Consider the following 48,180-nt stretch of genomic DNA (forward strand, 5'->3'; position numbering starts at 1 on the left):
AAGTCAGGGATTCGACTGGCTTCAAGGCTAGATCGGACTTGTCAGGTGTTGTGGCTCTGACTGTTGCTGCGGGTGGTAGTGGTTCCAATGAGCCGCTCTATTCGAGCACAACCCTTACGGTGAGCACAGCACCGAGCACCGGTCTGATCACGATCACAGCAAGGGCTCGCCCATTCGACGACGCTTGGCTACGCCTTGACGGCAAGAACAGCATGCACGAAGCGCTGGTCATGAACGGCCCTTCGCTGGCAGAAAGGATGGTTCTGGGCGTCAATCGCATTCAAGCACTGGCTGGTGAAGCGCTGCGCCTGGGTTCGAGCGCAACAAAGTCCAGCGTGATGGTTCCCGTGATCGGTTCTGGTGTGATCGTCGACGCCGACATCGAGCACTTGGGCCGGATCTATGCGAGGGACGGCGTGCTGTCCAACGGTGGGTTCACCAGCGCGGACAACGCCCTGATCGTCAAGAATGGCAACCTATCGGTCAAAACAGGCAAGGCTCTGTCTACTCGGTTCATTGACGCCGACGACAATAGCTTTTACGTAACGCCGGCTGCACAGACACGAATCAACCAGGCTGAAGTAGCTGGGCGGGTGGTGGTTGATGCGGAAGCGGTCTTCAAGGGGGTGGTTGTCGCCGGTAATCCTTGCCCGGTAAACGGCGCTATCGCTGCGAACAGCACCTATGACCTCATGTCCTGCAAGGATTTTAAATGGGGCAAGATCTCCGACCCTCCGAAAATGTACCGGTTCTCCTTTACCTCAAACTCTACCTGGACGGTACCGGCAGGCGTAACCAGTGCCCAAATCTCGATGGCGGGCGGCGGTGGATCTGGGCTGGGTTGGAGAAGCTACAGTAAGCAGACTGGAGGCAACTCCGGTGGGTACATTTACAACGAGCCAGTGACGGTGGTACCTGGCGAGACTCTAACAGTTGAAGTAGGGAAGGGAGCTATCAGCTTTGTGCCAACCAACCCAGCATCCAACACTACAATCGCAGGCGGTCAGTACTATTGGTATCAGCCACCGGCTGGTGACCCAGGACACACTGGCTACTCAGGTACCTCCAGTAAAGTGATCTCGCCGACCATGGGAACAATTCTGGAGTGCACTGGGGGCAGCGGGGCGGCTATGAGCGGTATCGATAGCGTCACCGGCCCTGCGATGCCTGGAGGTTTGCCAGGGTTCGTATCAGGTAGTGGTGTCCCGTCGATTCCCACTGACACCCCACTAGCTGACGGCCCTTGGTCTTCATACGCTGCGGCAGGCGCTTGTGGCCCTGCTAATAAGGGGCGCGGTAACAACGGAGCAGAGGTCTATCACACTGCTGGCGGTACCGTAAGGGGCGGGATTTCACCGTTCGGATACGGATCTGGTGGAGATACGATAGTGGACAAGTGGTACGTGACTTACGACACAGTCGGCCAGATCATTGCACCTCAGCCTGGGCGTGCTGGAATCGTCTACATCGACATCATGTACTGATGGAAGGGGTCGGGTGTTAGCCCAGCACTCGGCCCTTGATCATCGACTGGACGAGCTCGAGTGCCTTATCTGAGATGTCCTGGTAGCTGCCAATATCTTCGGCTGAGATACCCACCCTCAACTTCAAATTCAGCCCCTCTGGCTTAAAACCAATTTCGCATTGACCATTCTTCCGGCTGCCGGCAACCAGGCAGTGAATCATGTAATCCAGATGTCCGTTCTTGTTGGTCGAAAGATAGAAATCATGACGAAATGGTTCGCCGGCGAGCGGGGTGCCTTTGATATAGATCATCCCATCTACCTTTTGTGGCGCTTGAGCTGGATAGCCACCCCGGCCCTGGTAGGTCGATTTGTCGTATAGGCTTTTGATGATTTCGGCAGTGGTTGACGGGGCTTTCTGATCATTAGGCTGCACCAGGACGTTGAATGCCTTCTGATCATCCCTCTCCCAGCTGCCGGTGCTCACTGGCTTGATGCCGCTTTCATCGACGGAGAAGGTAATGCTATTGAGCTGCGAGTTGCAGATCTCGATTGTGTTGGCCCGATCCATTTCTGTCTGAACGTTTTGGTATTCGTACGGAATGTTGATCATGTACCCTGCCAGAACACCACAGCGCATATGAGACACGACTGCTGCGTGAGCTTCGATTGGAAAAGCGGACAAGGCAGCTGCGAGCAAGGCAAAAAGGCGAAATTTCATAGTCAATATATTGGCTGGATCTGAAAGAGGCGCGGATTCTACTGACGGAGATGGTCGTACGCAACGACTGTTGAACTTTTTCTGATTAACGGGGTCATCCCATGACGAAGAAGCTAAATTGCCGTGTTTCTTCGTGTGTCAAATGGCATAAATTGCCCTTTCGCTGACACAAATTTCCTGCATTGTTGCTGGGCCGCGTTGGTAAGCCATATCATGGTTGAAGGCAGTCCCAAAAGACCTTAGGCAGAGCCATCCAGCGTGGTATTTGACCGGGCAGAACAGGCAAACAATGACTCAAATTCCGACAATCACCGAGTACTACCAGCGCCTCAAGGGTCACGATTGGTACTTCTGCTGGTGTGATGACCCCAGAGCGTACAAGGCCGGCCAAGCAGATGCTGATGAGCTGGAAATGATTGCGAAAAATGTGGGCGGTAAGCACGCCGCGCTGCTGAAGTTCTACACCGACGCCATGATCAGCGGTGATCCCTGGAAAACTAAGAAGGTCGATCCACCGCCAGCACCCGTCACCTACACCCTGTACGACCTCATCGATCTGCGTGCTGACTTCGAAAAGGAGGCCATTGCCATCTTGGCCGACCAGGCGTTGATCAGGCTAATCGGTCGTTCTGGCGAGAAGCTCGCCAAGGCTCATGAGGTGCAGCCTCATCAAGAGGTAATCCAGAAAGTCCAGTGGATGGCGTTCTATTCCGACCCGGATGCTGACTGCCCGATCTTCTTCAAAAACACACCAACGCTTCAAGCAGCCTGGGAGTCAGGTCTGAAGCTTGGAACGGAATTTATCGCTCAAGGAGAACCTACATGAGCAAAGTAGTCACGAAAACGGACGGTAAGCACACGTTCTTCTACGACAAGTCCTGCGAGCTGTCGAACTGGTTCATGCGTGACTTTGTAGTCAAAGGCATCAAATTCAACTGCAATGAGCAGTTCATGATGTTCTGCAAGGCCAAGATCTTCAACGACGAGGTCAAAGCGGCTGAGATTCTTGCTGCGAAGTGGCCAGGCGATCACAAGAGGCTTGGGCGCGAGGTCGCCGGCTACGTCGAAGAGGTCTGGGTGAAGCGCCGTGACGGCATCATGGATCACGGCACCTTCCACAAATTCGATCAAAACAAAGATCTGCGCAGTGTGCTGTTCTGGAGCATGGGTACCAAGCTTGTCGAAGCTGCCGCCAACGACAAGATCTGGGGGATTGGCCTGGGTATCACGGATCCCCGTATTTCTGACCCAACGAAATGGAGGGGGCTCAACCTGCTGGGTGAATCCCTGGATCGATCCAAAGCTCGGCTCATCGAGAAATACCCCGAGGAGTACGCTGAGATTGTCGCAGAGGCTAAAGCGATGCTGGAGGACTATGACCAGATGGTTCTCGAGGATACGCTGAAATATGGCCTCAAGCCGGACACTGCCCATGGAGGGCCGGAGCTTTGAACAGGGACGAGTTCGAGGCCGTACTTCAGGATGCTACCGAAGAGCAGCTCACGGCGCTTGATGAAGCGCACTGGCGCTACATGAGCCTCATCGGAATTGTCAGTGACGTCCTTCCTGCCGAGGTGGTTGCCGGCGACGTGGCCAAGTTCCCTGAAATGATCAAGCGTGACGATGGCGGCCTGCCGATCTTCAAGGACGCCGACTGCGATGAGTTCATGGTGGCGATCACCGGGCTGCCGCGAGAGTTCTGCACGGCCTGGAAGGACAAGGACTTCTACGAGCTACACGGAGAATCGGTCGACGACGCAGCTGCCAGTGGTGAGTTCTCCAGCTGATAGGTTGACCAGGGCCGGAAATTTCACTGCCGAAAACAAAAACCCCTTCAGCCTGAGCGCGAGAAGGGGTTTTTATGGCTGCGCTATTACAGCTTCGGCGAGTCTTGAGTAGCTCGTAGCTGGGTTTTCCTACCGTTCAGGACTTCGGTTCCTGAAAATTGACTGTGGCCTGCAGGAAAACCACACGTAGCAGCTCATCATCGGAAAGATCGAGCAATGAGAGGTTCGCATGACACTCGGTTTCGTTGGTGCCGATAGCGTTGATCAGCGGTCGGCCATCGAGCCAAGGTACACAGCAGGGATGCTCAGCCATTTTCCCTTCAACGTCACCTTGGCATTTCGTCTTGCTGTCCTTCATGTTCTTTCCTTATGAAGTCGTTCGATGCTTTCAATCCCAGAGCGCATCTTCAGGGCGGCGGAGGTATTCGCTGAGTGCACCACGATGCGTGGTGGCTGGAATCCACGCAATGCCACGGCTTCCTCGATCCAGAGCACGACGTCATAGCCGGTACCGCGATCATCGTCGCCCAGGTCATGGTCAAGACTGATGATTTCGACTTCACCGGTTTCCAGAAGAGGAACGGCCTCATCGGGCCAATAGATGCGCACCCAACCATCTGGGGTGACGCGCTCGTCGTCGAGGTAGACTTTCATGCTGCAACACCTGGAGAGGGGCCTAATTGCTCCCTCCGGGCATTTTGCACCATATCTTTGGGGGCTGTCTCCCCTAGTAGATGCTGGTGCTGCGGATCTGGCCTTTAGACGTGAGCTTCCAGCCATTGTCGGTTTCCGTTGCCATGCCTTTCTCGATAAGGGAGATCATCGCACGCGGTTTCAGATCTTGGTCGGAGTCGAGCAGTTCCTGGCTGCGACGATCCGTTACCAGGCGGACAAGCATGCGTTTCTCCTGGGGCGACAGGTTGATCGCGGCGATCTCAAGGCGCATTCGAGTGTCTTCGTCATCATCGGTGACAGGCGCGGCCTTGGGAGCATTACCCAAGAGCAGCCACTTCGGCCCATCTGCGTGATTCTCGCAGAGCCACTCCCAGCCTTCGGCGCCTTCATCGGTGCCATTACCATTCAGCTGGACGTAGGGTTCCTGGCCGTTGTCGGCGGTGATGGTCAGCCCACGAAAGCCAAACCCAGCAAACTCACTCGTGATGATTCCGACGCCAATGTCAGCATGGCGGACTTTGATGCCTTCCCAGCCACTCATAGTGCACGTCCAATAAACATCAAATCTTGCATATCTACTTGACCTAGTTCGTAGTCTTTCCTGCGGCCAAGCGCCGGGAAGAAAACCATCGGCTTGCTGCTTGGGAAGGAGAATGAGCGCAATACGCCTTCGCGATCCCTGATGCGGCTGTGCACGCTCAATAGGAAGGTGTCGATGCGGTCGTCAGCAATTTTTACGCGATCACCAGGCATCGGTGTCTCGCCTGTCCGGTACGACTTAGGTGTTTCAGCGCCAAGGCTCATTTTCAAAGCATCCTGAGTTCTTTCACGCGTGCAATGGCAGCCTCGTTGGCCACCCCGAACGCTGTGGCAAATTGCTGGATCGATTTCGCAGATGGAAATAGAAACCGAGCCATTTTCTCCGGGAGTAGCAGGGTGGTTGCAAAGGCGTTGGCCAGATCATCCTCCCTCGTGCCACCGGAGTAGTTGTGGTGCATCAGCGGCGCCGAGCCTTCGGTCATATGGCCAAGCATCAGGTGACCCAGCTCATGCGCCACAGCGAAGCGATTGCGGTAGGAGATCTCATCCTTGTTGAACACGATCACGTACTGCAGACCCTGCTCAGTTCGTTCGATGGAGGCTTTGCTGCTGGCGTCATGCATCTCACCACCACGGGCCTGGCGGACGACAATGGCGACCTGTTCCATCTCACCTTCCGAACGTTTCAGACGCACCACCAGCCTGCTGGCGAGGCGCACAGGATCAACGGGGAGACTTCCATCCCAAGCGAGGTCAAGCGACCTCTGAGCGAGGCTGCGAGCGTTCTTGGCGGTCATACCTGCTGCCCCTTATCGACCACAGCGCCCCAGTGAGCCCGAGCCTTTTCGCCTGTCATCAAGGGAAGGGCGAAGGATTGCGAACTGGCGGCGGAGCGCTGCTCTACCTGCACCTTTTTCCATCCGCGCTGGGTCGCATGGTCGAGACCTTGCTGGGTCTTGATCGTTACGCGGCGTCCGGTTTCAGTCGCGATCCGGTCACCCATCTTGAGTGGTTCAGTTTCCATATCCGAGCCTTATCGCCTGTAGTTACGCCGGCTGAATGTCTTGAAAGCGGGTCTGGCTGCTGTCGAAGCGCAGGTGCATCGCGGAACTGGGGGTGCGAGCACGGGGTTTCGCCATCACCACTGTCACTGGGCGATTCTCGGTAGCGTTATTCACACGCGGGATGTAGAGGGAGAAATGATCGAGTGATTCCAGCTTTTTGGAGTGTTCGTTCATGTCATATCCTTATCGCTTAGGGGGTAGGCGGTCGCTGTTTCCTGCCAGCAGGTTGTACCTGTCTTTCCAGAACTGACCTTTTTCATCCAGCTTTTGGGCTTTCTTGAGGTCGCCGGCCTCACGCGCTTCATTGGCATCGGCCAGGTATCGGCTGCACAGGGTGTCGGCGTCCAGAATTCGTTCTTCCAAGGTTCGCTTCGGTACGCGTGCCGCCATGTGGATGACCCCGATTGATCAAAGAAGGTTGCGAATGATCGCGACGATACCAATACCGCTATAGCCGTCTTTGTAGCCGTGCGCCACGTCGACGTCGTGCTGATCCAGAGCTTTTTTGATACGGAACTTCACTTGTTTTCTGGCATGGGACTCGCCCAGACCATACCCGATGGCAAGAATGATGAATCCAAATGCAAAAAGCAGGTGATTTTCAATGAACACAGCACTACGTCCTTGAGTTTAATAGCTATATTGTATGCCTCTAGGGATTTATTTGCAAGCCAGATCAGACCAGCCGGCATCGCAGAGGGCAGTCGCACCTTCGCCCATCGGGCGCCTACGCCTTGGCCAGCTCGCCCTTTCGATCACGTATCTCGAAAATGTCCTGGTCATCACGGAGCTTGAAGACGTAACCGGCCCGCCAGTCCAAGACATCACGAAAGGTGGCAATCCACTGATCGGCTTCTTCCTTCGAGCGGAAGCCACGGTCGTACTTGGTGGTCGCGCCTTTCTTAACGAACCAACGGCAGCCCTTTTGCAAGGGAACAGACGAAAAGGTGAACGTACTCATGCGTTACACCTCAGGCTTTGCCGGGACTTGGAGCGTGGCCATATGCGACATCATGAAAGCTACGCCAGCGATCTTGTGCTCATGCTCTACGCCATGTGATCTCAGGTGCGCTGTAACGCACTTGTTGAGGATTTCAGGGCTGTAGCCGTCCTTGATGTCGATTTCTACCTCGGGCAACGGGTCTTCATAGAAGATCGTCCTGGTCAGCGAGTAGTAAGGATTGGATGCGTCCTTAAACTCCTCAGGGATGTCCTCCAGCGCCGGCAGCAACCGGGTGGTGGAGAAAACCAGCTCAGGGTCTGTGATGCTTGCAGCCAGCTCAGGCGTGATCGAATAGCTCATCAGTTTCCACCCGCGTCTTCATGAGGGTATGCCTTAACGATATCGTCTATGGCATTGCGGTACCGCTTAACGGCTTCGTACAACCCCTGTGGGGTTATGTCGGTGCGATCAATTTCGGAGTTGGCCATCCCATCGACGATTACAGCACGCGCTGCTTTGGTCGTTGGGGCTTCCGCGTTGCCTCGGTTCAGATCGACGATCAAATCGAACTGGGCGCCAATGCCACCATCACCCTGGAAAACCTTAACGATTCTCTCGTGGGCGCTGGAGTAGCGCTTGATGGCCTTGTAAACAGAATCACGCTGGATCCCGCTTTCCTGGATGGCATCAAGGGTCTTCATGCCTTGGACGAGCACTTTCTTCGCGGCGATGTTCGCTGGCGAGTCGGCTTTACCTCGCATCAGCTTCACAACGGTGTCGTATTGCTCAAGCCTCATAGGGCCTGCTGGGTTTTGTTGCTGCATATGAGTCTTAAATCTCCGGTTCTTCGGCAAGATCAATTTGCGTAGACAGCCAGGTAGAACCCAAGCGCTGAAGCTTCGCCCACTCGCGGTCAGTCAACCTTACCGAGCGGGGTCTGCGCTGCTTGTCCGTCGTGACTCCAGTGCCGCGTGGTCGACCAGGCGACCTCGGAGCTGCAGCTGGATCAGTGGGTGATTCTGCCATAAGGGCCTTGCTCTCGCTTTGTTCCCAACCTAAAGCCTAATGGGTAGCCTGCTCTCCGTACAGCAATTTATCGTAATACGAAAAATTATGCCAAAACCTGTAAAAACGGGTTGCGACCACGATTGTTGGCACTGTAGCATCAGCAGGACATAAATCTCTAGAGAAATACAATGCTGGAAGCCCACCGCGTCAGAAACGGCAATAACGAATGGAATCGACTCCCAGCCGGTTATGTAAACCTGGTGAATGGCGACAAGATTCAGCCCGGCGATGTCATCCGCGTGTCTGACGACTACTTCTGCGAATACAACACCGGCATGCTGCTCGGTACCTACTGCGGCTGCACCCATGTGTGGTTCCGCAAAAAGCCGGTAGAGGCTCAACAGGCGGAGGCAGCGTGATGGGTGGCAAATGGTTTCGTCATATCCAGGTAGTAGCGCTAATCCTCTGTCTCTTTGTCCTGGGCATGCTGGCAGTAACCGCCGCTTCCGGGAATTGGCAGGACACGCTGGTGAACCCACTGTTCTTCGCCGGCGCTGCCGCAGTGATCCTTACCGTTAACCTGTACATCAGCTTTAAGGAACAGAAGTCGGTTCACTGACCGGCTTTGCCGGCTATGAATGCCAACCACCAGATCAATGAACTGTCGAGGATGCCATGAAGGCAAGTGAAGAGATTACTGCTCAGATCTGCGAGACCACTCCAGGAATGACACCGCAATTGCTGGAGGCGGCTTTAAATGCTGCTGGAGATGCCCAGATCCTCTTTATTCAGGGGGAGGGTGGTCAGGTCATTGATGGGAAATCGGAGTATCCGAACTACCTCCAGATCGAGATAAGCGATACGCACGAAGCAATGCGGTTGGCCCAGCAGCTTTTGAACGCTTGCGCCGACTCCATAGGAAACGGTGGCGCACTGCGATTCCCGGTTTCTCTGTCTCTTGCTGGCCAGGCGATTCTGAGCGAGTAACAGCCAGAGTCAGCCAATTTTCGATCAAGGAAAAACGGACATGAAAGCAACAAACCCAGAAGGCTGGAAGGTCAATGTCACCGAAGATGCTACAGGCGAGGTCGTAGAGTCGATACCAGCGGGCAGTGAACGTGACGCTGAGCGCATTCAGCGTGGTGTCGAGATCAACATGAACCACAACGAGTTCACCTGCACTGTGGTCGGCCCAGTCAGCGAATCGGCTGCCTGAGGAGGGGAACATGCCAGTAGTAGCTAAGATCCACCGGTACAGCTCCCACGTTGCGGCAGACCCGATCATGCCCGACTATGTGCGTGAGCGGTACCGACAGGAAGGCTTGCGAGGAACGCTGTGCGGGTACATGCGCCCGGCTACCCAGGTTCCTTTCCAGCACGATGCCGAGGTCACCTGTAAGTTGTGCCTGCGCGAGATCGCCAAAGCGGCGTAACGCGGGCAGGTTAAGCGCTGGCGGTAAAGAATCCTCACGATTGTGGGGATTTTTGCTTTCTGAGGGATGGTTTTGCTGGAATCCGCACGGGCGTGGGGATTTCTGCTCGCCGACGTGAAATCAGCGAGCGAGAGGCATTAATGCGTTTGACGCATCATTTGCGGAATCTTGGTGATCTCTTCACGACCAGGCCAGACGAGATAGTCCCTGGATAGTCGGATCAGTGCGACCTCTTTTTCCTCGTCGAGCTCCCAGGTTTCGAAAATCCTGAAGCGGCGCTCAGACCTGCCGTCGTTATAAGCAATGACAGCCTCGAAAATTTCCAACATCAGTTCGGCTACCGTAGGTGTTTCGTCATCTACGTCTTCTTCTTTGGGTACAGGAAACTCTATGAGAGTGCCATGACCCTGGGACAGCAGTGTTATCTCTCCGAGGAGCTCGCAGGCCAGCGGGGAGAGGTTGATTTGGATCTTCTTATCGTTCATTACGAAACTCGAAATGATGGCTTTTCAGAAGCAAATCATAACCTATGGCCAGCATGTTGTGTAGCTGAAACCGTTGGCGGAGAGCGAAATTCATCAGTCAAACGGTTGTATAAACAATAACCATAAATTGCCAATTGAGCATTCCTCCAGAATAATGTCGACTTTTAGGGGGAATATCGATGGAAAACCCGCTTAGTGACCTACCCAACCCCTTTGCGGCGCCTATGGAGCCTCCTGAGCTCATCAAGCTGATTGTCGGCCTCATGCCAGATCAGCAGCCGTACCTCATGCAACTCAGGTTGCTCGAGATCCGACAGACGTTTATCGAGCAGGCTGGGGACGAGTTGATTCCATACAGGGCAGGGTTAAGCGATTTCGTAGATAGCGCTCTCAAGCCTTTAATCGAAGGGCAGTCCATGCCTACCACTTGGCTGGAAGTCTCGAAAATACTGACCAAAGCCAAAGACTATCACCCCGCACGCACAGCAACTTTCTATGCGATTGGCTGGCCGGAAGCGTTAGGAGATGTACGCGAATGAGGTTTTTCAAGTTACCAGGCTTCAAGGGCAAGGCAGTGGCCAAGCTCCAGAACACCGATACCCCTGCTGTAGAAGGGCCCCAAAAGGTGTTCCGCGAGTACCCGCCTGGGAAAATGCCGGCGTTAACCGTAGAGCAGCATCTGCGTAGGGCGTGTGAGCATGAGCAGATGCACAGGGACATGGGAATAAGCATCCAGCCTGCGAGGCTCTACACACCCGGTGAGTCAGCCCCCGTGGACGCCGCAATCATGTTCCTGCGGATTCAAACCAACCCGGCAACCACCTGGTGGGATCTTGTAAGGATGTTCTTGGATATGAGGTCTCCCGCGAGCGCCAAAATTGCTCTTGATCACACGGCGAAGGCGGCACGTAAAAAACGCAAAGAGCCAAAAGAAAGCTCTCGGTCGTGGCTAAAAGGATTGGGATCTATTGCGTGGAAACGTGCTTAAGGGTATACTAAGACTATACCGATTAGGAGCCTCTCGATGAGCATCCCGCTGGCGCACGAAGACGAACTGGATATGTCGCTGTCCGAGGCTTTTGGCCTATTGGACACGATTGAGGTCTGCCATTTTTGCGAAAGACCGACCCGGTTCATGCATCTGGATACCAGCACTCACGTCTGTGTGTCGTGTTCCTTTGACCGCTCGGCTTCTGAACTGCCAAAAATCGAATGCAAAGCACCTCGACCCAAGGTAACGAAGTTGACCAGGGAACAAATGGAGCTGCGCGAGAAGGATGACGACCTGTTCATTGAGCACCGCCGTCTTGAGCGCCAACTGCATCACCTGCGAAATCACCGCCGAGACGTTCAAAAAAAGTTGGAGAAAGAGGGTATCGTCTCCAAGCGCCCGTGGGATTCCTCCCAGACAACCCCAAGCACACGTCGCTAAGAGATCCCTCTGATGGATGATCAAGCAAAAGCAGAGCTGGTCGACTGGTTGATTCAACAGGGCTTCACTGGAAGCCTGGAGAGCTTGACCAAGAAGATGGGTCGACTCCATCTGGACACTCGTAGCCGATTGGCCTGGATGATTTGGGAATCTCGATTCGCAGCCAACAAGGAAATTGTCGCTTACCTGAGGAAGATCCACGCACTCGGTGAAAAGCACTTTGAGCACTCCCTTATCACGGCGGATTACTCGCACCTTGGCTCAATGGATTTCTCCACTCCAAAGCCTGAGTATGTTCATCGAGCCATCAAGGCCATCACGGTGGCACTGGCATGGGCAGGTCGTGGGCATAACCAGTCTTTGGAAGTACGCATCATCTTCAGGTACGCCGCCGACATGGGTATCCGTGACCGGTGCGTGACGTTCAATCTGTAGCTGATTCTGGGGCGCGGCGAGAATTTCGCCAGTACACTGCTCGAATCACGCAGAACTCAAAACAATTTGGTAACAACGAAAGCAGGGAAGAAGTGATGATCGACTACGCGGCGCTGGATCGAATCTCCGAGAAGCTCAAAGCCTTCCGGGCCGACTCTGACTTGATCCATGACGCGAGGGATCAGGGCAACTACCACGACGACAGCGCCATCAAGCAGTTCGAGATGCTCAAGCGTTCGGATAAGACTGGCTTTGCCGTGGGCATGATGCTCAACGAAATGATCGAAGCGACCATCGCTCACTCGACTATCCGGCTGAGTGACCTTCTGCGCAAGGAAGGCTTTCTGGAGAAAATGGTCAGAATTCGCAGCCTCAAGCAGATGGTAGAGGCACTTGTGGGCGATGCGACCACCAACTTCCAAGATCGCCTGGAGGAACGGATCGGCAAGGTTTCCCCTGACTTCGGTCGCCCGACCACCCGCGAGATCGCCTGCTGCCTGCGTGATGCCGTTCATGGGCTGGATCGTGGCTTGACCATCCGGTGGCTACGCTTTGACGAGGTTGGCAGTAACGCGCCTGTGGGCATTCACGACCAGGTCATCATCTGCCCGACCCTCGCCGACTTCACGGATCAACTGAAAGGTCAGCTCCCATTCGGTTGCTACCTCGCCAAGATCGGCGACAGCTTTACCGCCATCGGTATCAAGAAGCCTGGGCGTATCGTTTACCTGTCCAGCATGTCGGTAAGCGTTCATACCGGTCATATGGCGCAGAATGGCAACCCGTCGATGGTTGAGCATCTTGATCTGACGACACCTGGCTACCGCTACCCGGACTGGAGAACGTTCAAGCGCGTCGGCGATACCTACCATGTCGATGGCGACTCGGGGATCTTGAACCTCTCCGATCTTAAGCGCGATACGCTGATCTGGCTGGCCATGGTTGTCGAACTGGCGTCCCAGGAAATGGCCAAGGTTGAGCCCGGCACAATTCGACTGACTGAGTCCGTGCGCCTCGCGCTAACCAATGGTGAGCAGATCGCCAAGCTTCCAGTGCTGTACCGCCCGAACTGGTCGCTGCACAAGCCGACCTTGCCGCAAATGATGGAGGCTCTGGGCTTCCACGAAGGCTGGCTGAGCACTTTCCTGGCTGAAGCTATCGAAGGCCTGGATGCTGACTCGTTCTTGCCTGTGGGTGACGAGAGCGGCTACTTCATGCTCGAAACCAAGACCTTCATGCCGCTTTCCGAAATCAAAGGCACGGGGTATTTCCACGAGACTGAGATGCTCAAGCGTGGCGCACGCTTCACAGCAGTGTCGCCAGGAATCGCCGGCACCGAAGAGGAAATTGATCTTGCGATAAAGACCATCTTCGGGCGAAATCTTGCCAACTACCTGTTCAAGTGGGGCAATGAGCGGTTCAAAAGCCTGTGGCTTCAGGACAAAGACGGCTTCATCAAGCTGGTCACCAAGAACGCGAAGAACGCTATCGACATGGAGTCGACCAAAATCTACCCCAGTGACGCTCAGCTCCATGAAAGCGGGGCAGGGATCTCCAGCATCTATGCCCAGCACCCTAAGCGACAGGGGTTCAGCCCACTCTGCTTCTTCGACAGAAAGAGCACAGTCGATGCAATCGCGGTGGTCTCTCCACAGAACGCCGCCGACCTTTGTAAGGCCATGGGGCTCAAGTCGACTGCAAAGCTGCCGGCCTACCTGCACGAGTGGACTCGCTTCCTGGGTTGGTCGACAGGTCGCACTCATTCCGGCAACACGCCATTTGATGTGTCGGAACGATGGATCTGGGGCAACAACGAGCAAGAGGGGAACAGGGGGCGCGATGTGTTCACTGTGAAAATCCACTTCAACACCAAGAACCACGCACTGAAAACTAAGTTTGCACGCTGATCTGATTCGGCGAGCGGCAAGATACGGGGGCTCCGGCTCCCGAGTGAGGGAAACACCGTGAGTGATACATCCAGCGAACGTACACGCAATATGCTGGCGCTTATCAAAGAGCGCCTGGACTCCATACCGACTGAGGAGCTCCTGGAGCAATTGCATAGCTGCCGATGCGATGGCCCGACCCTGGATGAATTTCAGGCAGACCTTCAACAAATGATCAATTCGAGGACTACACCGTGAGCGAGCGTATGCAGGCAATGAGCAAGATGGATTTGGGTGCAAACATCGACATCCGCCCCCAGGTGTACCTGGCTGGCTTCGACGTGTTCCTCAAGGACGGGCTGGCTCGCGGTGAATACCTGAAGCTGGTGTGCGACCAGAATGGCCTGAAGGGCGCGTATCCGTTCGACAACGAGATCGAGCCGGGCCTGTCCAAGAAGGACGCGGCTGCCAGGATCAATGAGATGAACAAGGAGATGATCCTCAATTCGGATGCTCTCCTGGTCAACCTCAACCTGTTCCGTGGCGCCGAGCCTGATTCGGGTACCGTCTTTGAGTTCGCCATGGCCTACGCCCTCGGTAAGCCGGTCTGGGTCTATTTCGACGATGGTGAAGCCACCTCGTTACGCGAAATCATCCCTCACGACGAACAAGGCTTCGATGAGAAGGGTTTCATGGTCGAGGACTTCGAACACCCTCGCAACCTGATGCTGGCGTGCAATTGGACTGGAAAGAGCCGCACGGCGGAGGAGGCTGCGCAAGATCTGGCGCAGTACCTCAAGGATGAAGAGAAGCGTCAGGTTGCGAACCTTCTGGAAATTCGTGCACTGCGTGGTGGCCTGTAAGGCTTAACAGCCATGAAACAAACCTGATCCGATAATCTAAAGGGCGCTTCCAGTAGGCGCCCTTACTACTGCGCTTGGAGTGCACACCATGTCTTTAACCAAATGCCTCATTGCCATTTTCAGCCGCTCGAGATCTATTTCAGAGGCCCGGCAATTTTTCTGGCCTGAAAAGCAGGTGATTGCTGTGATTGTTCTCAGCATGGTCGGCAGCTTGGGCATGTTGTGGGCTTTTGTTCATGAAACCCAGGTCGCGAGGAACTCCATTGATCCTGACCTGCCGCTGGTTTTGGCTCTGGTGCTCCTGGCGTTCACCTTTGCCGGTGTCTTGGCGCTGCTCGCATGCCTCAATAGCAAGGTCTCCACAGAGCAATACGCCTGGTGCCTGCGACAATTGCGCTTGAGGGCATCGCTTGGATTGCCGCTGCCACAACGCTCGATGACGAAAAGAGACCTGCTTGAGTACGTAATTAACGCGAAAGAGTCAGAAAACTACACGAAAATGATGCTTTCTGCGCTTAACCGACAGTAACTGCTGCCAACGACATCGAGCATCCCCATGCCCACTCTGTTCAAACGCTACCGCACAGTGCTGTTTTACCATCGCAACCTGAAACTCTTGGAGCCGCCGTATTTCCTGATGGCGGAATGGATGGCGTTGAAGATGGTTTTCGCGACACTGTGCCTGGGGCTGGTGCATTTTCTTTACGCTCAAGCGGGGGAGTCGGGTCTTTTGCAGGTTGCCCCTGCAAGCTACAGCTATCACATGGCCCAAGTATTCATGTGCCTCCTGACCTCATTGTGCATGTCGGGAACGCTGTACAGGCTTTACCAGCGCAAGATCACCCCTGAGCAATACTCATGGATCACGGACGTGCACCCGCTCTTGAAGTTGCCGGCCCCGGTAGTGGAGATGACTCGTCTGGAGCTGGCGCTGTACGTGTACCGGTTCTACGAGCTCAATCAGGCAGACCAGGATCGGTACCACCCGTGGCAGTAGTTAATTGACGTGTTGTCAATTCAAGTGATATGTTCTCCGAACTTCTATTCCCGGACGGACACGGCGCATGCACATTCAGAACCCACGCTTCGAGGCACTGATCAACGATTACATGGCTGACCCTGAAAACAACCACGTTTTCGAGGTGAAGGGGCCGGTTGAGCGCATCATTGTCTCGCCTCGCGAGGACGGCGAGCAGGGCTGGAGCGTCGAGTATTTCTGCCAGCAAGATCCACTGCGCCCGTTCCTGATCAAGCTCACGCCAGAAGATCTCCTGGGCTGGATGTGGGCTGACCAGAAGAAGGCCCGCGCCTGATCCATGAACTACTTCAAAGTGCTCGAAATGACCCCAGACTGCTTTCTGGGGTTTGCTCGTAGGTCGCCGGCGATACTCAAGCTTGAAGCCTGGATCGTTAAGGTAACCGTCACCCTGAGGAGCGCATCGCTGCTGTTACTGGTGATGGCGCTTGCCTGTTTCTCCGGCTTTGCCAGTACCGATGAGCCAATGCTGACCACGGCTTTGACGGTAAGCGCCGTCGCCATGCAGCTGATTGCCTACGTGCTCTGCATGTGGCTGATCTACAGACTATCCAAGCAAGCCAGCTCCCGCGAATTTGACTGGTGTGAGGATCGCTTCAGGGCCATCCATATGCCGGCTCCCTACAAGCACATGAATCGTTACGTGCTGGCCAGCTATGTGGACGCAGAGGTCAAGTGCCGCCTGCGCCAGCAAACACCAGCACACCCAACTGAAATTGAGGGTTGATCCCATGGCTACCGCTGCCAGGCCGCTGCCTGTAAACGCCCACGGCGTCCCGCAATACCCCAAAGGACACTCGGGTCGACTGCTTGCTGTAATGGCTGCCATCGATCTGCTGGAGCGTCCTACGGCCTACACGATTGCCGGGTTTACTGGCCTGAGCAAGGGCAACATTGACCGTTATGTGTCGGCGCTCAATGCAGAGCTGGGCACCCAAGTCCAAAAGGACGCTACCGGGCGGTACCTGATCGAGTCCTGGGGCCAGATTCTGAACCCTGAAGGCGTAAAATCAGCTCTAACGATTGGTAAGTATTGACGGTTCTATTAAATAGAACTAGAATCCCACCCATCAACTGATTAGGAGACCCGATATGGGCATTCTTGAACAATTGCGTGGACTGGGATTCAGACTGGAAGATGGCAACCGCCGCTTCGAACTCTCCGTCCAGTGCCGCAAAATTCTGGCCCGCTGCCGGGCGAACGATGAGAGCCAATTGCTCCAGTTCTCCGTGGTGAAGGGCAAGCTGAAAGCCAAGCAGATTCCGAGTGAAGAAGCTGCAAACATGGGCGTTCCGGGCTTCTTTGTCCGCCGAGTGGCCTAACCCAGTCTGTGAGTAGATGCCATGCTGTTTGACTCTTCTGAGCAGTTCCCGGAACCGACCGCGTTTCATGTCATCATGCAGGAACCGCCTGAACAGATCACGGTTCACGCCTACCGGGAAATGCTGATTCGGAAGGCTATCGGCAAGGATCTCATTGGACTGCGCAAGATCGAGATCAGGCCCTATAAGCCTGAAGAAACCCAGGTAAACCGCCATCACCGGCTGGACAAGGTCACGCTCACTGAACAAACGGCATCATCCCTTTTTCTTCGGGCGTTGGTGATGGAGAGTTCTCTGCGCAAGCCTGATTGTGAGTTTTGCCGTGATCACGCCGGCAAGATGAAGCTGGTCGAGCATAAGTGGCTCCCGAGCCAGTTCTGGAGTGGTAACCGTGCGCCAGCCTACAAGGTGACGTTGCAGGCCCCATTCCAAGAGATCACCGTTCGATCTGATTTTGAAAGCTCGGTGGGTTCAATGATCCCCAATGACGTTAAGCGCATTCGGAGCATCGAGATCAGGCCGTACAAGCTGAATGAACCGCAGACCAAGTACTTCTGCGGATTGAACAACACGTCCTCGGAGCAACACTCCGTGGCCATATCCGGGCTTCACCTGTTTGTCATGGAGGGGAGTCTTCGGGCTCCGGGATGCACTTCATGCGTGAGTCAGGCCTGAACAGTTTTCAGTGACAGGGACGTCGCCCCCTTTTTATACAGCGCCCGTGACGCCTCATAGGATTTGAGGTTATGGGGTGTTCTGTAAACTTCGCCCAAGGACATCACCATGCTGAAGCGCTTGCTGCAAGCATTACGACCAGAACCATTGCTGCCGCTGAGCCTGGATGCCTATCTGTCGAAGCATCTGCCTGGCGCCGCCTATGACAGCTACGAGCTGACCGATAAAGTTCGCCGCGCCATGCGAAAGCTTGGACTGCGCAACGCCAAATCCGAAATTCTGCATATCGCTGACGCGGAGAGTGGGTCTGTGGTTTTTACGGTTAAGGTGTCGGGCGAGGTCGGTTTCTTCCGCAGGCGGGCTGCTTCGGGCTATGTGGCTCGGGCGGGCGACTTGGTCAGTGAGCTCTCCGGCACATCAAAAATCAGCATCGAGTATATGCCGCATGCCTACTGGTACTGTGGCTACATCACCTGGTCGTCCTGGAGGGCGCAACCTTGAACGATATTGGAAGAAAGGATGGCGCTCCAGCGGCCTTGGAGTACATCAGCCGCGAGAAGATCAATGAGGTTGCCGAGTACCTGCAAGGCACCGCCAAATCGCTGGGAGACGCCCTGGAGACGTTCTCGCTAGAGATGGACGAGGGTGCTCTGCAGCAGGCGCTTCTGGAAGCTGACGTGGAGATCTGTGGTCAGTGCGACTGGTGGCATGAGGTCTGTGAGCTTGAATACAGCGAGGAGCATGGCTGTGGTCATTGCCAGCCGTGTCGTGAAGAGCTTGGCCTGGAAAGTGAGGAGTAACTCATGGACGGCGTAACGTATCTGTTTCAGGTGTCAGGCCAGACCTGGATGACACTGCTGTGTACTGTTCTGATCATCATGATCCCCTTGCTGATGGTGATGAACAAGATCAGGCCTGGTACGGCTATCGCCTGGATCCTGATGGTCTCCTTTTACAAGTGCCTGGAATTGAGCCTGCCAGAAGGGAAGGGCTGGTCTGACTTCTTCAGCGGAGCCCTTACAGACTCCGAGCTAATCGGGATGTTCACCACCACTTTGTTTGCTGTGAGCGCGATTACGCTGCTCGGTCTGATGCTGCTGAAGAATGTGTCCGAGTTCCTGGATGAAGTGGTTGGGCCCGATGACCCACCCCCGGCGCGAAACCACTATAGCAATCAGCCATCCGCAACCATTCTGGCGTTCCCGGCAAAGAATCAGCACAATGCGGCCCTGAATAACCGCCAGTCCTAATTTGGCTACAAACTGGAGACTCCCATGTCCGAGAAAACCAAAGCCGGTATCGCGTTTCTGGTGATTGGCGCCCTGGCATTTACGATTGGAACCTTCGTTTTGAACGGCATGAAAGCCGATGTGTTGGCAGTCATAAACGCACTGCCGGCGAACGATCCTTCCCTGGGCACGCTGAACAAGGTCATCGAGAAAATTGGCTATGCCGGAACGCTGATGACCGTTACTCCAACCTTCCTCTTCGGCGTTGGCTTCGCCTGGGTTAGAACCGGGATCAAGCAGCAGAAAAACTAACATTCTGCTGGTGACGCAAAAGGGTGCTTCGGCGCCCTTTTTGTTTGATTGGAGAATGGCTGGATGTGATGCAGATCGCTCTAGATCCAGTGTTTAAAGGGGGTGCGCTATTTGACGGTCATTTGACTGGCGCGTTGAATTGACCGGCAATCTGCCATCATATACGCTCAGCGGATAGGTTCAATATGTGTCAGGGAAGGTCATGATCAATTTCAAATGCGATGAGTGCAGCAAGCCGATTCAGGTCTCTAAAGAGATGGCTGGCAAGCAAGGCAAATGTCCACATTGCGAATCGCCGATGATAGTGCCGGCTCCAATGATTTTCGATCTGGACGAGACGGAAGCTACTGATGGTAAGCAGGTCTCATGGGTGGCAGATCTGGCGAAGGTCGATCCTCCGGCGCAGCCGACTGGCCCTAAACCTATGCCAATGGCTGATAAGGCCAAGTTGTTCATTGGCACATTGCTGTACTGGGTCTTCGGTCTGATCTTCGGCTTATCGACGCTGGCGGTTATCTTCCAAGCACCGGTGGCTGCAATTCCACTGCTCTTGGCGACCATTTTGTTGCTGCCACCGTTATGCAACACGCTCATGGTCAAGTTTCAGTTTGACCTCCAGCCGTCATATCGGGTGATTGGAGCCGTGGGGCTCGGGGTTGTGGGCATGCTCCTGTTCTCCAACCACATTCAGACTGAAATGATCACAAAAAATCAGGCAGCAGAGTTGGCTGCGGGCCAAAAAATGGTCGAGCAGAAAAAGGCCGATACGGACTATTTGGTTGCAAACAAGCCAGCAATAACTGCCCAGTTTCAGCAGTTGCTGGACGCGAAGAAGGTTACTGAAGCCAGGGACATGCTGCAAAAATACAATGGCCTGGGTGATGCCGATGTAGACGCCATGTTCACCAAAGCCGATGTAAAGGCCAAGGAGATCGCCAGAGATGAGCAGGGCGCTGTCCTAAAGACCAAGTTGGCGCAACTGGGTAACGATGACTACGCCGGCCAGGAGACGACCTACAAGGCCCTGCTGGCGCTCTACCCAGGCAACAAGGAGTACACGGACAAACTCGCGGCGGCTTCCCAGCAGATCAAGAAGGCCAATGAGTTTCAGCAGCGTAAGATGGCCGGAGAGGCTTGGAGTTATCAGACTTCTCAAGACTCTATGACTCAGAAGCCTGTCACCATAGCGTCCCTTGGGTCGACCAGCAGATTGTCCTTTGACTTTCCTTACGGCGGGCTTCAACAGGCGACTCTCGAGCTGCGTAAGCACCCACGCTGGGGGCAGGACGTTATCCTGCAGATCGAAAAAGGTCAGTTTATCTGCAACTCCTACGCCGGTTGCGATGTGTCGGTTCGCTTTGGGAGTGGAAAGCCTAAGCGATTCTCTGCCACCGAGCCGAGCGACAACGACAGCACTTACATCTTCCTCAGGGGATACAACAGCTTCGTCAGTGAGATGCGCAAGGTCGATAAGATCTACATCGAGGCTCAGTTCTACCAGGAAGGCAATCGCACCATGGAGTTCGCGGTTGATGGCCTGGACTGGAAATAGGCACCAGATCCACATAGGGCCCGCTTCGGCGGGCTTTTTGTTAGCCGAGGACATTGTGCCCACGGTAGCGGTAGCGTCAAACTAGGACTATCCACCTGATTCACCTCAAGGAACGAACCCCGTGAGCAAGCCTGCTTCCAATCGCGCCAGCGAGAACATTTTCTACCATGTGTATGGCCAGCAGAACGTGCTGGAATTTCGCAACGAATCGCAGGAAAAAGACTTCAGCCTCTACTTCCCGTGCTACGTGCCGACTATGGCTAATCAGAAGGTCTCAACCTACGGTGAATTCGTAGCCTTCTTGGTCACCAAGGCTGAAGAGTTTGGTTGCAGACCGCCAAAGTCTCCTGAGAGTCTCCAGGCCTTGGAACTCACACCCGAGACGCTTTACCGCATGGTTTACAACATGGTCGACAAGGCTGCGCTTAACTTCGACAACGCGAAGGATCTGAAGGACGCAGAGCCGTTGGCCGCATCCCTGGTCGAGTACGTTAAGCAATTCGCTGACTTCGAGGAGCCGGAGGTTGATCCAGAGCGGTTCAAGGTGGCTTATGAGTTGAGCGCGAGAATGTCGTTCAGGCGTACCGAAGACGATCTTTCAAAGCTTGATGAGTCCTCTGTCGAGCGAAAGGCCAGCAAAACCAGTCTGAAAATCCTGATGAACGTTGATCACCTGCCCAGGATGGTCGCGTACATCTTCGGCTCAACGTCGGCCAGACAAATGGGAAGAATTGTCGGCACTCGCTTGGCCCAGTCGCTCGATAACAGTCTTCAGCCCTCGTAACAGCAAGAAGCGCATGTAACACGTCTCCCTGGCTGATATGATCGCGAAAAATACCCAGCCAGGGATCTCCTCGATGGCCAATACCCGTAAATCCTTCTTGCACTTCCTTTTGGGTCTTCCTACGCCTAAATCGGCGCCTGAAAGCGTGCAGAAACCTCCAGAAAGCGTGTCAAAACCCTTAGACCTGGAGCAATACCGGGACTACGAGCCATACCGTTTCGAGAGCATCTGGGAAGGTCAGGACACGACTATCCTTAAGATCTTCCGGTGGGCAGATGGGGATTCTGGTGTTTCGGTGCAGTACAGCGCCAACGAAGTGCGTTTTGATGTGACAGGCTGGTCACACGGCTACTTGATCCCATCGATCCGGCATTTCAAATACGAGACCTGCAAATACAGGTTGCCAGCAGCGGTTGATGAGCTTATCGCCAGGTACTCCAACTGCAAGTGGGAAACCAGCAGCGCTGAGGACATCAACGGTTTTATTCGAAAAGCCTCGGAGATGATCGGTGCTGAGGACTTCTGGATTGCCAGGTTACTCTTGATGGCGTGCCCGCTCGTAAGCGCCTGGGTCGAACTCAGAGAGACTGGTCGTAAGATCGGCCCGATCACCGACTTCATGGATCTGGATTCGTACCGCGAGATGAGCTGGAATACTGTGATATCGGCGCCGGTGAAAGAGCAGATGAAGCGCTACATGCAGACTTTCGGGGATTACACTGACTCGTCCCCTCTATTTGGCGACCTCAGCCACCGCAACCATGGCCATGTTCAAACCCTGCTCAGCCTTCTGATTGCGCCTTCTGATGGCCGGGTCGTCGAAAACCCGGTAACTCCGCGCTACAGGCGGGACGACATAAGTCTTGGGTATCGCTCGAATCGAACAATCGGCTCAATTTCGGTGGTAGCTGAAGGTGGTGTTTACCAGATTGAGCTAACGCACCCGTCGACCGAATTTAAGCAGGCGATTGTTTCAAAACGCGATTAGAATACGCGCTCCTGAAAAATGAGGTGGTATATGCAACAGAACGGTCTTGAGCCTACCGATGAGGTTAGGAAGGTTGGCGGCGAGGAAGTCGTGATGGATGAAACTGAATATCTGTTGAGTTCAGAGGCGAATGCCAAGCGGCTGCGTGAATCCATTGCCCAGTTGGACGCTGGGAATGTAGAGATCATCAAGTACAGCCTCTGACGTGCGCTGAACCCTGAAAATTCCAGGTGTTGTTAGATCCTAGCTGGCGCGACAATTGATGGCATATGTTTTTGCCCCTATACTGTCGCGGCCCGCAAACCCTGGATTTCCCACACGATGGCCCATAACGCTGCTCGTCTCTTGTCTACTCTGCTACTGGCCGGCGTGCTGGGCGGAGCGGTAAGCCTGATTGCTTCGAGCATGACAGCCAAGTACCTGGACAAAGAAGTCGGCAAGACGTTGGCCATCAGGGCTCCCTACGAAAAGCTTTCCCTCGATGCCTTCAATCGATTTGAGGCGGGCAACAAGGGGATGGTGATCAACCTGGAGGCTATCTCGTACAAGGGGTATCCGCTGGGCAACTTGCTGGTGATGGCAGCCTACAGTCGCAAAGGCGATACCCAGGCCCAAGAGCGCCATCTCGTTAAGAGCATGGGCTTGATGGATGATCCGGATCTGCTCTTGCTGCTCACGTACGGTCGTCAGCTGTTTGAGTCCAAAGCCCAGCCAGAAGCTGCCGCTGATGCGCCACAGACTGCGCTGACGCCGAATGACAGGCTTTGGCTGAGCTCGTGCTTTGCGAACCTCCAGGAGCGCTACAGTGGCCGGCTCGGCGCCATCCGTGCCAAGTACGCCTATTACGCTCACACCAAATCATGCGTGCCTACTCCAGGCTTCGCACCGTAATTGCCTCACTACAGATTTAAGGAACTCAAGGATGTCCGTTGCGCCAGCAGTATTGAATTTCGTCGCCTCAGATCAGCCGTACCGGGAGCGCCAGCGCGTATGCCGCCTGGAGGCCTTCTTCGACCCGGAGCTGGGTATGCGCTTCGGTCATGTGATCCGGATCTACTCGAGCCTGGTCTCTACCGATCCACGCCATCCTCGCCACGAGCTGTATGAGGTGCTGTGGGATAACGGCGCGAAAGAAGACGACCTGCTGCGCCACGCGTTGCACCTGGTTCCGCTGGAAGAGAGCGAGATCGTCGCCCGTGAAGCGTTCCAGGCAGCTGTCGCCGCCGACGTAGAGCAGTTCCAAAAGATCATTTGGGAGTGATGAGCTGATGCACGGAATTGATATCAGAAATATCGGCGGGCCTGTGAGTGCGATGCCTCCTGAAGTCCAAATGTCGGTCAATGCCATGTCCCTTTGCGTTGAAGTCGGGCGTGAAGTCGGCGGCAAGACTGAGCTGCCCAGTGGCATGTTCCGTTACGACCTGAAGGCGCCAAGCTCGTTTTGGGTGATGCCTCGGCTGAAGCTCGACCCAAGCAAGATCAAGCCACGGTCTCGCGAGGAGCAAATCAAGTTTTGGGACGATTTCAAAGCAAGTATGGACGCCTCTGATGCGAAGTATCACAGGCACCAGCTGCGTGAAGTTGAGATGAAGCTGAGGGGGTGCAAGTTTGTGCCGGCCCAGGTGCTCAACGCGATTTACCGAAAGGCCAAGAAGTCCCTGGACAAGACTGGCTCGTACACCATGCGAGACGGGCGCGAGCTGAGAACTATCAGCAAAGAGACCATCTGTTAACGAACAAAGGGTAAAAAATGTCAGATTGCGGTGGCTGCACCAATTTCACCAAGCTCGGCGGCAACTTCGGTGGTGGCCTTTGCGAGTTCCACGACGCCAGAACTACTAGCGACGGCGGTCATGGTTGCAAGGATTTCAAGGCGCCAAAGCATGATCGCCTGGCTGAAAAGCGCCAGGTGACCAAAATCATCAAAGCCGAGCTCTCAGAGTAGGGCGGGAAACCATAATGAGTACACCGAACAGAAAGCTCCCTGCCGGCGCCTACGAGTCCCTTCGCGGGTTTAAGGGCCAGTCTGCCGCAGCCATCCACATGATTCAGGACAAGGCCAAAGGTAAGGTTGCGCTGGTGGAAGCTCAGAAGCTGATGGCTGCGAACCCTGAGTGGACGAGCCTGATCTACAAGGCGCTTATGGCCGGCACGGGTGGAATTGTTGGTATTGACGATGCTGATGAAGATTGGCTGGATCGTGTTTTCGAAGGTCATCCTTCGGCTGTATAGGGCGCGGTAATAGCCCTGGAGATTTTGATGTCCCATATTTCGACCCAAGAACAACGCGACCAATTCAAGGCGCTTGTCCGCCAGCATGTTACTGATGTGCTTCCTGAAGAAGAGTGGATCTGGCTGCGTGAGCGTGCTTTGGATCAGATGGCAGGTGTCATGCCATATCCTGCAGTTGACCCGACAGAAACCCCTGAGCAGCTGATCGACAAGAACGTCTGTGAGGACAATGGGGAATCCTCGGATGAGATCATTGCCGGCCTGGGCGTAGACGTAACAGAGATCGGATTCATTGATGGACACCCAGTCCGTTACTTGGAGCGAACAGGGATATACATGTGGGATATCCCGCCTGAATCCGGTACAGCCCCTTCATTCAGTCTGTCGTTCTGGATTTCGTTTCCTGCATACCCTCCTGGTTGGTAAGCAACCAGCAAAAAAATAAAAATAAGAGGTTGCCCATGAAGGCGTCTGATTTCTTCTGTCCCAAGTTCATTGCTGGCGCCATGGTGAGCCTGGCCATCTCGGCGGCGGGGTATGCGCTGATCCTCAAGCCTTATCACGATGTGTCGTTGCGTGATGCGGTGGTCAGCGCCAACGTTGTATCCAGCTACTACGCCATCAAAGACCCAATCAACACGCCCCGATTGGCGGTCGATAAAGCGTTGGGGCAGGGGTCAGGGGCCGCGTACTTCGTGCAGACTCGCATCCTCATTGAAGATCAGATGAAGGCGAAGGGGATCACCTCCAAGAGTACTGCCGAGGAACGCTCGAAGATTGACCTGTCAAAGGTCGACGCGCTGTTACTCGACTCAGTGAACGTCCTGACCGATGTCCAGCTGCACCAATATCTGAACGCAGACGCCGCACGCTTCGATCTCCTGGCCAGACTTGATCTGTTTGGTGCGGTAGATCCTCTGCCTGAGAGCAGGCCGGACTATTTCATCACTACCGCGTCCGGCCTTTCCAAGGATGATCAAGCACGCCTGACTGAATGCCGCGCCCTGCTCAACAAGAAGGTCGGCCCGCTCTACGTCGCACTGCACTCCGATGCCTCGGGCATGTGCAAGCAACCGGAGCCGGTCAAAGCCACACCAGCATCCTGATACACCTCATCGACGGGTGATCTCTTTCGGGGGATCGCCCGTTTTATATGCATCACTCGCTTGCTAAGGAACAACATGAAAGCATTGAAAATGACTCTGGGCGCCCTGACAGTGCTGGCGCTGGCTATTTCTGCCGGTTGCCAGTCCACGCCCCCTAAGGCCCAGATTCAAAAAGTGGATACCCTGGGCGTTGCGTACTACCGGGTGCAGCTCAACGACCAAAAGGCGCCAGACGTAGATTGGGCCCTGGTCAACCAGGATCTGAGCGGCGATGCCGGCATCGGTTCCGGTATCTGGAAAAAGCTGGTTGGCGATAAGCCTGCTGATCCCCTCAAGGTGATTGGCTACACCAAAGTGAGCCGCGATACGCGCCAGACAGTGATGCTCGACCAAGCGGTTAGTGCTGAGCGTCTGATCGATGCCCTGTCCAAGCAGGGGACGGTTTCCCTTATTCATGAATCCAAGTCCACGAATTTGGCGGTTCCTGAGAACATGAAGGGAGCCAAGCTTCAAGAAAACGCCACAATCACCAAGGCTTTCATCCCACAGAAGCAATGCGAAAACACCGGCACGCGTCCTGGTGCCACAGCGGTATCGTTGGCTCCTGGCTTCTGGACGGCAGACTACTTGTTCACCTATACCCCGATGAGAGTCGTGGGTGATCTGACGCTGCTGAACTTCCAGGCTGAGTTCAGTACCCAGACCAAGATTCCGGACTGCAGCAATCCAGGGCAAATGGAAAGTCACCGCGATCTGACGACCGAAATCCAGCAGGTCATCTTTCTGGATAAGGATTCATCCGTGGTGCTCTCCGGGATCCGCAATAGCGGCATCGACAAGTCCCTCGTCCATTCAGAAGCCGGCAAAGCTGGTGCCGATGCTGCTGCAAGCGCCAACGAAGTCGTGCTGATGGTGCTGCGGCCAAAGATTGGCTGATGGCTTAAGGCAAAATCTGAAAGCAACAAAAAACCCCTGGGAGATCCCCAGGGGTTTTTGCGTTTCAGGTAGAGAGGAGCAGGCTATTCAGCCTTCTCCTCATGCTTATCGGTGCCGAACTGGCCGTGCTGGATTTCCCAGATTCTTTTGAACGAGCCATCTGGTGGGGTTTTAGTGCAGGCGCCGAAAGAGTGGAAGTTGGTAAAGAACGCCCATTGGTGTTTGAATTTTTCATCTAGCTTGAGTTTGCAGGCTGTCAGCTGATCTTTGGTCTGCTGATCGAAGGTGCTGTAGACACTGAACTTGGCGCGGTTTTTCAGCGTGGTGGATACTTCAGCATCGTCGAGGCCACTGAAGATCCGGTCTCTTTCAGTGTCGTTGAACAGCTCTTCTGAGTTTCTAAGAACACTCAGCAGCTCCAGGTCTCGCGCCTCTTCAACAGCTCTGAGGATGACGGTATTGGACTTGCTCAGATCGACGGCTTCGAAGGTGGCTTTGGGGTTTGTCATGTCGACACCAGCCTTCTTGAGTGCGTCTTCTCTGTAGAGGATGTTGAGCATTACGTATGCGGTCGACACATCCTTATGGCTCAGTTGCTCCAGGCGATCAAGTGCCTTTTGGTCTCCTTTGGATGCCTGCTTGTAGACATCAATGACCTCAATCGTATTGGTCAGCTTGTAGTCGATAGCCTCAAACAGCGGTTTGAAGACCAGATAGTGCGTGAGGACGATAGCGCCAGCCAAAAAAGCCAGGTTGAAGATGCAGGTTGCGATGATGGCGTAGCGGGATTTTTTCTTGGTGTTGTCCATGTTCACTCTCATAGGGCCCTGTGACTCAGGGAATGGGGTCACAAGACGCTGTCAGTGCCTGGTCTAAGTGCCAGGCTCGGGCCGATCATACGCAATAAATTGACAGATAAGAATGATTGCGGATTGATGCTTTTTTGAGTGTCTCGTTGACAATGAGGCAACGTTGCCACATTATCTCATCCATCGATTCAGAAACGCAGGATTTGAAAATGACGGAACCCACTTTGATGACGAGTCGTGAGTTTAACTCCGACACCGCTGGCGCTAAGCGAGCTACCGCGAATGGCCCGGTGTTCATCACTGATCGCGGCCAACCCTCGCACGTTCTGCTGTCCTACCCGGCGTACGTTGAACTGACCTTCGAGAAAGGCACGCTGTTCGAAGCTTTTTCCGGTCATGATGCTGAAGACGCTGATCTTGAGATTGCCATCCCTCACATTGACAGCAGGGCTCTCTGATGTTCATTCTCGACACCTACGTGATCAACGAACTGCGCAAGATGGAAGGCCTGGAAGGCTCAGAAGAGCTTGAGCGCTTCGCCAAGTCCATGCCGGCCCAGAACATGTTCGTTTCGGCGGCAAGCCTGATCGACATCGCGAATGCCATCAATGGCACCACGAGCCTTGTTTCTCGGGCTCTTCTTGAGGGATGGTTCTACGACCATGTGCTAATGGCAATGAGGGATCAGACGCTCCCAGTCGACGCGGATACCATCAGGTTCTGCCGCGAGATGGATCTCGGTGCTGCCGGTGTGACCACTTACGCCATGATCGCGGCCCAGGCTGTCCTGAAGGGGATGACTATCGTGACGCGTCATCCGGAGCTCTACGCCTTTGCCGGTGTCAGCATCCTGAACCCATGGCGAGCGGTTGACCACCCGGAGCGCGAGCGCCAGATTCAGGAAGGAATCGACGATGCTGACAACGGCAGGCTGAAGCCTTTGGAGGACGTTGCGGCCAAATGGCGAGAGCGTGGCTTGAGAAATAAGAGCGAGTTGGTACCAGGTTATGGGCCGGATAAGACCCGTTAAAGCCAGATTCTGGTCTTTAATGGTCAAACCTGACCTTTAACAGAGAACGATCCTAGATGGAGTTTTGCCATGGGTTCCAAGTCCTTAGCCGTTGCACAATGCATAGTCGACAAATCGGAAGTACCGATTTCGCCGATGAAGCTGCTGAAGCTGGTGTACATCGCGCATGGCTACAGGCTGGGACTGGATGGCGCTCCATTGCTCGATGAGCAGGTTCAGGCTTGGAAGTTTGGGCCCGTTGTAGCGAGTGTTTACCACGCGGTGCGCGACTACTGCTCCAACCCGGTGACGAAAGTCGCTGGCGCGGGCGAGTGGGCCGGGGTGTTGACCATCAGGGAGTTGATGATCATCAGTATTGTTCTGGACAAGTACGGTCGGGTCGACGCTGTGGCGTTGTCTGGAGCGACCCATAAGCCAGGCACTCCGTGGTCAACGACCTGGTCTATGCGCCAGCAGAACACTGAGATCTCCAATGACCTGATCACTCATTTCTACCGGAACATGATGGGCGAGCCGGTTCATTCCTCGCTGTAGAGCTGCCTTGCAGGCGGCTTTATGGTGGTGGCCTGGCGTACTGGGGCCAATCAGGGTAATTTCGCACCCCCTCATGGCTGTATAGCCGTAACGAATCAAGCGACAAAGGATTGAAGCCAGATGGCCGACAACGACTCTAACCAACTGACACTCGCCGACGAGGTCGAGGCCTGCTACAGGTTCTCCCAGCACTTGCTGGTGACTGTGCCGCAGATGTCCCTCGTAGTGCAGTGGCAGATGAAGGGCGACATGTTGGTTGATCTGGCAGCGGATCTGCGCCATCGCTTCGAGCATGGGGAAGGTCTGCGCTCCGAGCAAGAAGAACGCGCACGCGGGAAGGGTTACTCGCTCCTGGAAGAGACAATTCTGGTCGCCGACCATGTGAAAAGGCTCTATGAGGACGCCATTGAGTTGCCGCCAGCGGTTAACCAATACCTGCGAGACCTCAACATCCTCATGCAGAGCGCCTCCATTGAGCTGAACTCGATGGTCTTCACCGGTAAGCCAACTGTTCGCTATGTGCGCCCGTATGCGGCCTGTGACAGCCTGTGGGCCTATCCGCCTGAAGCGTACGCCGCAGTACCCCTAACGCCAGCTCCTCCCGTCTACGCGGCTCGTGAGAAGTATCTGAGCGCATTCCCGAACTACGTCGATGGCCAGGACTATCTTCGCGGCTTCGATAGCGGCGAGAAGTCGGTGATCCAGCGCCAGCGAATGGAGCTGAGGTTTCGCAAGAAGGAAGTGCTGTTGCGCCTGGAGCGCGAGCTGAGCGGCTTCTCGGATACCACCCAAGAGTCAGACCTGTACGGCTTCCTGGGCCAGATGACCGGTCTGGTAGAGGGTGGCCTGTTGGACAGGGACAAGGCAGACGAGTTGAACCACTTGGCCAAAATGCAAGTTCTAGAGTGGAAACGGAAATGAAAATTCCTATCGCACAACGCTGGATCATGCCCAAAGGCGCCATCTATGAGGTGGGTATCTGCTTTCGCTGTGGGAAGCCGGTCAAGCCTGGGAAAGCGACGGTCATGGAGGAGGATATGCACGCCTGCCAATTCCACGACATGGGCGTCCCCGAGGAAAACATCTCTGGCCTCATGGTTGTCGGTCTGGATTGCGCTAAGACACTTCGGCGCCTGGCGGTCGAGGAAGGCACTCCAAACACGCCTGAGCGCCGCCAAGAGGTTTTGGGACGAGCGCACGCCTACAACGCTAAGCACCGACAAGAAACAATTGCCCTGGAGCCTGGAGAACCGCTGTATTCGCTCAAGGAAAAGACTTTGGCCTATTGCGACTTTATCGACCAGGTTATCGAAGAGCAGCGCCCGAAATCTGTGCTTAAGGGCAAATAGTCGGGTCTTCCCCGTAGGGGGCTGGTTTGCATTAAACTTGCCGGCCCTTAAAAAATCAGAAGGTTCACGCGATGACTACAGAACACGAGCAGCCAAACCAATCCAGTGCTTTTAAAGGTCTGCAGGCTCGCCAGGTAGGGATTGAGTTACCAAAGTCCTCCATACCGAATCTGCTCCAGCAGTACAACGATTTCATCGACGGCTATGACAGTGTCGACGCAGGTAAAGCTGCCCCAAAAGAAACAGACGATTAAGCCCATAAGATGATGCCGATCATGGGATGGGCATCGTATGGCCAATACAGAACGGAGTCGAAGAATGCCTACCGCTAAGAAACCGCTAACCGCTCTCCAGATTGCAGAAAAACTGGAAAACGAGCACGGTCAGGCGATCCGCGCCCTGGATATGGCCAGTGGGCATAACCCAGGCTCAGCCAAGCATATCCAGTACCTGGAAAAGCATGACCGCCACATCAAGAAATTCAACGAGCTGATGGCTTCGCTCAAATCGATTTTGAAGGATGCTTAACGTGGCTGAAGCACAACGAGACGTGCCTGAAACCCCTCCAGCCACGGTGGAATTTGCCAGTTGGCTGAAGGATGCCAAGGCACATGGGCCAGCGCTTCAAGCCGCTATTGACCGTTACCTGAAGGTTTACAGCGAAATGGATCGGGCCCCAGTGGTTTACACCTGCATCGACATGCGCCAGGGGGCAATGGCGGCTGCGATTGAGGTTTACGCCTCTCTGGTGGCTGATCAGCAATCTCGCGAGGGGCAGGGGGATCTGAGTGCGGATTTACCCACACCCGCACCAGCAGCGAAGGGCCTTTTGCTCGCAGCGTCGTACCATTTCGACATGCAGAAAGACTACATGGTTGAAGCGGCTCGCCTCGAGCTCGTCCACAAGATGCACGGCGACGAAGAAAGCCTGGAGTTATCGAAGATCGCTATGGATCATGCGAAAAGCCACTCAGGTTCTGCCAGCGACATGATGCGCATGGCAATGGGGGAGAAACCCGAGCACCTCGATGATGCGTTCGGCAACTTTGCCCAGACAAGGGCGCGAATTCTTCGGTAATGTTCTGTCGTTCACCAAAAACACCAATCGATTAAGGGGTAACAATATGGGCTGGGGCTGTCATCCAGACACGATGTGCATTGCAAGAGCTTCTGCCAGAGCCAGGGCGGAAAGCGGCGAGGACGGTACGCTGGTTTACATGAAGGCTTACCGGGCTGAGTACGGCAAGATCGTTGAGCAGGATGGAATGCGAGGCGGGGCAGAGTATCTGGCAGGGTTGGACAAGACCATTGCGAAATGGGAGAACGGCCAGAAGCCCGATGATGTGATCGCGGGTATCTTTTAAACCTTGCTGCGAGGTTGGACAGGTGGCGGATGAAGTATGGGTCAACGGCGTCGAGTACGTCCCGAAGGCTTCTATTCCGGAGCTGACGGATAAAAGCCTTGAGAGTGCTCTCAAGCAGCTCGTATCGATGCAGTACTTCCGGATCGAGCATAAGGCTATCCCACAAGCCTGGGATGTCCTGAATGCCCTGGCGCCCGAGCTGGCCCAGCTTGCTGCCGACGATCCCCGTGCTGCCTACGTCCGGATGCACGGATCTGAGGACTAGTCGTCCATCAGCACCAACAAAAAACCCCTGGGATCTCCTAGGGGTTTTTGCATTATTACCAATTTGTTAGCCGGGATATGACCTGGGTTCCCCACGGGGTTGGCGGGTTGTCGGTGCACGTGCCAACTGAATGGAAGTTGATGACCTGCAGTAGCGTGCTCCCCAGTTTTTCCTCAAGCTTCGCCTTGCATGCCTTCAGATTGTCCTTGGTAGCCTGATCGAAGGAGTTGTAGACATGAAAATTCAGTTCGTTCTGAGCCTTTACGGTTTTCGCGAAATACTTGCCAGACTCCTCTATTTGCGCGGGTATCGCCGCTTCGTCGTACAGGTAGTCGGTTCTCTTCAGCAGATGTAAGAGCTGAAGGTCGCTCAGCTGGTCAATGCCCCGCAGGATAAGGGCGTTAGGCTTGCTGAGGTCGACCGAATCGAAGGTGGCGTTCGGTACCTCCAAGTTCAATCCAGCTTTTTGAAGCGCTTGTTCGCGGTAGAAGGCGTTCAGGCCGATGAAGGCAATCGAGTCGTCTCTGAAACTCAGTTTCTCCAGTTCAGCGAGAGCCTTTTCATCCTTCTTGTGCACGGCGGAGAGGATCTCTGCCGAACGCATCATGGTTTTGACGCCATAGTCGGTGTTTTCAAGAATGGGCTTGATCCAGAGGTACAAAAGCACCAGAACGATCAGACCAAGCAGGAAGGTGCCAACGTCATCGGCAATTTTTTTCCAATTGGGTGTCATAACAAATCTCGTGTGATGGGGGTTGAGGCGAAAAGAAGGCTTTGCTGGCGGCGGTCAGCTCAAGGTCTCGACTTCCGACCATTCCTCATCGGTGAACAGTCTGCTCAGATCAACAAGGATCAGCAGCTCACCGTTCTTGTTGCTTACGCCGCTGATGAAGCTGGCTGCATCACTTCCAACATTCGGTGGCGACTCGATTTCAGACTGGCGGAGGTAAACAACTTCGCTCACAGAGTCGACCAGGATGCCGATGACCTGCTTTCCGGCTTCGATGATCACGATACGGGAATCGTCGTGGACTTCAGCCGAACTTAAGCCGAACCGCTGGCGCGTGTCCATGACGGTGACCACTTTGCCGCGAAGGTTGATGATGCCAAGGACGTAGCTCGGGGCGCCGGGCACACGGGAGATTTCGGTGTAACGCAGGACTTCTTGAACGTCCATGACGTTGATGCCGTAGGTTTCTTTATCCAGGCAGAAGGTGACCATCTGCAGGATCGGATCTTCGGACGCTTTGCTCATGGTGAAACCCCTGTCGCACTTATTGTGCAATCTCGTTGTTTTGGACACAAAAAAACCGCCATCTGGCGGCTTCATGGTGTTTCAGCGCTAAACTGGCATCCAACTCGCGGGTTGGTGGTGCGAGCAAATGTGTGACCCAGCCGCTTACGTTCGCATTGTATTGACAGGTCGTTCAGATTGTCAAAGGGCTCAGAGCCAATTTTCAGCAATTGTTTCGATCTGTTAGAGTGACCGCCGTTCCATCTGCCAATAGCGGCAATTCTTAAAACTAAAAGGTCTGCTATGAAAAAGTGTGTGGGTTATCTCCTGAGTGGTATTGCTGGTGCGGTTCTGCTGGCGGGCAGCGGTTATGTGGCTTATGAAGCTCACTTCAAAGGTTTCGTGACCCACTACCAGGAAGAGGTCTTGAAGGCCGGCTCCCTTCTTGAGCGTTGGAACCTGGTGGGCGAAGGCGATGAGATCGCGGCCAAGAGGATGGTTCAGAACGGCGCAAAAAGTGGGTGGGTAGGCTTTCACCTCGCTGACTCTATCCTGAAGAAAGAGGAAGTGAAGAAGCACATGACGGTTAAAGGCTCCGATGAGGGCTTTGATAACCTGGACTTCGCCAAGCGCGATGCTCTTCTGATGGAAACACTGGAGGGTGGTCTCTCCAACATTGAACTGCGCATGTTGCTGGACTCGAATTCCGTGCGGCCTAAGTTCAACGCAACCGAGTACGAACGGGTGTTCAAGTTGTTGGAGGAAGGTAAAACTAGCCCTCTCATGATCAGGTCGGTTCGAATCGACTTGAAGAACAATCTGACAGCTGAACAGAAGCAGCGTCTGGAGTCTTGCTACGACAAGCTTAAAGGCTATGAGAACACGACCTGGAATTTCCTGTTCCACTATGACGACACCGGGGCCTGTGTAACCCCAGTAGAGAAGACTGTAGAGGTCGTTGAAGCTAAGCAGTAATCGATCCTCTGGTTAACCTAAGGCTGTGGCTTGTTTCTAAGTCATGGCCTTTTACGTTATAGGACGATCATTCTATAAGCCTGTATGAGCTCCTATAGGTTACCGAGAGACTTAAAGCTAAACCTAGGGAAGGGAGAAGGCTTGAGAGAGAAGGAACAGGTTGGCCAGGAAGGCTGCAGGGGCAGGGTGGGCTTAGGGGCTCGTGCTTAAAAGGCGGTCGGTTTGATTCTTTAAGTCTTTGTTCTCCTCTTGGTGATATTGGTACTACTGCTTTAAGTCTGGGCGCTGCCCAGGGGCCCGCGCTGTCGTGTACCAAGCCCCTGCGGGTCTTGGCCCTGCGGGCTTCCATCGCTAACGCAAGGGCAAACGCGGCCCTCGGATTTTTAAGTCCTAAGGGCTCGGGGTTTAAGTCGCTTTAAGGGGGCGTCAGGCTTAAGTTGGGTTTAAGACCTGGCCCGGTGACGTTAAGGCGTCAGACTTGAGGATCGGTAGTTAGCGGTGCATCCGGTTCGCCCCTGTGCCAATTGGCCTATGGGGTTGGATTCAAGCTTCCGTTAAGCCTCTTGCTGAGGCGATTCCGTGAAAATTAACCCGTACAAAGTTCCGGCTGCAGCTGCTGGGATTATGGCTAACGACGGTAGCAAAAATACCGAAAATGGGTCGATATCTATGTAAACCGAAACTCCTGTCAAGCCATGGAGGTACTTCAAGAAAAGGGTTCCGAATAAACTTACAATAAATATAGTCAAAAACCAGTAGCGCTTTTTGCAGATTGACCTGAACCCATTGCTGGCGTCATTCGCGATATAAATAAGTGCGTATGCATAAATTGCCGCTGCAAAGAGAAAACCACCGACGAGAGAAGTCATTTTTAGCCTTTATTGTATTTTTTACGAATCTTATAACCAATTCCTATTAGCAGCAACCTCGTTAGACTCGACCCCATCCTTATCATGTGAACCTTCTTACTATCAGGGATGGATTGGCAATATTAGCTGTGTGGGGTAATTCGGTCACGCCAGGGTTCTATTATCCCGTGCTATCCGGGCAGCCTCTCTCGCTCTAGATGCAACATAAATTGGATTAGAACAATCCCTGATTTGCCTTAAGAGCATCGCCCGAAGGAAGTGGCTCTGCCATGGAACGACCTGAGAGGCCTGGTAATCTGTCCGAACGCTATTGACGCTGCTCTCTGATCTCAGCAAGACAAAGCCTGGCGATGACCATGTTTCTTCTGCCTGTCGGAAGAACGTTGAGATGACAGTGCCAAGCGGGAGCTTATGATCATCAATTTTATGCGTCTCCAGGATTGGCTGTAGGGTCGGCGCCCATTTCTCGATCAGCTCATTGGTAGGCAGCACAAAAGCAATGTTGAGCAGGCAAAGACGGTCGCCGGGCCCCACAACTTCTTTGAGGCTGGCCAAGAGCTCCATCACCTGATCAGCAGAAAGTTTTTCGAACTCAACAATGACATTCGTCCCAGGTACTTCGGCGTAGACGTCAGCATAGTTCTGGGTGAATTTCTCGCCAAACCGCTTTGCGAAGAAAAGGTTTCGGGTGCAGTCATACTCTTCCATGATCTTGAAGCCTTTGAAGGTTGTGATGGGTCGTATTTTGGCATCAAAATGAAATCAAGTACACATCAGCTCTGTCAATTCTTGCTATTAAATTGCCGCTTTTTATCTTGACCGTATGCCTCTAGGGGTTTACGATCAAGCCATCATTTTGTCAGCAAATGGAGAGCGAAATGGCCGCATCGAGCATCACCTTTACCGCTAATGAAGCCATCGTTTTGGAGAGTCGGCTGTCGATGCTCAACGAGGAAGAGACCTGGGAAGATCTATTCGAGGATGTGGACGATGTCCAAATCGACTTCCAGCAGGCCGCTGACTACGCTGAGCGTATGCGCGTGCAGATCAACGCCGGCGACTTCGTGCTACCTCTCGACGTTCCTTGCGCCCTGGAAGTGCTCGCTGAGGCCCTGGAGGGCTCCACGCTGACCGATTTAGCTAAGGAAGGCATCGACAATGGCAAGATCACCCCACAAAAGCGCTCCGCCATCGTCCGAGCACGCGACACCGCCGCGAAAAAGATCGAAACGCTGCTTGGGCGCGAGCTGCAATTCAGTTAACCCCGGAAAAATCAGATATTCCGGTGTCAATACATGTTGATTGTATGCCTCTAGGGGTTTACAATCGGCACACACCACACAGATTGAACGAAGGATTCGATTTCATGACTCAGACCAAACTCACTTTCCCCGGCGTCCTTGATGCCTACAAAGAGATCCTGCTGAAAAACCCAGGCAAGGCGCTCAAGATTTCGGCGGATATGTTTGCTGTTCTGGGTACCGAAGGCAGCGTGCACGGGGTTTACTCCAACCTCAGCGGCCTTCCTGATCTCGGTAGCGCCTTCGATTTCGATATCTCCGCCTTCGATACCGACAGCGGCGCCTGGGATGGTGAGTCGCCTGAGGAGACTCGTGTGTGCTTCGAAGCGCCAACCTTTGTCGAGTTCGAGCAAGCCCATGGCTTCTTTGTCGACTGGAACGGCAATGCACGCAAAACGGAAGCTCCAGGTGAAGGCCTGAAGTGCGATGTGGATGTGGCTCGCAGTCATGTCGATGTCGTTGACCAGAATGGCTTTGTGATCCACGAGTGCGTTCTGTTCAAGACGATTGAAGCGATGCAGGCTGCTGGGATTGATGTGCAGCCGGTCTACACCGATTTCGACTCAACGCGGAACTGCACGCCACGGCCTGCCAAATAGAGCATTGCAAGCATGTCTGACTTCACCTATTTCATCATCTACCGAAGCAAAGAAGACGAGTCGACGCTGGAAATCCTGCGCATGCTGAGTTGCTTTGATTCAGAGATTGAGGATTTCCACAGAGCTTCGAGCAAGACGTTCTATGACCGCCCGGCTGCAGTTGCTCATGCGAAGTTTCTTGCTGAAAAACATGGCAAGGTTTTCGAAGATACCGATGAAGAAAGCAGTCTTCTCGACTAACAAATCAGGGTGAAAACATGAAATTTCTTTTCGCAATGCTCGCTTGCCTGGCTATGGGTCTCGGCATCCTAGAGGTGGGCAATTCCACTGGCGTTGCTGCCATCAGCCAAATTGGGCTAGGTGTCGTCGTGGTAGCGGTATTCGGTGTTTTCACCGACATGGTGCTGGATGGCTTCAGGATGGTGAGAATCAACGTTCCACGTGCAGGTATTTGTGATGTCCGCTAATTACTTTAATTCGCCCCTGTCGTTCACCCAGGAGGAGTTGCTTGAACTGGTGAAAAATTCCAGGCGCTACCTGTGGCTGCGAGAAAAGGGCGGTAAGAAGTACTCTGACCCGCTTCCCGGTTTCCCAGCAGTCGGCACGTTGTACGACATCGCGGTAGATGCTGACATGATAGGGGAGGCCGCTCGCTCGCAGCCGCCTCGAATTCTTAAGTAGGCCCGAGGGGATAGCATGAGCAATAAGCAATCGAACATTCAGGGCGAACGCCCTGGCCAGCACTTGGCTTTGCCTACAGGCTTTCCGGAACTGGATCGCCTTCTTCAGGCTGGCGTGAAGCCCGGTGATCTTTGGGTTATCGGTGGCCGTCCGGGGAAAATGGTGTTCGGTGTGACAGCCGAAAGTAACCAGCACTCTTAAGCGCTTTATGGCCGGTGATGCCAGGCCAGAATTTGATTTACGTCTCGACGAAGACAGCAAGGAGCGACCAAATGTCTGAAGAACAAATGACCCTGGAACAGGTGCTGGCGCTGCTGGCTGCCAACGTGAATCCTGATGAGTATTTGCTTCTCGATGACGGACAATTCTTTATCGAGCACAATCGCAACTACCCACTGGAAATTGGAAACGGATTTCTGCTGGAGCGCTGCGCTGTTACACGCACGACCCCTGCCGGTACAGATTGTATCGGTGGTTATGACCTGAAGCCTGATGGCACCTGGTTTGCGGACACTGTACAGCGCCCGCCCAGTGACGAAGAAACGGATTCCTTTCCCTTGGGCAACTTCAAGACACGGAACGAGGCCATCGCAGCCGTGTGGCTTGATCGACATAACGTCCGAAACAGAATCTGATTCGCAATTTTCAACAGAGGGACTGACATGCAGGACGTTAACGAACCAATCCCGCCAGCAGGTTGGCAGCCATGCTCCCCGATGCTTATCAGATCGGGTGTCGACTGCTGCACAGCGCCACGCTGGTTAGTAGGTCAGTGCGGGCCTCACTGGCATCCACCGGCGCCGGCTGATCGTGACATTCGTCTCGCAGAGCGCCTGGCTCCTGTATCGCCTGCAATAGATCCGAAGCTGCTTCATTACGCCCCTGGCCTGTATGTCGTGCGCCATATCGACTACTGGGACGGGGAAGGGGATATCCGCTGGAGCTTCGCCAACCTGGACACCCACGGCAAGTGGACTCATGACGAGGGCGGTAAGCCTTTGATCGAGTACGAGCGTGACGAGATTTTGCAGGTCATTCCACTCGATGCCCCAGTGATGGCTGATTCCAAGGTTGTCGGCGTGACTCGTGAGTGGCTTGAAGAGTGGGAGGAAGAGCTGCGCGATGCCGTGATGGATGGCGGCAAGATGCACTCCCAGCTCACGCAGCTGCTTGGGCTTCATCCAGCTCCGGACGAGGACTGAGGATCAGATCCCCAAAGAAAAGCCGCCCAATGGGCGGCTTTTTTGTAGCCGACTGAAACCTTGCTCAGTTGACTGTCGCAATTGCTGAATGTAGCCGTGCCGCACCGGACTTTGCCTCCTTCAACAACTGATCCCAGTTGTCCGGAGGATGACCGCTAGCCAACATTTTTCGGAAAACCCTGTAAGCGTCATCGCTACTTTCGTAAGCGCGCTTGGTGTTTTCGTCGTTGACCCACGCCAGCACAATCACTTTACTTGGCTGGTGATAACGAAAGAAAAGCCGATATTGCTGGAAGAATTTTGCACGAAACCAGTGCTTATGCTCTTCACCAAGTGCCACACCTTGTCGGTACTCCGGCTTGGTTGGGTCTTGAGGGATAACCTCAAACGCCAGCTTAGCGATAGCCGCTAGCCTTTTTCTCGCGTTTTTCTTGTGGTAGCCGACCGGGTCTTTCTGTTTCAGCACCTCCACATGCTGAATCAGGGCTTCAACCTGATCCAGGAACAAGGGATGGGCAAATATCGTCCAACCATGAACCGTTAGGAGTGGATTGTCTTGGCTCATTCATCGTCTGCCGACAGGGGCTCATCGAGATCTACTTCTTCGCTGCCGACCAGCGATTTGATTCGCGTCACTAGGCTTGCATCAACGGCTTGCAGACGCTCTGGATGGTTCGAAATATCGCGTGCCAGAAACCCCAGGAATTGGCCTAGCAAAGGATCGTCTTCTGGTGCTTCTGCGCGAGTCAGTACAACCTCGCCACTCGGGCGGATGGTGTAATGAATCTTGTCGCGCTTGTTGAGATGGAGTGCTCGGCGCACGGTTTCCGGGACTGTGGTTTGGTACCGATCAGTGAGGGTTGATTCGACTTCGAGTGTGGCAGCCATGATTTAGCCCCAGAAATATATTGAGATGACATCATGGTAATGCAATCGCATTGTCTCGTCAATGCACCACCATGCTTCCAGGAGAGCATCGAATTTTAGCACCCAAAGAAAAGCCGCCAATCAAGGCGGCTTGTTTGTTCCTGGCGGCGACTATTTCGAAACCGTAGCCCTAATCATGGTGACCATGACTTCGTTCGTGTTTTTCTTCGACATGCCGCCAACACTGGAAATCACAACAGCATCTGAAGGCGAGATCAGCAAATGGCCTTTCAGAGTGCTTGCTGACTCGAGAGATGCCAGGTGAGTAACCTCACCACCGTTGTCGCAGCTGACAGGTGCAGTCTTTGAGTCTGCATCAGAAATGGTGAATCCCAGCGCGATTTTCCCTGCGGGTGTGACCTTCGGTGTGAAGGTGTAGCCCTTGGTCTTTTCGTGCTTTCCAGAGGCGAGCACATCGCCGGCGTCAGAGCACACCAAGCCGACGAGGTAGCCGCTCACATCTGAAGTGGAGAGCGGAACTTCCTGGCCGTCCATCGTGTAGACGGTGGCGCTTGATTCGGTGTAAACCTCGCCTTGCTTTTTAAGGATCTCTACCAGGTCTTTGTCGTTGAAACTTGGCTTGCCAATGAGCAAATGAGTCGCCTTCTGGCCTTTGGTGTCCAGACCATCACCAGCAGACAGTGGTTGCTCAGACAGCGCACTCTGCTTGCTCCAGTCGAAGTCCTGAGCTGTTTTGGAGTCCAGCGCAACCCTGACAGTGAAGGCCGAGATCCCGACATTGGCGGCATTATCCGGAATATCAACCGATCTCAGCGCCGGTGGCGTGGGAATGTCGGTGTTTGGTTTGGAGGCAAAGCTACCGCAGCCAGCCAAGAGTGCGAAGGCGCTGAGGCACAGGGCCCCGGTCAAAGATTTCATGGGGGGTTCCGGCGTGATGATGGTTGTGGCGCCGATCATATCGCATAAATTGACAGCCTAAGCATTGCCTTGATCAATAAAAAAGCCGACCTAGCAAGCCAGGTCGGCTTTCCTCACAGAGACTAATCTTCCTTAGAAGAAGTCATCCCAGTGATCCCGGATGAAGTCCCAAGCGGTCTTGAGCATGCTCAAGGTGCGCCAGATCTTCCACACGAGGCTCAGAGTACGCAGCAAAAGCTTCATACGCCTTGGCCCTCCATGTTGGCTAGGCCAATCTTCCAGCGTCTAACCGGCACATCAACGCCTTCGGAATATCCACGACGATATCCAGTGAAGTGGCCAGGTTGGTGGCCCCCTCGAATGCAGCTCCACCGGCACGGTTTGCAGTCCGTGTCTAGGGGATGGTACAGCAGAAATCGGCTTTCCCAGACCTCCTTCACAGAGGCAATCGTGAATAAGCAGAGCTATCTTACCTGTGTTTAAGACTCTTCGCCAACTTAATCATTGGCCAGAATGAGCATAATGCTCCATCGAGCATAATGCTCCATTGACCATAATGCTCATTAACGATAATATGTACTTACACGACGGTATCCAGTGATGCCGCAGAGAACGATCCGCAAACTCGACTCTGCAAAGAAAACCGCCCCGCAAAGGCGGTTTTTTTTTCGCGTGCAGGAATCTCGTAGCTTCGATCATATGGCGTAAATTGACAGGGTGAAAAAATGGGAGTCGAGGGTTTTATCGGGCATGATAAATAGCGCTCGAAGGCCGATTCCACGGTCGGGCGAAGCTCACAGCAGTAAAGTAGCGTCATGAAAAATCCAAAGTCACCTGAGATCCAATACGCAAAGTCTGCGGTCGCCCGAATTCGGATACCACTGGAAGAGCAGAAGCACGCCTTCCAGTTAATCAAATACGAAGACCATAGTTTTGATACCTACCAGGAATTTGCTGCGAAATATTATGAGCTTAAGGCCAAAGGTATCAAGTTTGAGGTCAATGAGGTCTGCTGTCATATCTGCACCAGGATGAATGAATATGGAATCAGGAGATTGCTCGCTTTGGCCAACAAATCCAGCGTGACATCGCCTTAATATGCTTTGGCCACCACTAGCACCAGGCGAGCGCGCCACTGTAATTAATAGCTAAAATTACTGCTGTTTTAGATGCTTTCAAGTTTGGTTATGTGTAAAATGCCATCACGTAAGAAGTGGCTCTAACAGAGAGCTGTTTCGTGGAGTTCTAACTTAGCCACAGAAGGATTTCAGGATGTCAGGCTTACCCAATCTACTCACCAACGCAGTGAAAAGTATCTTTGGCCATCCAGTTGCACTGGAGCGGGTGCTGAATAAACACGGCGACCTCTCTGTCGACCTCACGCCTGCGCAAAACGCGTCTGCCAATTGTGTGATTCGTTGGGAGGAGCTTGGCATGGGCGCTCACCCTCATGGTCGCGGGCAAGGCTGGGTTCTGGGTTGGAACATACAGGGTGGTGTGTGGCAATCCTATGACTACCACTCGGCCAACCTTGAAAGCATCATGGTGCAAGATTCCAGCGATGACTGGACTTGTGACATTCGGCTCGTCGAGGGACTGTCCGCGTCCAAGTCCGAGCTAAAAGACTTTTTGACTCTGGATCACATGGCCGAGGGCGCCTGCCGGGGCCTCATTGAGGAAGTCAGCCCTGATGGCCTTGAGAAGAACCTGGCTTGGTCTGAAATCCGTATCGTGAATCAGAAAAACACGACTGATCACTTCAGGCACTACGCCTGGGATCGTCGAATCCATTTGATCAACGACGGCGGGTCTCACCACTTTGCCGCTGCCCGCTACCTCGCCGGCAAGTTGAACATGCCGGTGCCGCTGACTGGCAGGCTCAAGGAATACAACCTGAGCTACAAGCATGTGCAGGGCCTGCGGGCAGAGTTTGACATGTACCCGATCAAAGACTGCCAAGTGCTCTTCGGCGAAATGATGGACGCTTTGCGCTCCTTCGAGGCTGGCTTCTGCTTGATGGATCTGCCAAACCCATTCATCAACAACAAGGTCTTCATGCTGCCGAAAAACAGTTCTCGCTCTGTAGCGGCATCGAAGTTTCTGGCGCAAGCCGGGCTGCCTGAGTTGGGTGCACACTTGGCCGAGCTGTGCGATAAACAAGAATTCGTGCTGTAAGGTCTGAACCAAGGGCTGCGGCGGATTAGAACGCAGCCCAATGAGGGAATTTGTAAGATGGAAGCCACTGAAACAACTACCACAGAGCACCTGAATATCTCGGTACGACGCGACCTCAACATGCGCAAAGGCAAGATGGCTGCCCAGGTAGCACACGCAGCCTGTGCCCAGTTGCTCAACGCAATGGACGATTTCGGTGCTTACCGGGTCTTGCGAGGCGAGGACTATCAGAAGCTCCAGCAGCTCATCCAGGCCGAAGCCGTTGAGATCCATATGGTGGCCGATGAGGCTGCACTGCGGGATTCTCTGACGAACCCGGCGCTGTCGACGGTCATAACGGATCGCGGGCTTACCGAGTTTGGCGGTGTGCCAACAGTGACGACTGCCGCTCAAGGGGTGTTCAAGCCTTCTTTGAAAAAGGCCGTCCCACTCGCGGGTGCGGATCTGATCGCTCGCCAGTGGTTCGTGTTCTCCAAGCAGCAGCCGTTGCCTAAGGAGGTTGCGGCCAAAATGGCGGCACTGGGTTGCCTGACCATGATGGAAAGCCTCCTGACGCCCCTGGAAGGCGCCAGCGATGGCTCCATGAAGCTGTGCATGTCCAATGACGCACTGCGCGGCTGGCTGACAGCTGGTTTCGGCAAAATCGGCATGGGTGTCAAGACTGATGCGGACATGGATGCCTTGAAGGGGAGCCTCGTTACTTCCAGCGTGCACCACGTTGGCCTGGTATCTGGCGCCAGCAAGCTCCTGGTGATTGGCCCTGAGTTCCCAGAGTGCATGGCAACCATCACCGGTAAAGAATCAGCGCTTTACACGGAAGGCGCTCTTACGCTTCTGTAACCGTAGGCCGTACACTCCAATCTCCAGGTAAAAAGGATCTGAACCAATGCTGCCGGACAACCACCCAAGCTTCACCGCGTTCGACCACACGCCAGTCAGGCCTGCCCGCGACGGCTGCATTGGCGAGCAGATCTACCTGAAGAACTGGATCAGCCTGATCACCGAAGACAATGGCTATCACCCGGACTACGACGGCCCGAACGGGCTTCTGCGGAGCATTGTGGATCCTGCTGATGGGATCATCACCCAGCGCCATGCGACCGTTGCTGCGAGCATGCTGCGTTGGTTGGGCACAAACAATGGACGAGGCCTGCTCCAGAAGGCCGAGCACTTCGCCCAGAAGCTGGGAAATCGACCAGATGGCTTCGTCGCCGCCTGGGCCATCGAATGTCGCCGCTCTAACAGCGTGAACAGCGGTCTGAATGGCCCAGACCATGTGATGATGCCGGCAGGCTCACGGATCCCGGAGAAGCTCTCTGCAGACGATCTGGAGGTCATGGCCTCGATCATGGAGTGGATTTCTGCCGATACCGTGACCAGGGTGTGCAACGGCGGCTCTTTCCTTCGCAAATGCGAGGCCGATGTTTTGGAGGCCGTGCGAGCGGAGAATAGGCGCGTTCGTTCCGCCCGCGAAGAAACGACTCTCTCGGGGCCAGGCCGATGAACCCGGACTATGCGGAAATCGATGCGATGATCGCGGAAAAGTGGCCAACCCTGGAGCCTGCGCAAGCTCGCTCCCTGGGTACCTACATTGGGAAAGGCTGGGCCTTTGTCGACATCGGTCGTGCTGATGAGGTCAACATCGTCAGGGGAGAGGGGCTGAAAGCCGAGTATGGCTACCTTCGCGTCGATGGGATTTACAGGCGAGCTTGAGGTTTTAAAAAGATGTTTTTAAGGCGACTGTTTTCATCAATTTTTGCGGGGAAACCAGAAATCCCGTCCGTTGCGCCCGTGAATCATGAGCCGATTGCTGCACAGGTCTCGGGCGATCCCTGGGTGCAGTTCATGCTTCATGGCTCGAAGCCGCATGGGCATAGCCTGTCCGATATCCTCGATTTCAACAGGGGAGCCTTCGATACCCATCACGATTTTGTGCAGTGGCTGTTTCCAAATCGTGAGGCGTCTCCTGTAAATCCATTGGCACCTGTGCTGACAGACTTTCATGTGCGGGCCTACGAGGCCATTCCTGAGCTTCGCGATAGCGTTGACCAGGCATCACTAAAATTCCTTTCGTTCCTGGGGCTGCGCGAGGTCGCGACTGGCATTGAGCAAACAGACGATTTTTCGCAAGGCTCACAGTACTGGCTGTGTCGAGTGGATCACAACCATCGGCGTATCAGTCGATTCATGACTTTTTATTGCGAACTAGGGCACAAGGACAAGGCCAAAGCGCTTTTGAGGTACCTGGAGAGCGCTCTGGGTGGCGCTGGTCTATCTGAGATTCACGCCTTGCCGTACTGGCGAGCCATCGTTCGCTGATAGCTAATGCGATTCGCCGGGTGGCGACGGAAACACGGCGTCGTGCTCAGCCTTGCTGTGTTTCAGCAAAAAGGCTTTTGCTTTTAACCCCAGCGGATCGTTCTTGGTCACCAGCTTTCTGACCTTGGCGTGTGCGGCTTCGTCATCCTTCAGCAATCTTTCCGCCCAGTCGTCGCGATAGAGTCGGAAGGGAGGCTCCTTGTCATCCAGGCCAATGCTCGCGCAGAGTATCCAGCCCTGTTTCTTAGCTGCTTCTTGATCGGCGTGACACCAGTCGTCTTTGACCGCTTTCCAATGTGGATGGTCGAGTGGTTCGTTGCTCTTAATCATGATTCAGGGTCTCCATTCTAGCGTTGACCTTGATATCCTTCCTCAGCAGAGTAGGGTTCTTGCACTCTGTAACCCAGTTCCGTACCCAGAAAAGGTTAGCACCAGGTTGGAATTGGCATTCGCCCCTCTGTCGTCTCGTCCACCTTCTGGGCTCAAAAGGAGTATCGCGTGAATCTGTACGTTCTGTTTGGCCAACGCATCTGTTCTTACCCTGGCGAATACGCTCTCGAGGCCCTGGCCTGTGCTTCCGAGGCGGATATGGACGGGAATCCTGACTACATCCCTGAACAGGAGGCTAAATACAAGGCGTCCGAGGAGTTTGATCGCCTGGCCGTGGTCACATTGAATGTCAAAGAGAGCGACATCCGCGCCATCATGTATCCGGAAAACACGCCAATCGTGGCGACCGTCGTTCAAAAGTGATTTCAGCCGGCAAATAGCCCGCTAGATCGTTGTCTACTATCCGTGCCAACTGCGCATCATGGTTGGCCCGGCTCAAAGGTGTTCCATGTCCCAAAGTTTTCATGAGCGTTTACTGCAGTGCTATGACATCAGCGACCTGATGATTGGTTGCTGGAGGATGTCTGAGTCGATTTATTCCTCGAAAGGGATCTGCGTTCTACTTGATGGGAAGCCCTTTATTTTCTGCGGAATGCATGATTGCGAGCTCTCCGTGGAACAGGCCAACAAATTGGCTGAGAGCGAACAGCTGCTGGCGGCGGTGACTGGCTTTGGGCTGGGAGCGAAGCTGTCTGTGGGCGTGGTTAAGGGCAAGTCCATCGATGCCAGCCACTTCCGAAGTGTGCTACTGAAGGAAGAGTTCGGCGGAGGCGTGGAGGGAACCATGGTCGCGTTCTTCCGGATCAATCATCCAGGTCAGACCATGATCGCGCAATTGCTCTGCATCGACGACAAGATTGGGCCGCTTCTTCACCCTGGCGAGTGGATGAAGACTGGGTTCGACATTCTCCAGGAATGGTCGGAAATCAAAGAGCATTGTGCAGGCTTGTTCATTGCTGATGAGATGGAAAGACTCAGGGCACTTGCCAAGCAAAACAATGATGATAAAATGCCATAATTAAATCGATTGAGAACGAAGTGATGACCAGGCTCTGCAGCGTATGTGATCAACCCATGGTTGAGGGGCAGGCTTTCAACGGCTTGCGCAAAGCACACTGGGACTGCGCAAAGGGCGCACCAGTGCCAAAGTCGATCTTCGCTCGTCCTCAATCGGCCACGACTGCGGCAAAGCTGTCTGAGACAGCGCCTGAACGGCTGCCCAGGGGTGAACCTCGAAAACCAGAGAAAGGCCCAACCGGCACCGATGTCCGCTTTGCTGCGACCGTTCCAGGCTCCCGGCAAATTGAATCGCGTCGATGGGTTGAAACCTGGCGCAGTTCGGAAAATGGGCGAACCAGCATTGGCCTGGAATGCCCATTCTGCTTCGAGATTGTGCGAGCCTTTGTCTGGTCGCTACCAAACGGCAAGCGCTGCCCCTGTGGCGCATTCCATGGCCGGTTGCAATCCACGCACTGGCAGGAAGCGCCAAAAATCGAATCAGCAACGTGAGTCAGATCCATGCCCGATCAGAATGAAGGCGTAAAATTGCCCGAGGATGGCGCCGGTACCGGAGTCCTCCATGCTGCCGGCCCTGCTAAGGAAGCTGCCTGCATGTACTGCGGCAGCGACGACCTTAAAGGCCACTGGGAGTGCGTACACACTGGGGATGAAGAGTCCCTGGATGGCTACGAGGACTGGTTCTGCTGCCACATCTGCCGTGACGCAGGCCTGCCGTGCGAGACCTTCCACAAAATCCCCATTCCGCCACATTAGACCTGAACATTCAGCGCCGAAAGCCTGATATTTCTGCCGTTTCGCAAGCAAAAACATTTGCCAATAAATGCCTAGAGGCATACAATTGCACTCATTCTGAGCTGGATAGTCCCCGGCTCCTTCATGGGTGGGTAGGCAAAATGAACAAGATCATGCGACGGGCCATTCAGCTCGGCAAAAAGAACAATGTTCCTGAGAAGAAAGCTGTTTCGGTTGCTTGCCTTGCCTGCAATGGCTCTGGTCACTACGACCACAACGGCAGCCCGGCCTGTGGTGCCTGCAACGGCACTGGCAAAGAACTTCGTCCCCCACGCGCTTAAGGAGCCCATAAATGTCCTTCGCTGAAGAAAAGCGGCAAATCAGAGTCCCGCCGCGCTCGTTCACAGCAGTGCTAGTTGCGATCTGTCTACTGTCCGGCTTGGTCTGTATCTACCTCGACAAGGCCAGGGGCGCCGCGTACTTCACGGTGCCAGTGTTGACCTTCCTGTATTGGTGCACTGAAGCTCAAATCACTTACATGAAAACCCGTAAGATCAAGATCTGCGTCTGGGCGCTGTGTTTGGTGTATTGGTTCGCTGGTAATGCTTTCCTGATGCA

90 protein-coding genes (2 of these 90 only partly in view) are annotated in these 48,180 nt (G+C 54.3%); 68 read left to right on the forward strand and 22 right to left on the reverse strand.

Annotated features, from left to right (window positions below; translation table 11 throughout):
• On the forward strand, positions 1–1,484 hold the 3' portion of the coding sequence (locus tag DKB71_RS36430) for a prepilin-type N-terminal cleavage/methylation domain-containing protein (protein WP_408601464.1). The gene continues 397 nt to the left of window position 1, outside the view; only the last 1,484 of its 1,881 coding nucleotides appear in the window; its start codon lies beyond the left edge, outside the window; its stop codon occupies positions 1,482–1,484.
• A 16-nt stretch (positions 1,485–1,500) separates the two neighbouring features.
• Here DKB71_RS36430 and DKB71_RS36435 read toward each other — a convergent pair whose 3' ends face one another.
• Positions 1,501–2,076 (reverse strand): hypothetical protein, encoded by a 576-nt coding sequence (locus DKB71_RS36435; RefSeq protein WP_408601465.1) that lies wholly within the window; start codon positions 2,074–2,076, stop codon positions 1,501–1,503.
• Between the two features lie 397 nt (positions 2,077–2,473).
• On the opposite strand from DKB71_RS36435, the gene DKB71_RS36440 reads away from it, so the two are divergent.
• The 3 genes from DKB71_RS36440 to DKB71_RS36450 are packed head-to-tail and all read left to right on the forward strand — an operon-like array spanning position 2,474 to position 3,971.
• Positions 2,474–3,010, forward strand: a complete 537-nt coding sequence (locus tag DKB71_RS36440; RefSeq protein WP_408601466.1) for a hypothetical protein — start codon at positions 2,474–2,476, stop codon at positions 3,008–3,010.
• Complete coding sequence (locus DKB71_RS36445) at positions 3,007–3,636, forward strand: NADAR family protein (RefSeq protein ID WP_408601467.1); 630 nt, start codon at positions 3,007–3,009, stop codon at positions 3,634–3,636. The genes DKB71_RS36440 and DKB71_RS36445 overlap by 4 nt, the downstream gene beginning before the upstream one ends.
• Entirely contained in the window at positions 3,633–3,971 is a 339-nt protein-coding gene (locus DKB71_RS36450) for a hypothetical protein (protein WP_408601468.1), read from the forward strand. The genes DKB71_RS36445 and DKB71_RS36450 overlap by 4 nt, the downstream gene beginning before the upstream one ends.
• 136 nt (positions 3,972–4,107) lie before the next feature.
• On the opposite strand, the gene DKB71_RS36455 is transcribed toward DKB71_RS36450, so the two are convergent.
• The 12 genes from DKB71_RS36455 to DKB71_RS36510 form a co-directional block, all read right to left on the reverse strand.
• The gene (locus DKB71_RS36455; RefSeq protein ID WP_408601469.1) at positions 4,108–4,329 is read right to left on the reverse strand and encodes a hypothetical protein; all 222 of its coding nucleotides are present in this window, start codon (positions 4,327–4,329) and stop codon (positions 4,108–4,110) included.
• Positions 4,326–4,625, reverse strand: coding sequence for a cyclic-phosphate processing receiver domain-containing protein (locus DKB71_RS36460; RefSeq protein ID WP_408601470.1), 300 nt, complete (start codon positions 4,623–4,625; stop codon positions 4,326–4,328). The genes DKB71_RS36455 and DKB71_RS36460 overlap by 4 nt, the downstream gene beginning before the upstream one ends.
• A 73-nt stretch (positions 4,626–4,698) precedes the next feature.
• Entirely contained in the window at positions 4,699–5,187 is a 489-nt protein-coding gene (locus DKB71_RS36465; protein WP_408601471.1) for a hypothetical protein, read from the reverse strand.
• The gene (locus tag DKB71_RS36470; RefSeq protein ID WP_408601472.1) at positions 5,184–5,450 is read right to left on the reverse strand and encodes a hypothetical protein; all 267 of its coding nucleotides are present in this window, start codon (positions 5,448–5,450) and stop codon (positions 5,184–5,186) included. The genes DKB71_RS36465 and DKB71_RS36470 overlap by 4 nt, the downstream gene beginning before the upstream one ends.
• A 2-nt stretch (positions 5,451–5,452) precedes the next feature.
• The gene (locus DKB71_RS36475) at positions 5,453–5,983 is read right to left on the reverse strand and encodes an ImmA/IrrE family metallo-endopeptidase (protein ID WP_408601473.1); all 531 of its coding nucleotides are present in this window, start codon (positions 5,981–5,983) and stop codon (positions 5,453–5,455) included.
• Positions 5,980–6,210, reverse strand: a complete 231-nt coding sequence (locus tag DKB71_RS36480) for a hypothetical protein (protein WP_408601474.1) — start codon at positions 6,208–6,210, stop codon at positions 5,980–5,982. The genes DKB71_RS36475 and DKB71_RS36480 overlap by 4 nt, the downstream gene beginning before the upstream one ends.
• A gap of 22 nt (positions 6,211–6,232) precedes the next feature.
• A complete protein-coding gene (locus DKB71_RS36485; RefSeq protein ID WP_408601475.1) occupies positions 6,233–6,424 on the reverse strand; it encodes a hypothetical protein in 192 nt (63 codons plus the stop codon).
• Between the two features lie 9 nt (positions 6,425–6,433).
• Positions 6,434–6,613, reverse strand: a complete 180-nt coding sequence (locus DKB71_RS36490) for a hypothetical protein (protein ID WP_408601476.1) — start codon at positions 6,611–6,613, stop codon at positions 6,434–6,436.
• Positions 6,614–6,658: 45 nt separating this feature from the next.
• On the reverse strand, positions 6,659–6,862 hold the full coding sequence (locus DKB71_RS36495; RefSeq protein WP_408601477.1) for a hypothetical protein: 204 nt from the start codon (positions 6,860–6,862) through the stop codon (positions 6,659–6,661).
• Between the two features lie 115 nt (positions 6,863–6,977).
• Positions 6,978–7,211, reverse strand: a complete 234-nt coding sequence (locus DKB71_RS36500; RefSeq protein ID WP_408601478.1) for a hypothetical protein — start codon at positions 7,209–7,211, stop codon at positions 6,978–6,980.
• 3 nt (positions 7,212–7,214) lie between these two features.
• The gene (locus DKB71_RS36505) at positions 7,215–7,553 is read right to left on the reverse strand and encodes a hypothetical protein (protein WP_408601479.1); all 339 of its coding nucleotides are present in this window, start codon (positions 7,551–7,553) and stop codon (positions 7,215–7,217) included.
• The gene (locus DKB71_RS36510) at positions 7,553–8,017 is read right to left on the reverse strand and encodes a hypothetical protein (RefSeq protein ID WP_408601480.1); all 465 of its coding nucleotides are present in this window, start codon (positions 8,015–8,017) and stop codon (positions 7,553–7,555) included. The genes DKB71_RS36505 and DKB71_RS36510 overlap by 1 nt, the downstream gene beginning before the upstream one ends.
• 372 nt (positions 8,018–8,389) lie before the next feature.
• Between DKB71_RS36510 and DKB71_RS36515 the strand changes: the two genes are divergently transcribed.
• From DKB71_RS36515 to DKB71_RS36535, 5 genes are read left to right on the forward strand one after another with little or no spacing between them, the layout of a single operon-like run.
• The gene (locus DKB71_RS36515; RefSeq protein WP_408601481.1) at positions 8,390–8,620 is read left to right on the forward strand and encodes a hypothetical protein; all 231 of its coding nucleotides are present in this window, start codon (positions 8,390–8,392) and stop codon (positions 8,618–8,620) included.
• A complete protein-coding gene (locus tag DKB71_RS36520; RefSeq protein ID WP_408601482.1) occupies positions 8,620–8,820 on the forward strand; it encodes a hypothetical protein in 201 nt (66 codons plus the stop codon). Before DKB71_RS36515 ends, DKB71_RS36520 begins: the two co-directional genes overlap by 1 nt.
• 56 nt (positions 8,821–8,876) lie before the next feature.
• Entirely contained in the window at positions 8,877–9,188 is a 312-nt protein-coding gene (locus tag DKB71_RS36525; RefSeq protein ID WP_408601483.1) for a hypothetical protein, read from the forward strand.
• Positions 9,189–9,228: 40 nt separating this feature from the next.
• Positions 9,229–9,417, forward strand: coding sequence for a hypothetical protein (locus DKB71_RS36530; RefSeq protein ID WP_408601484.1), 189 nt, complete (start codon positions 9,229–9,231; stop codon positions 9,415–9,417).
• Positions 9,418–9,427: 10 nt separating this feature from the next.
• Positions 9,428–9,634: a hypothetical protein gene (locus DKB71_RS36535; RefSeq protein WP_408601485.1), complete on the forward strand. Its 207-nt coding sequence runs from the start codon at positions 9,428–9,430 to the stop codon at positions 9,632–9,634.
• A gap of 137 nt (positions 9,635–9,771) precedes the next feature.
• On the opposite strand, the gene DKB71_RS36540 is transcribed toward DKB71_RS36535, so the two are convergent.
• Entirely contained in the window at positions 9,772–10,119 is a 348-nt protein-coding gene (locus tag DKB71_RS36540; RefSeq protein WP_408601486.1) for a hypothetical protein, read from the reverse strand.
• 179 nt (positions 10,120–10,298) lie between these two features.
• Between DKB71_RS36540 and DKB71_RS36545 the strand changes: the two genes are divergently transcribed.
• The 29 genes from DKB71_RS36545 to DKB71_RS36685 all read left to right on the forward strand — a co-directional run bounded on the left by DKB71_RS36545 (position 10,299) and on the right by DKB71_RS36685 (position 26,908).
• Positions 10,299–10,658, forward strand: coding sequence for a hypothetical protein (locus tag DKB71_RS36545; RefSeq protein WP_408601488.1), 360 nt, complete (start codon positions 10,299–10,301; stop codon positions 10,656–10,658).
• Positions 10,655–11,107 carry a hypothetical protein gene (locus tag DKB71_RS36550; RefSeq protein WP_408601489.1) on the forward strand — a complete coding sequence of 151 codons (453 nt, stop codon included), beginning with the start codon at positions 10,655–10,657 and terminating at the stop codon, positions 11,105–11,107. The genes DKB71_RS36545 and DKB71_RS36550 overlap by 4 nt, the downstream gene beginning before the upstream one ends.
• A gap of 36 nt (positions 11,108–11,143) precedes the next feature.
• Positions 11,144–11,551, forward strand: coding sequence for a hypothetical protein (locus tag DKB71_RS36555; RefSeq protein WP_408601490.1), 408 nt, complete (start codon positions 11,144–11,146; stop codon positions 11,549–11,551).
• A 12-nt stretch (positions 11,552–11,563) separates the two neighbouring features.
• Positions 11,564–11,986, forward strand: a complete 423-nt coding sequence (locus DKB71_RS36560) for a hypothetical protein (protein ID WP_408601492.1) — start codon at positions 11,564–11,566, stop codon at positions 11,984–11,986.
• Between the two features lie 95 nt (positions 11,987–12,081).
• The gene (locus DKB71_RS36565) at positions 12,082–13,893 is read left to right on the forward strand and encodes a hypothetical protein (RefSeq protein ID WP_408601493.1); all 1,812 of its coding nucleotides are present in this window, start codon (positions 12,082–12,084) and stop codon (positions 13,891–13,893) included.
• 263 nt (positions 13,894–14,156) lie between these two features.
• Entirely contained in the window at positions 14,157–14,735 is a 579-nt protein-coding gene (locus tag DKB71_RS36570; RefSeq protein ID WP_408602310.1) for a nucleoside 2-deoxyribosyltransferase, read from the forward strand.
• Between the two features lie 88 nt (positions 14,736–14,823).
• Entirely contained in the window at positions 14,824–15,264 is a 441-nt protein-coding gene (locus DKB71_RS36575; protein WP_408601494.1) for a hypothetical protein, read from the forward strand.
• Between the two features lie 27 nt (positions 15,265–15,291).
• The gene (locus tag DKB71_RS36580) at positions 15,292–15,732 is read left to right on the forward strand and encodes a hypothetical protein (RefSeq protein ID WP_408601495.1); all 441 of its coding nucleotides are present in this window, start codon (positions 15,292–15,294) and stop codon (positions 15,730–15,732) included.
• Between the two features lie 67 nt (positions 15,733–15,799).
• On the forward strand, positions 15,800–16,048 hold the full coding sequence (locus DKB71_RS36585; RefSeq protein WP_408601496.1) for a hypothetical protein: 249 nt from the start codon (positions 15,800–15,802) through the stop codon (positions 16,046–16,048).
• A 3-nt stretch (positions 16,049–16,051) separates the two neighbouring features.
• On the forward strand, positions 16,052–16,498 hold the full coding sequence (locus DKB71_RS36590) for a hypothetical protein (protein ID WP_408601497.1): 447 nt from the start codon (positions 16,052–16,054) through the stop codon (positions 16,496–16,498).
• Between the two features lie 4 nt (positions 16,499–16,502).
• Positions 16,503–16,808, forward strand: a complete 306-nt coding sequence (locus DKB71_RS36595) for a hypothetical protein (protein WP_408601498.1) — start codon at positions 16,503–16,505, stop codon at positions 16,806–16,808.
• Between the two features lie 55 nt (positions 16,809–16,863).
• A complete protein-coding gene (locus DKB71_RS36600) occupies positions 16,864–17,094 on the forward strand; it encodes a hypothetical protein (protein WP_408601499.1) in 231 nt (76 codons plus the stop codon).
• A 21-nt stretch (positions 17,095–17,115) separates the two neighbouring features.
• Positions 17,116–17,769 (forward strand): hypothetical protein, encoded by a 654-nt coding sequence (locus DKB71_RS36605; RefSeq protein WP_408601501.1) that lies wholly within the window; start codon positions 17,116–17,118, stop codon positions 17,767–17,769.
• Positions 17,770–17,877: 108 nt separating this feature from the next.
• A complete protein-coding gene (locus DKB71_RS36610; RefSeq protein ID WP_408601502.1) occupies positions 17,878–18,270 on the forward strand; it encodes a hypothetical protein in 393 nt (130 codons plus the stop codon).
• Positions 18,267–18,569: a hypothetical protein gene (locus DKB71_RS36615; protein ID WP_408601503.1), complete on the forward strand. Its 303-nt coding sequence runs from the start codon at positions 18,267–18,269 to the stop codon at positions 18,567–18,569. Before DKB71_RS36610 ends, DKB71_RS36615 begins: the two co-directional genes overlap by 4 nt.
• Positions 18,570–18,572: 3 nt before the next feature.
• Positions 18,573–19,019 carry a hypothetical protein gene (locus DKB71_RS36620; RefSeq protein WP_408601504.1) on the forward strand — a complete coding sequence of 149 codons (447 nt, stop codon included), beginning with the start codon at positions 18,573–18,575 and terminating at the stop codon, positions 19,017–19,019.
• Between the two features lie 24 nt (positions 19,020–19,043).
• Positions 19,044–19,310, forward strand: a complete 267-nt coding sequence (locus DKB71_RS36625) for a hypothetical protein (RefSeq protein ID WP_408601505.1) — start codon at positions 19,044–19,046, stop codon at positions 19,308–19,310.
• A 202-nt stretch (positions 19,311–19,512) separates the two neighbouring features.
• Positions 19,513–20,862, forward strand: a complete 1,350-nt coding sequence (locus tag DKB71_RS36630; RefSeq protein ID WP_408601506.1) for a hypothetical protein — start codon at positions 19,513–19,515, stop codon at positions 20,860–20,862.
• A gap of 121 nt (positions 20,863–20,983) precedes the next feature.
• Complete coding sequence (locus DKB71_RS36635; RefSeq protein ID WP_408601507.1) at positions 20,984–21,646, forward strand: hypothetical protein; 663 nt, start codon at positions 20,984–20,986, stop codon at positions 21,644–21,646.
• A 73-nt stretch (positions 21,647–21,719) separates the two neighbouring features.
• A complete protein-coding gene (locus DKB71_RS36640) occupies positions 21,720–22,634 on the forward strand; it encodes a hypothetical protein (protein WP_408601508.1) in 915 nt (304 codons plus the stop codon).
• Positions 22,635–22,664: 30 nt separating this feature from the next.
• Positions 22,665–22,838 (forward strand): hypothetical protein, encoded by a 174-nt coding sequence (locus DKB71_RS36645; protein WP_408601510.1) that lies wholly within the window; start codon positions 22,665–22,667, stop codon positions 22,836–22,838.
• A 141-nt stretch (positions 22,839–22,979) separates the two neighbouring features.
• On the forward strand, positions 22,980–23,525 hold the full coding sequence (locus DKB71_RS36650; RefSeq protein ID WP_408601512.1) for a hypothetical protein: 546 nt from the start codon (positions 22,980–22,982) through the stop codon (positions 23,523–23,525).
• 31 nt (positions 23,526–23,556) lie between these two features.
• Positions 23,557–23,895: a hypothetical protein gene (locus tag DKB71_RS36655; RefSeq protein ID WP_408601513.1), complete on the forward strand. Its 339-nt coding sequence runs from the start codon at positions 23,557–23,559 to the stop codon at positions 23,893–23,895.
• A gap of 7 nt (positions 23,896–23,902) precedes the next feature.
• Positions 23,903–24,367, forward strand: coding sequence for a hypothetical protein (locus tag DKB71_RS36660; protein ID WP_408601515.1), 465 nt, complete (start codon positions 23,903–23,905; stop codon positions 24,365–24,367).
• A 17-nt stretch (positions 24,368–24,384) separates the two neighbouring features.
• Entirely contained in the window at positions 24,385–24,579 is a 195-nt protein-coding gene (locus tag DKB71_RS36665; RefSeq protein ID WP_408601517.1) for a hypothetical protein, read from the forward strand.
• Between the two features lie 14 nt (positions 24,580–24,593).
• Positions 24,594–24,866 carry a hypothetical protein gene (locus DKB71_RS36670; protein ID WP_408601518.1) on the forward strand — a complete coding sequence of 91 codons (273 nt, stop codon included), beginning with the start codon at positions 24,594–24,596 and terminating at the stop codon, positions 24,864–24,866.
• Positions 24,867–24,893: 27 nt separating this feature from the next.
• The gene (locus tag DKB71_RS36675; RefSeq protein ID WP_408601519.1) at positions 24,894–25,292 is read left to right on the forward strand and encodes a hypothetical protein; all 399 of its coding nucleotides are present in this window, start codon (positions 24,894–24,896) and stop codon (positions 25,290–25,292) included.
• Between the two features lie 35 nt (positions 25,293–25,327).
• Complete coding sequence (locus DKB71_RS36680) at positions 25,328–25,972, forward strand: hypothetical protein (RefSeq protein WP_408601520.1); 645 nt, start codon at positions 25,328–25,330, stop codon at positions 25,970–25,972.
• A 75-nt stretch (positions 25,973–26,047) separates the two neighbouring features.
• Positions 26,048–26,908: a hypothetical protein gene (locus DKB71_RS36685; protein ID WP_408601521.1), complete on the forward strand. Its 861-nt coding sequence runs from the start codon at positions 26,048–26,050 to the stop codon at positions 26,906–26,908.
• An 83-nt stretch (positions 26,909–26,991) separates the two neighbouring features.
• Here the strand turns inward: DKB71_RS36685 and DKB71_RS36690 are convergent, their stop codons facing one another.
• Positions 26,992–27,717, reverse strand: a complete 726-nt coding sequence (locus DKB71_RS36690; protein ID WP_408601522.1) for a hypothetical protein — start codon at positions 27,715–27,717, stop codon at positions 26,992–26,994.
• 209 nt (positions 27,718–27,926) lie between these two features.
• Between DKB71_RS36690 and DKB71_RS36695 the strand changes: the two genes are divergently transcribed.
• The 10 genes from DKB71_RS36695 (at position 27,927) to DKB71_RS36740 (ending at position 32,259) form a co-directional block, all read left to right on the forward strand.
• Positions 27,927–28,175 carry a type II toxin-antitoxin system Phd/YefM family antitoxin gene (locus tag DKB71_RS36695; RefSeq protein ID WP_408601523.1) on the forward strand — a complete coding sequence of 83 codons (249 nt, stop codon included), beginning with the start codon at positions 27,927–27,929 and terminating at the stop codon, positions 28,173–28,175.
• Positions 28,175–28,747: a hypothetical protein gene (locus tag DKB71_RS36700; RefSeq protein WP_408601524.1), complete on the forward strand. Its 573-nt coding sequence runs from the start codon at positions 28,175–28,177 to the stop codon at positions 28,745–28,747. Before DKB71_RS36695 ends, DKB71_RS36700 begins: the two co-directional genes overlap by 1 nt.
• 69 nt (positions 28,748–28,816) lie before the next feature.
• Complete coding sequence (locus DKB71_RS36705) at positions 28,817–29,281, forward strand: Panacea domain-containing protein (RefSeq protein WP_408601525.1); 465 nt, start codon at positions 28,817–28,819, stop codon at positions 29,279–29,281.
• A 120-nt stretch (positions 29,282–29,401) separates the two neighbouring features.
• Complete coding sequence (locus DKB71_RS36710; RefSeq protein ID WP_408601526.1) at positions 29,402–30,202, forward strand: hypothetical protein; 801 nt, start codon at positions 29,402–29,404, stop codon at positions 30,200–30,202.
• The gene (locus tag DKB71_RS36715; protein ID WP_408601527.1) at positions 30,199–30,630 is read left to right on the forward strand and encodes a hypothetical protein; all 432 of its coding nucleotides are present in this window, start codon (positions 30,199–30,201) and stop codon (positions 30,628–30,630) included. Before DKB71_RS36710 ends, DKB71_RS36715 begins: the two co-directional genes overlap by 4 nt.
• 71 nt (positions 30,631–30,701) lie before the next feature.
• Positions 30,702–30,884, forward strand: coding sequence for a hypothetical protein (locus DKB71_RS36720; protein WP_408601528.1), 183 nt, complete (start codon positions 30,702–30,704; stop codon positions 30,882–30,884).
• A gap of 64 nt (positions 30,885–30,948) precedes the next feature.
• Positions 30,949–31,158 carry a hypothetical protein gene (locus DKB71_RS36725; RefSeq protein WP_408601529.1) on the forward strand — a complete coding sequence of 70 codons (210 nt, stop codon included), beginning with the start codon at positions 30,949–30,951 and terminating at the stop codon, positions 31,156–31,158.
• 1 nt (position 31,159) lies between these two features.
• The gene (locus tag DKB71_RS36730; RefSeq protein ID WP_408601530.1) at positions 31,160–31,708 is read left to right on the forward strand and encodes a hypothetical protein; all 549 of its coding nucleotides are present in this window, start codon (positions 31,160–31,162) and stop codon (positions 31,706–31,708) included.
• Entirely contained in the window at positions 31,659–31,994 is a 336-nt protein-coding gene (locus DKB71_RS36735; RefSeq protein WP_408601531.1) for a hypothetical protein, read from the forward strand. The genes DKB71_RS36730 and DKB71_RS36735 overlap by 50 nt, the downstream gene beginning before the upstream one ends.
• Positions 31,995–32,016: 22 nt before the next feature.
• Positions 32,017–32,259, forward strand: coding sequence for a hypothetical protein (locus tag DKB71_RS36740; RefSeq protein ID WP_408601532.1), 243 nt, complete (start codon positions 32,017–32,019; stop codon positions 32,257–32,259).
• A gap of 55 nt (positions 32,260–32,314) precedes the next feature.
• Here DKB71_RS36740 and DKB71_RS36745 read toward each other — a convergent pair whose 3' ends face one another.
• Both DKB71_RS36745 and DKB71_RS36750 read right to left on the reverse strand, forming a co-directional pair.
• Entirely contained in the window at positions 32,315–32,992 is a 678-nt protein-coding gene (locus DKB71_RS36745; RefSeq protein WP_408601533.1) for a hypothetical protein, read from the reverse strand.
• A 54-nt stretch (positions 32,993–33,046) separates the two neighbouring features.
• On the reverse strand, positions 33,047–33,514 hold the full coding sequence (locus tag DKB71_RS36750) for a chemotaxis protein CheW (protein WP_408601534.1): 468 nt from the start codon (positions 33,512–33,514) through the stop codon (positions 33,047–33,049).
• A gap of 294 nt (positions 33,515–33,808) precedes the next feature.
• Between DKB71_RS36750 and DKB71_RS36755 the strand changes: the two genes are divergently transcribed.
• A complete protein-coding gene (locus DKB71_RS36755) occupies positions 33,809–34,468 on the forward strand; it encodes a hypothetical protein (protein ID WP_408601535.1) in 660 nt (219 codons plus the stop codon).
• A gap of 1,013 nt (positions 34,469–35,481) precedes the next feature.
• Here DKB71_RS36755 and DKB71_RS36760 read toward each other — a convergent pair.
• Positions 35,482–36,045 (reverse strand): hypothetical protein, encoded by a 564-nt coding sequence (locus DKB71_RS36760; RefSeq protein ID WP_408601536.1) that lies wholly within the window; start codon positions 36,043–36,045, stop codon positions 35,482–35,484.
• A 170-nt stretch (positions 36,046–36,215) separates the two neighbouring features.
• On the opposite strand from DKB71_RS36760, the gene DKB71_RS36765 reads away from it, so the two are divergent.
• The 8 genes from DKB71_RS36765 (at position 36,216) to DKB71_RS36800 (ending at position 39,120) form a co-directional block, all read left to right on the forward strand.
• Positions 36,216–36,599, forward strand: coding sequence for a hypothetical protein (locus DKB71_RS36765; protein ID WP_408601537.1), 384 nt, complete (start codon positions 36,216–36,218; stop codon positions 36,597–36,599).
• Between the two features lie 104 nt (positions 36,600–36,703).
• Positions 36,704–37,237 carry a hypothetical protein gene (locus DKB71_RS36770; RefSeq protein WP_408601538.1) on the forward strand — a complete coding sequence of 178 codons (534 nt, stop codon included), beginning with the start codon at positions 36,704–36,706 and terminating at the stop codon, positions 37,235–37,237.
• Positions 37,238–37,249: 12 nt separating this feature from the next.
• Positions 37,250–37,477, forward strand: coding sequence for a hypothetical protein (locus tag DKB71_RS36775; protein ID WP_408601539.1), 228 nt, complete (start codon positions 37,250–37,252; stop codon positions 37,475–37,477).
• A 17-nt stretch (positions 37,478–37,494) separates the two neighbouring features.
• A complete protein-coding gene (locus DKB71_RS36780; RefSeq protein WP_408601540.1) occupies positions 37,495–37,704 on the forward strand; it encodes a hypothetical protein in 210 nt (69 codons plus the stop codon).
• Entirely contained in the window at positions 37,694–37,918 is a 225-nt protein-coding gene (locus DKB71_RS36785) for a hypothetical protein (protein WP_408601541.1), read from the forward strand. Before DKB71_RS36780 ends, DKB71_RS36785 begins: the two co-directional genes overlap by 11 nt.
• 15 nt (positions 37,919–37,933) lie before the next feature.
• Positions 37,934–38,119 (forward strand): hypothetical protein, encoded by a 186-nt coding sequence (locus DKB71_RS36790; RefSeq protein ID WP_408601542.1) that lies wholly within the window; start codon positions 37,934–37,936, stop codon positions 38,117–38,119.
• A 71-nt stretch (positions 38,120–38,190) separates the two neighbouring features.
• Positions 38,191–38,553, forward strand: coding sequence for a hypothetical protein (locus tag DKB71_RS36795; RefSeq protein ID WP_408601543.1), 363 nt, complete (start codon positions 38,191–38,193; stop codon positions 38,551–38,553).
• Between the two features lie 81 nt (positions 38,554–38,634).
• A complete protein-coding gene (locus DKB71_RS36800) occupies positions 38,635–39,120 on the forward strand; it encodes a hypothetical protein (protein WP_408601544.1) in 486 nt (161 codons plus the stop codon).
• A gap of 64 nt (positions 39,121–39,184) precedes the next feature.
• Here the strand turns inward: DKB71_RS36800 and DKB71_RS36805 are convergent, their stop codons facing one another.
• The 3 genes from DKB71_RS36805 to DKB71_RS36815 all read right to left on the reverse strand — a co-directional run bounded on the left by DKB71_RS36805 (position 39,185) and on the right by DKB71_RS36815 (position 40,926).
• Positions 39,185–39,685 carry a type II toxin-antitoxin system YhaV family toxin gene (locus DKB71_RS36805; protein WP_408601545.1) on the reverse strand — a complete coding sequence of 167 codons (501 nt, stop codon included), beginning with the start codon at positions 39,683–39,685 and terminating at the stop codon, positions 39,185–39,187.
• Positions 39,682–40,008 carry a type II toxin-antitoxin system PrlF family antitoxin gene (locus DKB71_RS36810; RefSeq protein ID WP_408601546.1) on the reverse strand — a complete coding sequence of 109 codons (327 nt, stop codon included), beginning with the start codon at positions 40,006–40,008 and terminating at the stop codon, positions 39,682–39,684. Before DKB71_RS36810 ends, DKB71_RS36805 begins: the two co-directional genes overlap by 4 nt.
• A gap of 150 nt (positions 40,009–40,158) precedes the next feature.
• Positions 40,159–40,926: a hypothetical protein gene (locus DKB71_RS36815; protein WP_408601547.1), complete on the reverse strand. Its 768-nt coding sequence runs from the start codon at positions 40,924–40,926 to the stop codon at positions 40,159–40,161.
• Positions 40,927–41,741: 815 nt separating this feature from the next.
• Here DKB71_RS36815 and DKB71_RS36820 point away from each other — a divergent pair.
• From DKB71_RS36820 to DKB71_RS36845, 6 genes are all read left to right on the forward strand, one after another.
• Entirely contained in the window at positions 41,742–42,023 is a 282-nt protein-coding gene (locus DKB71_RS36820; protein WP_408601548.1) for a hypothetical protein, read from the forward strand.
• 175 nt (positions 42,024–42,198) lie between these two features.
• Positions 42,199–43,101, forward strand: coding sequence for a DUF6685 family protein (locus DKB71_RS36825; protein WP_408601549.1), 903 nt, complete (start codon positions 42,199–42,201; stop codon positions 43,099–43,101).
• 57 nt (positions 43,102–43,158) lie between these two features.
• Entirely contained in the window at positions 43,159–43,941 is a 783-nt protein-coding gene (locus DKB71_RS36830) for a peptidyl-tRNA hydrolase (protein ID WP_408601550.1), read from the forward strand.
• Between the two features lie 46 nt (positions 43,942–43,987).
• Complete coding sequence (locus DKB71_RS36835) at positions 43,988–44,605, forward strand: hypothetical protein (protein ID WP_408601551.1); 618 nt, start codon at positions 43,988–43,990, stop codon at positions 44,603–44,605.
• Positions 44,602–44,814, forward strand: a complete 213-nt coding sequence (locus DKB71_RS36840) for a hypothetical protein (protein ID WP_408601552.1) — start codon at positions 44,602–44,604, stop codon at positions 44,812–44,814. Before DKB71_RS36835 ends, DKB71_RS36840 begins: the two co-directional genes overlap by 4 nt.
• 12 nt (positions 44,815–44,826) lie before the next feature.
• A complete protein-coding gene (locus DKB71_RS36845) occupies positions 44,827–45,420 on the forward strand; it encodes an opioid growth factor receptor-related protein (protein WP_408601553.1) in 594 nt (197 codons plus the stop codon).
• A 3-nt stretch (positions 45,421–45,423) separates the two neighbouring features.
• Here the strand turns inward: DKB71_RS36845 and DKB71_RS36850 are convergent, their stop codons facing one another.
• Entirely contained in the window at positions 45,424–45,750 is a 327-nt protein-coding gene (locus tag DKB71_RS36850; protein WP_408601554.1) for a hypothetical protein, read from the reverse strand.
• Positions 45,751–45,918: 168 nt separating this feature from the next.
• On the opposite strand from DKB71_RS36850, the gene DKB71_RS36855 reads away from it, so the two are divergent.
• The 5 genes from DKB71_RS36855 to DKB71_RS36875 form a co-directional block, all read left to right on the forward strand.
• Positions 45,919–46,173 carry a hypothetical protein gene (locus DKB71_RS36855; protein ID WP_408601555.1) on the forward strand — a complete coding sequence of 85 codons (255 nt, stop codon included), beginning with the start codon at positions 45,919–45,921 and terminating at the stop codon, positions 46,171–46,173.
• 85 nt (positions 46,174–46,258) lie between these two features.
• Positions 46,259–46,828, forward strand: coding sequence for a hypothetical protein (locus DKB71_RS36860; RefSeq protein ID WP_408601556.1), 570 nt, complete (start codon positions 46,259–46,261; stop codon positions 46,826–46,828).
• A gap of 500 nt (positions 46,829–47,328) precedes the next feature.
• Complete coding sequence (locus DKB71_RS36865; RefSeq protein WP_408601557.1) at positions 47,329–47,583, forward strand: hypothetical protein; 255 nt, start codon at positions 47,329–47,331, stop codon at positions 47,581–47,583.
• Between the two features lie 140 nt (positions 47,584–47,723).
• Positions 47,724–47,903, forward strand: a complete 180-nt coding sequence (locus DKB71_RS36870; protein ID WP_408601558.1) for a hypothetical protein — start codon at positions 47,724–47,726, stop codon at positions 47,901–47,903.
• An 11-nt stretch (positions 47,904–47,914) separates the two neighbouring features.
• On the forward strand, positions 47,915–48,180 hold the 5' portion of the coding sequence (locus DKB71_RS36875) for a hypothetical protein (RefSeq protein ID WP_408601559.1). 91 nt of this gene lie beyond the right edge of the window; the window shows 266 of its 357 coding nt (coding positions 1–266); the start codon lies at positions 47,915–47,917; its stop codon lies beyond the right edge, outside the window.

Origin of the sequence: Pseudomonas sp. PLMAX, from assembly GCF_046042685.1 — a bacterium.
Classification (GTDB): domain Bacteria; phylum Pseudomonadota; class Gammaproteobacteria; order Pseudomonadales; family Pseudomonadaceae; genus Aquipseudomonas; species Aquipseudomonas putida_AE.

Coding starts and splice junctions, on each gene's coding strand:
- DKB71_RS36595 (WP_408601498.1), top strand. CDS start 16,503: ATGGCTACCGCTGCCAGGCCGCTGCCTGTAAACGCCCACGGCGTCCCG.
- DKB71_RS36510 (WP_408601480.1), bottom strand. CDS start 8,017: ATGCAGCAACAAAACCCAGCAGGCCCTATGAGGCTTGAGCAATACGAC.
- DKB71_RS36825 (WP_408601549.1), top strand. CDS start 42,199: ATGTCAGGCTTACCCAATCTACTCACCAACGCAGTGAAAAGTATCTTT.
- DKB71_RS36480 (WP_408601474.1), bottom strand. CDS start 6,210: ATGGAAACTGAACCACTCAAGATGGGTGACCGGATCGCGACTGAAACC.
- DKB71_RS36535 (WP_408601485.1), top strand. CDS start 9,428: ATGCCAGTAGTAGCTAAGATCCACCGGTACAGCTCCCACGTTGCGGCA.
- DKB71_RS36700 (WP_408601524.1), top strand. CDS start 28,175: ATGTTCATTCTCGACACCTACGTGATCAACGAACTGCGCAAGATGGAA.
- DKB71_RS36585 (WP_408601496.1), top strand. CDS start 15,800: ATGCACATTCAGAACCCACGCTTCGAGGCACTGATCAACGATTACATG.
- DKB71_RS36580 (WP_408601495.1), top strand. CDS start 15,292: ATGCCCACTCTGTTCAAACGCTACCGCACAGTGCTGTTTTACCATCGC.
- DKB71_RS36600 (WP_408601499.1), top strand. CDS start 16,864: ATGGGCATTCTTGAACAATTGCGTGGACTGGGATTCAGACTGGAAGAT.
- DKB71_RS36550 (WP_408601489.1), top strand. CDS start 10,655: ATGAGGTTTTTCAAGTTACCAGGCTTCAAGGGCAAGGCAGTGGCCAAG.
- DKB71_RS36540 (WP_408601486.1), bottom strand. CDS start 10,119: ATGAACGATAAGAAGATCCAAATCAACCTCTCCCCGCTGGCCTGCGAG.
- DKB71_RS36555 (WP_408601490.1), top strand. CDS start 11,144: ATGAGCATCCCGCTGGCGCACGAAGACGAACTGGATATGTCGCTGTCC.
- DKB71_RS36685 (WP_408601521.1), top strand. CDS start 26,048: ATGAAAGCATTGAAAATGACTCTGGGCGCCCTGACAGTGCTGGCGCTG.
- DKB71_RS36775 (WP_408601539.1), top strand. CDS start 37,250: ATGTCTGACTTCACCTATTTCATCATCTACCGAAGCAAAGAAGACGAG.
- DKB71_RS36670 (WP_408601518.1), top strand. CDS start 24,594: ATGAGTACACCGAACAGAAAGCTCCCTGCCGGCGCCTACGAGTCCCTT.
- DKB71_RS36500 (WP_408601478.1), bottom strand. CDS start 7,211: ATGAGTACGTTCACCTTTTCGTCTGTTCCCTTGCAAAAGGGCTGCCGT.
- DKB71_RS36605 (WP_408601501.1), top strand. CDS start 17,116: ATGCTGTTTGACTCTTCTGAGCAGTTCCCGGAACCGACCGCGTTTCAT.
- DKB71_RS36800 (WP_408601544.1), top strand. CDS start 38,635: ATGCTTATCAGATCGGGTGTCGACTGCTGCACAGCGCCACGCTGGTTA.
- DKB71_RS36690 (WP_408601522.1), bottom strand. CDS start 27,717: ATGGACAACACCAAGAAAAAATCCCGCTACGCCATCATCGCAACCTGC.
- DKB71_RS36820 (WP_408601548.1), top strand. CDS start 41,742: ATGAAAAATCCAAAGTCACCTGAGATCCAATACGCAAAGTCTGCGGTC.
- DKB71_RS36660 (WP_408601515.1), top strand. CDS start 23,903: ATGCACGGAATTGATATCAGAAATATCGGCGGGCCTGTGAGTGCGATG.
- DKB71_RS36625 (WP_408601505.1), top strand. CDS start 19,044: ATGTCCGAGAAAACCAAAGCCGGTATCGCGTTTCTGGTGATTGGCGCC.
- DKB71_RS36750 (WP_408601534.1), bottom strand. CDS start 33,514: ATGAGCAAAGCGTCCGAAGATCCGATCCTGCAGATGGTCACCTTCTGC.
- DKB71_RS36465 (WP_408601471.1), bottom strand. CDS start 5,187: ATGAGTGGCTGGGAAGGCATCAAAGTCCGCCATGCTGACATTGGCGTC.
- DKB71_RS36860 (WP_408601556.1), top strand. CDS start 46,259: ATGTCCCAAAGTTTTCATGAGCGTTTACTGCAGTGCTATGACATCAGC.
- DKB71_RS36475 (WP_408601473.1), bottom strand. CDS start 5,983: ATGACCGCCAAGAACGCTCGCAGCCTCGCTCAGAGGTCGCTTGACCTC.
- DKB71_RS36640 (WP_408601508.1), top strand. CDS start 21,720: ATGGCCAATACCCGTAAATCCTTCTTGCACTTCCTTTTGGGTCTTCCT.
- DKB71_RS36715 (WP_408601527.1), top strand. CDS start 30,199: ATGAAAATTCCTATCGCACAACGCTGGATCATGCCCAAAGGCGCCATC.
- DKB71_RS36795 (WP_408601543.1), top strand. CDS start 38,191: ATGTCTGAAGAACAAATGACCCTGGAACAGGTGCTGGCGCTGCTGGCT.
- DKB71_RS36790 (WP_408601542.1), top strand. CDS start 37,934: ATGAGCAATAAGCAATCGAACATTCAGGGCGAACGCCCTGGCCAGCAC.
- DKB71_RS36835 (WP_408601551.1), top strand. CDS start 43,988: ATGCTGCCGGACAACCACCCAAGCTTCACCGCGTTCGACCACACGCCA.
- DKB71_RS36720 (WP_408601528.1), top strand. CDS start 30,702: ATGACTACAGAACACGAGCAGCCAAACCAATCCAGTGCTTTTAAAGGT.
- DKB71_RS36765 (WP_408601537.1), top strand. CDS start 36,216: ATGGCCGCATCGAGCATCACCTTTACCGCTAATGAAGCCATCGTTTTG.
- DKB71_RS36830 (WP_408601550.1), top strand. CDS start 43,159: ATGGAAGCCACTGAAACAACTACCACAGAGCACCTGAATATCTCGGTA.
- DKB71_RS36870 (WP_408601558.1), top strand. CDS start 47,724: ATGAACAAGATCATGCGACGGGCCATTCAGCTCGGCAAAAAGAACAAT.
- DKB71_RS36840 (WP_408601552.1), top strand. CDS start 44,602: ATGAACCCGGACTATGCGGAAATCGATGCGATGATCGCGGAAAAGTGG.
- DKB71_RS36760 (WP_408601536.1), bottom strand. CDS start 36,045: ATGGAAGAGTATGACTGCACCCGAAACCTTTTCTTCGCAAAGCGGTTT.
- DKB71_RS36780 (WP_408601540.1), top strand. CDS start 37,495: ATGAAATTTCTTTTCGCAATGCTCGCTTGCCTGGCTATGGGTCTCGGC.
- DKB71_RS36460 (WP_408601470.1), bottom strand. CDS start 4,625: ATGAAAGTCTACCTCGACGACGAGCGCGTCACCCCAGATGGTTGGGTG.
- DKB71_RS36515 (WP_408601481.1), top strand. CDS start 8,390: ATGCTGGAAGCCCACCGCGTCAGAAACGGCAATAACGAATGGAATCGA.
- DKB71_RS36745 (WP_408601533.1), bottom strand. CDS start 32,992: ATGACACCCAATTGGAAAAAAATTGCCGATGACGTTGGCACCTTCCTG.
- DKB71_RS36435 (WP_408601465.1), bottom strand. CDS start 2,076: ATGATCAACATTCCGTACGAATACCAAAACGTTCAGACAGAAATGGAT.
- DKB71_RS36545 (WP_408601488.1), top strand. CDS start 10,299: ATGGAAAACCCGCTTAGTGACCTACCCAACCCCTTTGCGGCGCCTATG.
- DKB71_RS36520 (WP_408601482.1), top strand. CDS start 8,620: ATGGGTGGCAAATGGTTTCGTCATATCCAGGTAGTAGCGCTAATCCTC.
- DKB71_RS36655 (WP_408601513.1), top strand. CDS start 23,557: ATGTCCGTTGCGCCAGCAGTATTGAATTTCGTCGCCTCAGATCAGCCG.
- DKB71_RS36560 (WP_408601492.1), top strand. CDS start 11,564: ATGGATGATCAAGCAAAAGCAGAGCTGGTCGACTGGTTGATTCAACAG.
- DKB71_RS36735 (WP_408601531.1), top strand. CDS start 31,659: ATGATGCGTTCGGCAACTTTGCCCAGACAAGGGCGCGAATTCTTCGGT.
- DKB71_RS36705 (WP_408601525.1), top strand. CDS start 28,817: ATGGGTTCCAAGTCCTTAGCCGTTGCACAATGCATAGTCGACAAATCG.
- DKB71_RS36665 (WP_408601517.1), top strand. CDS start 24,385: ATGTCAGATTGCGGTGGCTGCACCAATTTCACCAAGCTCGGCGGCAAC.
- DKB71_RS36680 (WP_408601520.1), top strand. CDS start 25,328: ATGAAGGCGTCTGATTTCTTCTGTCCCAAGTTCATTGCTGGCGCCATG.
- DKB71_RS36845 (WP_408601553.1), top strand. CDS start 44,827: ATGTTTTTAAGGCGACTGTTTTCATCAATTTTTGCGGGGAAACCAGAA.
- DKB71_RS36570 (WP_408602310.1), top strand. CDS start 14,157: ATGGATTTGGGTGCAAACATCGACATCCGCCCCCAGGTGTACCTGGCT.
- DKB71_RS36630 (WP_408601506.1), top strand. CDS start 19,513: ATGATCAATTTCAAATGCGATGAGTGCAGCAAGCCGATTCAGGTCTCT.
- DKB71_RS36485 (WP_408601475.1), bottom strand. CDS start 6,424: ATGAACGAACACTCCAAAAAGCTGGAATCACTCGATCATTTCTCCCTC.
- DKB71_RS36470 (WP_408601472.1), bottom strand. CDS start 5,450: ATGAGCCTTGGCGCTGAAACACCTAAGTCGTACCGGACAGGCGAGACA.
- DKB71_RS36590 (WP_408601497.1), top strand. CDS start 16,052: ATGAACTACTTCAAAGTGCTCGAAATGACCCCAGACTGCTTTCTGGGG.
- DKB71_RS36610 (WP_408601502.1), top strand. CDS start 17,878: ATGCTGAAGCGCTTGCTGCAAGCATTACGACCAGAACCATTGCTGCCG.
- DKB71_RS36445 (WP_408601467.1), top strand. CDS start 3,007: ATGAGCAAAGTAGTCACGAAAACGGACGGTAAGCACACGTTCTTCTAC.
- DKB71_RS36810 (WP_408601546.1), bottom strand. CDS start 40,008: ATGGCTGCCACACTCGAAGTCGAATCAACCCTCACTGATCGGTACCAA.
- DKB71_RS36710 (WP_408601526.1), top strand. CDS start 29,402: ATGGCCGACAACGACTCTAACCAACTGACACTCGCCGACGAGGTCGAG.
- DKB71_RS36815 (WP_408601547.1), bottom strand. CDS start 40,926: ATGAAATCTTTGACCGGGGCCCTGTGCCTCAGCGCCTTCGCACTCTTG.
- DKB71_RS36770 (WP_408601538.1), top strand. CDS start 36,704: ATGACTCAGACCAAACTCACTTTCCCCGGCGTCCTTGATGCCTACAAA.
- DKB71_RS36525 (WP_408601483.1), top strand. CDS start 8,877: ATGAAGGCAAGTGAAGAGATTACTGCTCAGATCTGCGAGACCACTCCA.
- DKB71_RS36575 (WP_408601494.1), top strand. CDS start 14,824: ATGTCTTTAACCAAATGCCTCATTGCCATTTTCAGCCGCTCGAGATCT.
- DKB71_RS36565 (WP_408601493.1), top strand. CDS start 12,082: ATGATCGACTACGCGGCGCTGGATCGAATCTCCGAGAAGCTCAAAGCC.
- DKB71_RS36440 (WP_408601466.1), top strand. CDS start 2,474: ATGACTCAAATTCCGACAATCACCGAGTACTACCAGCGCCTCAAGGGT.
- DKB71_RS36455 (WP_408601469.1), bottom strand. CDS start 4,329: ATGAAGGACAGCAAGACGAAATGCCAAGGTGACGTTGAAGGGAAAATG.
- DKB71_RS36505 (WP_408601479.1), bottom strand. CDS start 7,553: ATGAGCTATTCGATCACGCCTGAGCTGGCTGCAAGCATCACAGACCCT.
- DKB71_RS36645 (WP_408601510.1), top strand. CDS start 22,665: ATGCAACAGAACGGTCTTGAGCCTACCGATGAGGTTAGGAAGGTTGGC.
- DKB71_RS36695 (WP_408601523.1), top strand. CDS start 27,927: ATGACGGAACCCACTTTGATGACGAGTCGTGAGTTTAACTCCGACACC.
- DKB71_RS36805 (WP_408601545.1), bottom strand. CDS start 39,685: ATGAGCCAAGACAATCCACTCCTAACGGTTCATGGTTGGACGATATTT.
- DKB71_RS36850 (WP_408601554.1), bottom strand. CDS start 45,750: ATGATTAAGAGCAACGAACCACTCGACCATCCACATTGGAAAGCGGTC.
- DKB71_RS36530 (WP_408601484.1), top strand. CDS start 9,229: ATGAAAGCAACAAACCCAGAAGGCTGGAAGGTCAATGTCACCGAAGAT.
- DKB71_RS36620 (WP_408601504.1), top strand. CDS start 18,573: ATGGACGGCGTAACGTATCTGTTTCAGGTGTCAGGCCAGACCTGGATG.
- DKB71_RS36785 (WP_408601541.1), top strand. CDS start 37,694: ATGTCCGCTAATTACTTTAATTCGCCCCTGTCGTTCACCCAGGAGGAG.
- DKB71_RS36675 (WP_408601519.1), top strand. CDS start 24,894: ATGTCCCATATTTCGACCCAAGAACAACGCGACCAATTCAAGGCGCTT.
- DKB71_RS36865 (WP_408601557.1), top strand. CDS start 47,329: ATGCCCGATCAGAATGAAGGCGTAAAATTGCCCGAGGATGGCGCCGGT.
- DKB71_RS36725 (WP_408601529.1), top strand. CDS start 30,949: ATGCCTACCGCTAAGAAACCGCTAACCGCTCTCCAGATTGCAGAAAAA.